Origin of the sequence: Streptomyces oryzae, from assembly GCF_017676365.1 — a bacterium.
GTDB lineage: Bacteria > Actinomycetota > Actinomycetes > Streptomycetales > Streptomycetaceae > Streptomyces > Streptomyces oryzae.
The window spans coordinates 1-56,626 of sequence record NZ_JADKMA010000008.1 but is presented as its reverse complement, the minus strand read 5'-3'; the positions used below and the strand labels follow the sequence as shown (position 1 = coordinate 56,626).

Here is a 56,626-nt window from a genome sequence, read left to right as displayed (position 1 = left end):
AGCGCAGCAGCAGCCGTCCGCTGTGCACCCGGCCGGAGGCGATGGTCAGTGGGCCCGCGGTGGCCGGATCGGTGGCCAGCACCGCGCCCGGGGCGAGCCGCAGTTCGGGCTCGTCGGTCCTGACCTCGACCGTGACCTCGCCCTTGATGCCGTGAGCGCGGCCGATCCGCGCGACGACTAGCTGCACTGTGCTTCTCCGTGCTCGGTTCCGTGCTCGGTGGGTGTCGGTTGTGAGGCGGTGACGGTGGTGTCCTTGGTGACGGGGCCCGTGGTGACGGTGGCACCCGTGATGGCGACGGCACCCAGCGATGTCACTGATGCCAGTGGGGTGCTGGCGCGACAACGGGCCGGGGACGGCGTGACTGCCGTCCCCGGCCCGTGCCGGTGCTGCATGCTGCGCTTCAGCGGACCTGGTCCACATCGACGAGGTCGACGCGGACGCCCCGGCCGCCGAGCGCACCCACGACGGTGCGCAGAGCGCGCGCGGTGCGACCGTTACGGCCGATCACCTTGCCGAGGTCGTCGGGGTGCACCCGGACCTCGAGCACGCGCCCGCGACGGAGGTTGCGGGACGCGATCTGCACCTCGTCGGGGTGGTCGACGATGCCCTTCACCAGGTGCTCGAGGGCTTCCTCGAGCATCCTCAGGCCTCGGTCGACTCGGTGGCGGCCGAAGCGTCGGCGGACTCGCCGGCGTCCGCCTTCTTGTCGGCCTTGTCAGCCTTCTTCGCCTTGGGGGTGATGGCCTCACCCTTCGGCTCGTCGGCGGACTCCTTGGCGGCGGCCTCGAAGAGGGCGCGCTTGTCGGCCTTCGGCTCGGCAACCTTCATCGGCTCCGGGGCCGGCAGACCCTTGAACTTCTGCCAGTCGCCGGTGACCTTGAGGATGGCCTCGACCGGCTCGGTCGGCTGCGCGCCGACGCCGAGCCAGTACTGCACACGCTCCGAGTCGACCTCGATGCGCGAGGGGTTCTGCACCGGGTGGTACAGGCCGATCTCCTCGATGGCCCGGCCGTCGCGGCGGGTGCGGGAGTCGGCGACGATGATGCGGTAGTGAGGCGAACGGATCTTGCCCAGACGCTTCAGCTTGATCTTGACTGCCACGGGTGTGGTGTCTCCTGGTCTTGACGTGGGTGGACACGGCGGACTGCCACGTGGGGTTGTAGCGCCGGGTGCCCGATGGACGCGTCAGCCGGAGGAGAGAGGGGTCCTGTGCGGCTGCCGAGTTCAGCCGTCCATGATGCCACACCGCAGGGGCCCGGCCGAACCCGCCCCGGACCGGGGCCCCCGCGCCACGGACCGCCAAGCGGATCCCGCGGCGGGGCGGCAGATCCGGCAGCGGGGGTCAGCCGACGGCCATCGGCTCCGCCGCCGGCGCGGGCGCCGACTCGGCCGGGATGCGGAACTGCTTGCCGCAGGCGCCACACATGATGGGGGCCTGGGCCAGCACGGAGGGCACGACGCGGACGTTGCGTCCGCAGTCGCAGACGGCCTTGACGCGGACACCGCCCCCCGAGGACCCGTGCCGTGCGGCGGGGCCGCGGAAGCTGCGCCCGGTGTCGGTCTCGGTGGCCACGCTGTACGCCTTCAGCGCCCGCTGGAGGCGCTCGATCGTGGGTCGGTACCGCCTTCTCGTCTCGGGCGTGAGCACCACGAGGGAGAAGCCGCTGCTGGGATGCGGCTCCTCGGGGTGCTCAAGCCCAAGCTCCTCGGCGATCGCCAGGAAGCGGCGGTTGTGGTAACGGCCGGCTCGTGAGGTGTCCCGGACGCCGCGGGCCGCGGCGATGCCATGGACTGCCTCATGGAGCAGCCGTTCGAACGAGAGCCCGGTGCCGCAGGCGGACGAGGACTCTCCGATCAGGGATTCGGGCGCGGCCAGATCCGGCAGCTCGGGGTGGTGCCGTTGAATGTCGGCCCAGGCGGCTGCCAGCTCGGCGGCGAGAACTGGTGGTGTCGTGCTCACGTCGTTCCCAACGAGCAGAGGCGCCCTGGTGTTCCGATTACGGGGCAACGCAAATATTTTGCACGTACCAGTCAGTTCTCGGTGATGCGTGAGGAGATGGGTGCGGGTCCGAAGATGTGCACTCAAGCCGCAACAGCCACCCCAAGCCGGGACGTTTCACCGAGCCCGGTTCTTCTCCCGCAGCCGCTGACGCGCAATCGCTGACACGCGCAACCACTGACTCACAATCGCTGGCTCACAACCACCGACACGCGTGTCCCCTCGCACGGGTTCACCGCGCTCGTCACCGTCGCGCGCGCTCACCCACCGCGCGCCGGCGCTTCCTCGATGGTACGGACGATTCCTGTGTACCGGACGGCCGTCTGCTGTACCGGACGGCCGTCTGCCCGGCCGCCGGTCAGTCCGGCCCCGGCCACTCCTCGACGGTCAGCGCGAAGCGCTCGTGGTCCCGCCAGGCGTCGTTGATGTAGAGCATCCGGGGCGAGAAGCCCTCGTGCCGGAAGCCGAGCCGTTTGGCCATCGCCAGGGAGCGCTCGTTCTCCGGCTGCACGTTGATCTCCAGTCGGTGCAGGCCGAGTCCGTCGGGCCCCGGCTGGAAGCAGCGGTCGACGACCAGCCGCAGCCCCTCGGTCATCCGTCCGGTGCCGGCGTAGGGGAGGTAACTGTCGTAGCCGAGCGAGCCGTTGCGGAAGCGGGCCCGGACGATGTTGGCCACGTTCACCCGTCCGACCAGCCCCTCGTCCTCGCGGTCGAGGATGAGGAAGGTGCGCAGCGCGGGGCCCTGGCGGCGGAGCAGATCGGGAAGGCCGTCCGGCTCGACCGGGTTCCACGGGCGGAGGTGGTCTGCCGAGCGGACGACGGCCTCGCTGTAAAGCTGCTCGTCCGCGGGCCGCGGAGGGCGGATGTATACGCGCATGGACGACATCATCCGCCTTTGCCGCGGCACGCTCACTTCGGGGGCAGCATGTCCTTGAACTCCTGGGGGAGTTCGAAGTCACCCGCGTCCTGGCCGGGGCCCGGGATGCCGAGGGCGCCGCCCTGGCCGCCCTGGGCCCGCCGTGCCGCTGCGGCCTGCTCCTCCTGCTTGCGCTTCATCGGGTTGCCCGACTGGCGCTTGCCCTTGGCCTTCTTCTGCTTGCCCTTCTTCTTGCCGGCGCCCCCTCCGCCGGGCAGCCCCGGCATGCCGGGCATTCCGGGCATGCCGCCGCCCTGGGCCATCCGCGACATCATCTTGCGGGCGTCGAAGAAGCGCTCCACCAGGTTCTTGACCGCGCTGACGTCCACCCCGGAGCCGCGGGCGATGCGGGCCCGCCGCGAGCCGTTGATGATCGTCGGCTCGGCGCGCTCGGCGGGGGTCATGGACTTGATGATGGCGGCGGTGCGGTCGACCTCCCGCTCGTCCAGATTGTTGATCTGGTCCTTCATCTGGCCCATGCCCGGCATCATGCCGAGCAGCTTGGAGAGCGAGCCCATCTTGCGGACCTGCTCCATCTGGGCCAGGAAGTCGTCCAGCGTGAACTCCTTGGGCCCCTTCGCCAGCTTGGCGGCCATCTTCTCGGCCTCTTGCTGGCTGAAGGTCTGCTCCGCCTTCTCGATCAGCGTGAGCATGTCGCCCATGCCGAGGATGCGGGAGGCCATCCGGTCGGGGTGGAAGGCGTCGAAGTCGTCCAGCTTCTCGCCGTTGGAGGCGAACATGATCTGCTTGCCGGTGACCTGTGCGACCGAGAGGGCGGCACCGCCGCGCGCGTCACCGTCGAGCTTGGAGAGCACGACGCCGTCGAAACCGACGCCCTCCTGGAACGCCTCCGCCGTGGTGACCGCGTCCTGACCGATCATCGCGTCGACGACGAAGAGGACCTCGTCGGGGCTGACCGCGTCCCGGATGTCGGCGGCCTGCTGCATCAACTCCTGGTCGATACCGAGGCGTCCCGCGGTGTCGACGATGACCACATCGTGCTGCTTCTCGCGCGCGAAGGTGATCGAGTCCTTGGCGACCTTGACCGGGTCTCCCACCCCGTTGCCTGGCTCCGGCGCGAAGACGGCCACACCCGCGCGCTCGGCGACCACGGAGAGCTGGTTGACCGCGTTCGGGCGCTGCAGGTCCGCCGCGACGAGCATCGGCGTGTGCCCCTGCTGCTGGAGCCAGCGGCCCAGCTTGCCCGCCAGGGTCGTCTTACCCGCACCCTGGAGGCCCGCCAGCATGATGACGGTCGGCGGGTGCTTGGCGAACCTCAGGCGCCGCGTCTCGCCGCCGAGGATGCCGATCAGTTCCTCGTTGACGATCTTGATGACCTGCTGGGCCGGATTCAGCGCCTGAGAGACCTCGGCCCCCAGCGCGCGTTCCTTGACCTGCTTGATGAAGGCACGCACCACAGGGAGCGCGACATCCGCCTCGAGCAGGGCGATACGGATCTCGCGCGCGGTGGCGTCGATGTCCGCCTCGCTGAGGCGCCCTTTGCCCCGGAGGTTCTTGAACGTCGCACTCAGGCGGTCGGAAAGGGTATCGAACACAGCGCTCGTCGGTCCTCGGGTCGGTGGCGGAGTCAATCTCTGCCAAGGGTAGCCGCCTCGCGGGCAGGTCCACCCCGCCCGTCCGGATCGGGCACCCGCGGCCCCCGCAGGCGGTCAGCGCAGCTCGGCCTCGAGCCGCTGGGCGAGCCGGGCCGCCGCCACGTCCGAGAGCGGCGCTCCGGCGGCGTCCGTCACATAGAAGGCGTCCACCGCGTTCGCGCCCAGGGTGCTCACGTGGGCGCTGCTCACCTGCACGCCGGCCTCCTCCAGTGCCCGGCCGATCCGGTGCAGCAGGCCGGGGGCGTCCTGGGCCCGCACCTCGATGACGGTGGCCGCGGCGGAGTCCCCCGGGGCGACAGTTGCGCGGGGCGGCGGTGGCTGCACTCCGGTGCGGCGCGGGCGGTAGGCGGCCTCCCGCTCGGCCAGCCGGGACGCGAGCCCCAGGGAGCCGTCGAGGGCCCGCACGATGTCCTCCCGCAGCCTCGCCGCCTGCGGTAGTGAGCCGTACTGGGCGGCCACGCGCCAGGTGAGCAGCAGCACACGCGGGGTTTCCCCGTCCACCGCACAAGGCAGCTCCGTCAGTCGCAGATCCGCCGCCCGGACAGTCAGCTTGTGCAGGGCCAGCACCCCGGCGACCGCGGGGAGGACCCCCGGCTGCTCGGGCAGCGCCACGGAGAGCTCCACGCCGACGGGCTCGGGCCCGTGCTCCCCGTCGGACGGCTGTTGTGCACTGCCGGACGCCCCTTGTGCACTGCCGGACGGTCCCTTGGCACCGTCCGGCGCCGCGGCCGCCTCCTGGTGGCCCGCCTTCTGGGTGCGCAGCGCCAGTACCGGACCGCCGGTCCGCCACGCCTCCATGGCCAGGCGCTCGCCCTCTGCCGTCAGCTCCTGGCCGTCGGTCTGCTCGGCGGCGGGCTCACCGGCGAGTACGGCCGCCACCCGGGACACCAGGTCGGCCACCAGCGTCGCGCGCCAGGAGGACCAGGCGGCCGGTCCGGTGGCCAGCGCGTCCGCTTCCGTCAGTGCGTGCAGCAGTTCCAGGGTTCCGTGGGAGCCCACCGCCTCGGCCACGGACTGGACGGTGGCCGGGTCGTCCAGATTCCGCCGCGTCGCCGTCTCCACGAGCAGCAGGTGATGGCGCACCAGAGTGGCGAGTGTCCGGGTGTCCGCGGCGTCGAAGCCGATACGGGCCGCCAGGTCACGGGTGATGGTCTCGCCGGTGACCGAGTGGTCGCCCGGCCAGCCCTTGCCGATGTCGTGCAGCAGTGCGGCGGTCAGCAGCAGGTCGGGCCGGTGCACGCGCCGGGTGAGCGCACAGGCCCGTACGGCGGTCTCCACCAGGTGCCGGTCGACGGTGTAGCGGTGCACCGGGTTGCGCTGCGGGCGACAGCGCACCCGCTCCCAGTCGGGCAGCAGCCTGGTGATCAGCCCGGCGGCGTCCATGGCCTCCCACACCGGGACGGCCGCCTCACCGGCCCCGAGCAGGGTGACGAACTCCTCCCGGGCCTCGGCGGGCCATGGCACCGGCAGATCCGGCGCGGTACGGGCCAGCTTGCGTACGGCGGGCAGCGCCAGCGGCAGCCCGGCCTGTGCCGCGGCGGCAGCGGCCCGCAACGGCAGCACGGGGTCGCGGTCGGCGCGTGCGTGCAGCGCCAGCGCCGCCTCCCCCTCGTGCTCCACGACCCCCTCGGCCAGTGGCGTCCGCTCCTGCACGGGTGCGCCCGCGCGGGCGCCGGAGCGCCTGCCGCCCCCCAGCAGCCCGCGCAGCCGGGTGCCGCGCGGGGCGCCGGTACGGGACCGCAGCACCCGCTCCACCTCGCGCCAGGTCACATCACTGGCGTAACTGACGGCGCCCGCGGCCTCGTAGACGCGGCGCAGCAGTGCGTCGGAGTCCAGCAGGCCGAGAGCCGCAGCGACCTGGTCCTGGTCCTGGAGCGCCAGCCGGTCGGTGGCGCGTCCTGTGGTCAGGTGCAGCGCGTCGCGTACGTCGAGAAGGGTGTCCCGCGCCTCCTGGAGCCCTTCGCGCGGGGCGTCGGCGAGCCAGGAGGCGGCCACGGCCCGCAGCGCGGTGAGGTCCCGAAGACCGCCGCGCGCCTCCTTCAGGTCGGGTTCCAGCAGGAAGCGCAACTCGCCGTGCCGCCGGGCCCGTTCGGTGGCGAACTCGCGCAGTTCGGGCAGCTGGTTGCGGGCCTGGGCACGCCACCGGGCGAGCGCGGCGGTGCGCAGCTCGGCCGTCAGCTCCTGGTCCCCGGCCACATGCCGGGCCTCCAGCAGGCCCAGCTGTACCTTGAGGTCGTCCTCCGCGGCGGTGCGGGCCTCGGTGAGGGTGCGCACCGAGTGGTCGAGGGCCAGGCCGAGGTCCCAGACGGGGTACCAGAGGCGGTCGGCGAGGGCGGCGAGGGCACCGGTTTCGGTGTGGCCGTCGTGCAGCAGGAGCAGATCGAGGTCGCTGCGCGGCGAGAGCTCCCCGTGCCCGTATCCGCCGACGGCCACCAGCGCGGTCCCTGCGGGCGCGGCGGCGGCGAACAGCCCCGCGAGCCACTGGTCGGTCAGCCGGCTCAGGGCGCGGCGGCGCTCGGGCCCTGGCAGCTCCGTGTCCTGCAACAGCCGTACCCTGGCTGCCGCGTACCCCTCGGCGTTGCTCTCACCGGCGTATCCCCCGGCGAGGCTCTCGGCGTACTCCCCAGCGGGGCCGTCCCCAGCTGGGCCGTCCCCAGCTGGGCCGTCCCCGGCCAGGCTCTCCCCGGCGAGGCCATCCCCGGCGAGAGTTCCGCCGGCGCGGCCCGGGCCGCCGCCCGGGCCGCCCCCCGCGAGCGCTGCCGGATCCGCAGCGCCGTCCCCGGGGAGCGCGCCCCGGGCGTCCGCCCCGCGCGCCCCCGCCGCTGTCCGCGCCCCCGCCGCGTCCGTCACAGTGCGTCCGGTCCCCGCTCGCCCGTCCGTACCCGGACCGCGGTCTCGACCGGCACCATCCACACCTTGCCGTCGCCGATCTTGCCGGTGCGTGCGGCCTTGACGACGATCTCCAGGAGCTGTTCCGCGTCCTCGTCCTCGGCCAGCACCTCGATGCGCACCTTGGGTACGAGGTCGACGGTGTACTCGGCACCGCGGTAGACCTCCGTGTGGCCCCGCTGCCGCCCGTATCCGCTCGCCTCGGTGACGGTGAGGCCCTGGACGCCGAAGGCCCGCAGCGCCTCCTTCACCTCGTCGAGCTGGTACGGCTTGATCACCGCGGTGATGAGCTTCATGCCTCCACCTTGCTGTCGTGACGGTCACTGCCGGCTGCGGCCACGGTCTCACCGCTCGCCACTCCCGGTACCGGCAGCCCCTTGCGGTCGCGGACCGAGGAGCCGCCGACGGCGCTGAAGTCGTACGCGGTCTCCGCGTGGAACGCCTGGTCGACGCCTGCCGTCTCGTCGTCCGGAGCTGCGCGGAAGCCGATCGTGGCCTGTACCAGCTTGGCCAGCAGCCAGGAGACGACGAAGGAGAACGCCATCACCGAGAAGGCGCCGAGCGCCTGCTTGCCGAACTGGGTCAGGCCGCCGCCGTCCGTGGCCAGGAAGCCGACCAGCAGGGTGCCGATGACACCGCCGACCAGGTGCACGCCGACCACGTCGAGCGAGTCGTCGAACCCGAGCTTGTACTTGAGGCTGACCGCCCACGAGCAGACAGCGCCCGCGACGATGCCGATGAGCAGCGCACCCATGGCGTTGACCGCGGCACCAGACGGGGTGATCGCCACCAGTCCGGCAACGGCACCGGATGCGGCACCCAGCGTGGTGAACGCACCGTGCTTGATCCGCTCGTAGATCAGCCAGCCCAGCATGGCGGCGCCGGTGGCGAGCTGGGTGTTGAGCGCCATGTTGGCGGCGGTGCCGTCGGCGGCCAGCGCGGAGCCTGCGTTGAAGCCGAACCAGCCGAACCACAGCAGCGCGGTGCCGAGCATGACCAGCGGCAGGCTGTGCGGCCGCATGGGGTCCTTCTTGAAGCCGATGCGCTTGCCGACGACCAGCACGGCGGCCAGCGCCCCGATACCGGCGTTGATGTGGACGGCCGTACCGCCCGCGAAGTCGATGACACCGAGGTCGAACAGCCAGCCGCCCTCGGCCCACACCCAGTGCGCGACGGGGAAGTAGACGACCGTCACCCACAGCGTGAGGAACACCGCCCAGGCGCTGAACTTCACACGGTCGGCGAGGGCGCCGCTCATCAGCGCGGGGGTGATGATCGCGAACATCATCTGGAAGAGGATGAACGCGAAGACGGGAATGCCGCCCTTCTCGGTGAGGGAATCGGGCGAGATGCCCTTGAGGCCGATGAAGTCCAGATTCCCGATGACTCCGCCGCTGTCAGGGCCGAACGCCAGTGAGTATCCGTAGAGCACCCACAGAACGCTGACGATCGCCAGCGAGATGAAGGACATCATCAGCATGTTCAGGGCGCTCTTCACCCGGACCATGCCGCCGTAGAAAAAGGCGAGGCCAGGCGTCATCACCATCACGAGAAACGCGCTGACCAAGACGAAAGTGGTATCCGCGCCGTTCAATGTGGACGTCTCCTCGGGGTACGCGACCCTGCGGGCCGGTGGGGGCACCCCCCGGTCGGAGCCGGGGGAGGGGGGCGGGTTGAGTGCCAGGTTTCCGAAGCCCCGTTTCCGCCGTCGCCCCTCGGTGTTTCAGTGCCGTGAAAACCGGCCCACCCGTGTTACGAGGAGATGAACCACGGCCTTCCCCGCAGGAACGCGCGTACGCTGCGCTCCCTTACCCGTGGCCAACTGCCGCTTACCCATGGCCGGCTGTCCGCCGAAACCGAGCGCCTCAGCCCGCCGCCAGCTCGCTGTCGGCCAGCTCGACGCGCAGCCGCTCGCTGAGGTGCACAACGTCCGCGAGCTCGCCGAACTCGCGGACGGCACCGGCCGTGGTGCGGCGCAGCCGGTTGTTGACCCGCTCCGAGCGCAGCCGTTTGGCGACGCCGAGTGCCTCGCTCGCCCGCGCCACGCAGCCCTCGGGCTCCCGCTGGAGCAGATGGACGCTGGCCATGCCGATCAGGTTGAGCGCGTAGGAGCGCCGATGGCCGCCGCCCTCGGCCTCGCGGGCCTCCTTGGCGAACAGCTCGACGGCGCGCTCCATCACGGGCCGCGCCAGTGAGGCGTAGGTCGGGCTGCGGCCGGAGGAGTAGGCCAGATCGCGGTAGGAGTGTGCGTTCTCCGCGCACAGCTCGGCCTCGGAGAAGAACCGGATCCAGTCGGGGTCCGCGTCCGAGCGGTCGATGTCGGAGAACGTTTCTTCCGCCATCCGCACCGCGCGCTTGCACTTGCCTGGCTGGCCCATGTTGGCGTAGGCGCGGGCCTCCATGGCGTAGAGCATCGCCTGGGTGCGGGGGGTGGCGCCCTCCCGGCTGCCGTACTGGGCGAGGTGGACGAGCTCCAGCGCGTCCTCGGGGCGGCTCAGATGGATCATCTGGCGCCCCAGCTTGCTGAGCACATAGGAACCGAGGGGCCTGTCGCCCGCCTCCTTGGCGGCGTGCAGCGCCAGGACGAAGTACTTCTGCGCGGTGGGCTGGAGGCCGATGTCGTAGCTCATCCAGCCCGCCAGCTCGGACAGTTCGGCGGTGACCCGGAAGAGGCGACGGCGGACCGGCTCGGGGTGCCGCTCCTGCAGGAGATCGGTGACTTCGTGCAGCTGTCCGACCACGGCCTTGCGGCGCAGCCCTCCCCCGCACTGTGCGTCCCAGGTGCGGAACATCTCCGTCGTCTGCTCCAGCAGCTCCAGCTCGGGTGCGGACAGCCGCGGCCCGCGGCGCAGCCCGCCACCTCCGCGCCCGCCGCCCTCACCACCGACGGCCGCCCGCAGCTGTCCGCCGGACAGGGGCTGCCCGGCTGCGGCCACGGCCTGCCCGCGCACTCCGTCACGGGGCGCCGGGAGGGAGAGGCCGGCCGGGGGGCCCGGCTGCTCGCCCGGCAGCGGCGCTTCCGTTCCGGTGCCCGGGACCAGCCACCGCTGCATGGGCTCGATCAGCGCGGGGCCCGCGGCGACGCTCAGTGACGCGCCCAGGAAGCCGCGGCGGCCCAGCATCAGATCGCTGCGGGTGAAGTCGCTGATCAGCGCCACCGTCTGCGGCCCGGCCCAGGGCAGGTCGACCCCGGAGGCCGCGGGGGACTGCCGGGCCGGGCGCAGCCCGAGGTCCTCGACCGTGACGACGCAGCCGAAGCGCTCGGAGAACAGCTCGGAGAGGATGCGCGGAATGGGCTCGCGGGGCTGTTCGCCGTCCAGCCAGCGGCGTACCCGGGAGGTGTCGGTGCTGATGTGGTGGGCGCCCAGCTGGCGCGCCCGGCGGTTCACCTGACGGGCGAGCTCGCCCTTGGACCAGCCACTGCGCATGAACCACGAGCCCAGCCGCTCGTTCGGGCTCTTGCTCGCCTGGCCTCGCTCAGCCACTGGTAACGCCCCCATCCCGGCGCGGCGACGCGTGCGGAGCCGGGTGGGTCCGCGCTCTGCGCGTGCCCGCCGCACCCTCGGCCCGCCATGCCTCCGGCATAGTCCACCGCCGCGCTCTCTCCACTGTGTGTACCGAAAGTAATCCTACGATCACGACCGCGGCGAGCGTAATTGCAGAATCGCCACCATTCGCCACCCCTTCGGATGAACCCCGGAGCGCTCGGACGCGCTTGACTTGACACCTGGGAAACAACTCCACGGAGAGGCAGCCGCATACCCCACCTTCCCGTCCTCGCCCAGGAGTCCAGCCGTCACTGTGTGCAACGACTTCGTAACCATAAGCATTCGGGACCCGTTGGAGTGAGCATGGGCTTCACGATCGGCGCCATCAGCGGTCTCAGCGGCATCCGCGAGATCCGCGAGCTGCGGCCCGGCGCACGCAGGCGCGAACGCGCCCAGGTGTGCACCACCGTCGCTGAGTACACGAGCCTATGGGGGTGGGACGTCGTCCCCGGTGCCCGCGCCACCCGCTCAGGTGGCCGCGTCGCCTGTTCCTGCGGCGCGAGCGCCTGCCCCTCCCCCGGCGGCCATCCGCTCGACGCCTCCCTCGAAGTGCCTGCGGGCGCCACCCTGGACGAGGCGTCCCGTGCCTGGGCCGAGGTCCCCGGCGCCGCCATGCTGCTGCCGACGGGGCGCGCCTTCGACGTGATCGAGGTCGGCGAGGCCGCCGGCCAGTGCGCACTGGTGCGGCTGGAGCGGATGGGCGTACCGCTGGGCCCGGTGGCGGCGACCCCGCACGGCAGGGCCTGGTTCCTCGTCGCCCCCGGCGCCGCTGCCGAACTCCCGGAGCTGCTCTACCGGATGGGCTGGGACGACGCCGATCTCGACCTGCGCGGCAGGGGCGAGGGGGAGCACATCACGGCGCCGCCGTCCGACCTCGCGGGGCTCGGCCCGGTGCGCTGGCTGCGGGCACCGACGCTGGAGGCGGCCGGCCGTCCCCCGCAGGCGCGCCTGCTGCTGGGCACACTGGCGTATGTGTGCCACCGCTCGGCCGTCGTACGGCCGCGCGCCGCGGGCGGGGGCGCTGCTGTGCGGTAGCCCGGCAGCCAGCGGGTGGCCCGGCGAACCGGTGGCGGAACTGGTCAGGGGGTGGGGGACGGCGTCCCGCACCCCCTGACACCGCGACGGCGACCGGCGGCCTCAGCTCTCCTGGACCAGCGCATCCACGAAGGCGTCCGGCTCGAAGGGAGCCAGATCGTCGGCGCCCTCGCCCAGTCCGACGAGCTTGACCGGGACGCCCAGTTCGCGCTGGACGGCGACGACGATGCCGCCCTTGGCCGTGCCGTCCAGCTTGGTCAGCACGATGCCGGTGATGTCCACGACCTCGGCGAACACCCTGGCCTGCACCAGTCCGTTCTGTCCCGTCGTGGCGTCCAGCACCAGCAGCACCTCGTCGACCGGGCCCTGCTTCTCCACGACGCGCTTGACCTTGCCCAGCTCGTCCATGAGTCCGGTCTTGGTGTGCAGCCGGCCCGCCGTGTCGATCAGCACCACATCGGCGCTCGCCTCGGTGCCCTGCTTGACCGTGTCGAACGCGACCGAGGCCGGGTCGCCGCCCTCCGGGCCGCGCACCGTACGGGCGCCCACGCGCGTGCCCCAGGTCTCCAGCTGGTCGGCGGCGGCGGCGCGGAAGGTGTCGGCCGCGCCGAGCACCACCGACTTGCCGTCCGCCACCAGCACCCGCGCGAGCTTGCCGGTGGTGGTGGTCTTGCCGGTGCCGTTGACGCCGACGACGAGCACCACGCCCGGGCGGTCGACGGCGCCCCGGGTGTCGGTGTGCACCGTGCGGTCCAGATCGGTGCCGACCAGCGTGAGCAGCTCGTCGCGCAGCAGGCCGCGCAGCTCCTCGGGGGTACGGGTGCCGAGCACCTTGACGCGCTCGCGCAGCCTCTCGACCAGCTCCTGGGTGGGGCCGACGCCGACATCGGCGGTCAGCAGGGTGTCCTCGACCTCCTCCCAGGTCTCCTCGTCCAGGTGCTCGCGGGACAGCAGGGTCAGCAGGCCCTTGCCGAGGGAGTTCTGGGAGCGGGAGAGCCGGTCGCGCAGCCGCACCAGGCGGCCCGCTGTCGGTGCCGGGGTCTCCACCTCGGGCGGGGCCGCGGCCGCCTCGGCGGTGGCGGGTGCCGCGGCCTCGGCTTCCTCGGCCTCGGGAAGGCCGACCTCCTCGATCGTGCGGCGGGCGCCTTCGGGCGGGGCCTCCGCCTCCTCTCCGACCTTCGGCTCGGCCGTACGTGCGGGGGCTTCGGTGATGCTCTCGGCGGCGCCGGGCTGCTCGGCCTCGGCCGCCTTCTTCTTGCGGCCGCTGACCACCAGCCCGCTGACCGCGGCGAGCGCGATCACGGCGATGACTACTACAAGGATGACGATTTCCATAGCGGCTCCAGTATCGACCACCGTCAACGCTTCGCGGCCATTCCCTCTTCGCGCGCGCTGGGCTACGGTCCCGCACTCGCAGGTGCCGTCTTCCCGGTGGGGGTCCCCGTGACCGTGACGACCAGTGTCCGCTTCAACCTCGTCCAGCCCGAACAGCCGCCGGGTGCGGGGGATTCGGCCGAGCAGCCGGTGGACCGCTACCGGGCGGCGCTCGCGATGGCGGAGTACGCCGACGAACACGGTGTGACCTCGCTCATCGTCGAGGAGCACCACGGCTCGCCGGACGGCTGGCTGCCCGCGCCGCTCGCCCTCGCGGGCACCTTACTCGGCCGTACACGCAGCGTGCTGGTGACGGCGTGCGCGGTGCTGGCGCCGCTGTACGACCCGCTGCGGCTGGCCGAGGACATCGCAGTGCTCGACCTGGCCAGTGGCGGACGGCTGGTCACGGTTGCGGGAATCGGCTACCGCCCCGAGGAGTACGAGGCGCTGGGCCTGGACTTCTCCCGGCGCGGTGCCCGGCAGGACGAGGTACTGGAGACGCTGCTGGCCGCCTGGACGGGCGAGCCGTTCAGCTACCGGGGCCGTACGGTCCGCGTCACCCCACGCCCGTACAGCAGGCCGCACCCGCCGCTGTTCGTCGGCGGCAGTTCACGTCCGGCCGCGCGCCGCGCCGCACGGCTGGGGCTGCCGCTCTTCCTCCCCGCGCATCTGCCGGAGCTGGCGCGCTATTACGAGGAGCGCTGTGCCGCGGCGGGCACCGCTCCGCTGTGTCTGATGCCGCCGCCCCGGCTTCCCGCCGTCCATCTGACCGACGACCCGGACCGGGCCTGGGCCGAGCTGGGTGAGCACTTCCTGTACGAGGCACGGCAGTACGCCTCCTGGCAGACGCCGGATGTGCACTCGGTGATGCGCGCGGAAGCCGCCACGGTGGCCGAGCTGCGCGCGGAGGGCGTCTACTGCTTCGTCACCCCGGACGAGTGCCTGGAGATGGTGGCGCAGCAGCCGGAGGGTTCGCGGCGGATACTGCTGCACCCGCTGTGCGGCGGCATGCCGGTGGAGGAGGGCTGGCGGTCACTGCGGCTGCTGGCGCAGGAGGTCGTCCCGCGGCTGAAGGAGATCGAGGACTGAGCGTCCTGCGGCCGGCGGGAAAAGCCCGCTGCCCCGGCTCCTGGCGAGGGAGCCGGGGCAGCGCCGTACGAGGAGTGGGCGGCGGGGGGGGGCTAGCCCATCTCCTCCAACGCCTTGCCCTTCGGCTCCGGCACCCACTTGAGGATGAACGGAATCGAGAGCAGGGCGAAGATCGTGTACCCCACGTAGGTGGCGGACAGGTTCCACTCCGACAGGCTCGGGAAGCTGGCCGTGATGACCCAGTTGGCGACCCACTGCGCGGAGGCGGCGACACCGAGCGCGGCGGCGCGGATCTTGCTCGGGAAGATCTCGCCGAGCAGCACCCAGACGACCACACCCCAGGAGAGGGCGAAGAACAGCGTGAAGGTGTGCGCACCGACCAGTGCGACGACGCCCTGGGCGTCCGGCAGCGAGACGTTGTCACCGGAGCCGGTCTTGGCCGAGAACGCCCAGGCGACCAGCCCCAGCGAGATGGTCATGCCCACCGAGCCGATGAGGGCCAGTGGTTTCCGGCCGACCCGGTCGACGAAGATCATCGCGATGACGGTGCCGATGATGTTCACGATCGAGGTCGTGAAGGAGTAGAAGAACGAGCTCTCCGGGTTGATGCCCACCGACTGCCACAGCGTCGAGGAGTAGTAGAAGACGACGTTGATGCCGACGAGCTGCTGGAAGACGGACAGGCCGATGCCGACCCAGACGATGGGCAGCAGGCCGAACCGCCCGCCGAGCAGGTCCTTGAAGGTGGACTTGTGCTCGCTGCGCATGGCCGTCTCGATCTCGCTGACCCGCGTATCGAGGCGCTCGTGCTTGCCCTCGACAGCGGCCAGCACCTCGCGGGCCCTGTCCTTGCGGCCGACGGAGATCAGGAAGCGCGGCGACTCGGGGATGGCAAAGGAGAGCAGGAAGTATCCGACTGCCGGGATCAGCATGATGCCGAGCATCCACTGCCAGGCTTCCAGCCCTGCGAGGCTGCCGCGCTGCTCGCCGTCGGCGAGGTTGAGGATGCCCCAGTTGACCAGCTGCGAGACGGCGATGCCGAGGACGATCGCGCCCTGCTGGAAGGAGGCGAGTCTGCCCCGGTAGGCGGGCGGCGAGACCTCGGCGATATAGGCCGGGCCGATGACGGAGGCCATGCCGATGGCGATACCGCCCAGCACCCGCCACATCGCCAGGTCCCACAACGCGAAGGGCAAAGCCGAGCCGACGGCGCTGACGATGAAGAGGACGGCGGCCAGCCGCATGACCTGGATACGGCCTATCCGGTCCGCTATCCGTCCGGCGACGGCGGCGCCGATCGCGCTGCCGATCAGGGCGGCGGCGATGACCTGCGCCAGCATGGCGGAGCCGACATCGAAGCGGCCACGGATCGCCTCCACCGCTCCGTTGATCACTGAGCTGTCGTAGCCGAAGAGAAAGCCGCCCATGGCGGCTGCGGCGGTGATGAAGACGACACGGCCGAGGGGTGCGGTGTGCGCTTCGCTGCCCGGCCGCGGCTGCGGCGTCTGCGGCGCTTCCTGCGCGGTGCTGGTCAAGATCTACTCCTGAGGTACCCCGGCGACAGTGCCGGGAGGGGACACCACCGTCAAAGGGTGAAGACGGGCCTGCGCAGGGGAATCGCGCTGGCCTCAGACTTAACGGCGGCTTCTCAGACTGTAAATCTTCAAGTCATGAAGTCAATAGGTCGGGAACTGCGACCCAGCGCACACAGCCGCCGATCATCGTTCGACTTGTGAAGTGAAGCGGCGGTTTCCGGGCAGTTCCCCGGCCGTTTCAGGAGAGCCGCTGGCTGATCACCTTGGAGACGCCGTCGCCCTGCATGGAGACGCCGTAGAGCGCGTCGGCGACCTCCATCGTGCGCTTCTGATGGGTGATCACGATCAGCTGGGAGCTGTCCTTGAGCTCCTCCATGATCCGGATGAGCCGCTGGAGGTTGGTGTCGTCCAGCGCCGCCTCGACCTCGTCCATCACATAGAACGGGCTTGGCCGCGCCTTGAAGATCGACACCAGCAGCGCGACCGCCGTCAGTGACCGCTCGCCGCCGGAGAGCAGCGAGAGCCGCTTGACCTTCTTGCCCGGCGGCCTGGCCTCCACATCGACGCCCGTGGTCAGCATGTCGTCGGGGTCGGTGAGCACCAGCCGTCCCTCACCGCCGGGGAAGAGCCGCGAGAAGACGCCCTCGAACTCGCGCGCGGTGTCGTGGTACGCCTCCGTGAAGACCTGCTCGACGCGCTCGTCGACCTCCTTGACGACCTGGAGGAGGTCGGCGCGCGTCTTCTTCAGGTCCTCCAGCTGTTCGCTGAGGAACTGGTGCCGCTCCTCCAGCGCCGCGAACTCCTCCAGCGCCAGCGGGTTGATCTTCCCCAGCTTCTGGTAGGCACGCTCGGCCGCCTTGAGCCGTTTCTCCTGCTCGGCGCGGACGAACGGCACCGGCTTGTTGCGCGGGTGCTCCGGGTCTTCGGGCAGCTCCTCGCCCTCGGCGGGCGGCGACGGCGGTACCAGCTGGTCGGGGCCGTAGTCCCGGATCAGCCCGGCCGGCTCGACGCCCAGCTCCTCCAGGGCCTTGGTCTCCAGCTGCTCGATGCGCATCCGCTTCTCCGCGCCGAGCACCTCGCCCCGGTGCACCGAGTCGGTCAGCTTGTCCAGCTCGTCCTTGAGCGCCCGGCCCGCGGTACGCTCCTCGGCCAGCGCCGCCTCCCGCTCCGCCTTGGCCCGCTCGATGCCCTCCCGCTCCTCGCGGGCCCGCTCCAGCGACGCCTCGACGTGGGCGAGCAGCTGCCGCGCGCCGTCCGCCACGGCCTGCGCGACCTCCGCCTCGTGCCGCAGCCGCGCCCGGCGTTCCTCGGCACGCGCCCTGGCCTCGCGCTCGGCGCAGGCCCCCCGGTCCAGCGCGTCCGCCCGCCCGGCGATCGCCTTGACCCGCTCCTCGTGCGTACGGACCTGAAGGCGGGCCTCCATCTCGGTCTGGCGTGCGTTGGCGCCGTCCGCGGCCAGGCGGTCGCGGACGGAGGTGTCCGGGTCGCCCCCGCCCTCCGCCTCCTGGGCCTCCTCGGCGACGGCGAGACTTTCGGCCAGCTCGTCGGCTTCCCGGCGGGCCTTCTCCAGGGCTTCCTCCGCCTTGGTGACGGCCGCCCCGGCGCGTTCGGCCTCGCCCTGCGCTGCTCGCGCCTGACCGGCGAGGGTGCCCACCTTCCCGGCGATACGGGACTTCTCGCGCTCCGCGGAGCTGCGTTGGCGTGCGAGGTCCTCCACCTCGGCCGCCGCCGTCCTGCGGGCCTCCTTCGCCTGGGCCTGTTCCTGCCTGAGGCGGTCGCAGCGGGCTTCCAGCTCGGTGAGCTTCGCCGCCGCCTCGTCCACGGCCGCCTGCGCCTCGAGGAGGGAGGGAGCGCCTTCCGAACCGCCGCCGGCGCGGTGGGCGGAGAGGATGTCGCCTTCTGCGGTGACGGCGGTGACGTCGGGGTGCCGCCTGACCGCCTCCTCGGCCGTCTCCAAGGTGTCGACCACGACCGTGTTGTCGAGCAGGCGCTCGACCGTCGGGCGCAGCTCTTCCGGCGCCGTCACCAACGAGACGGCCGGAGTGCCCGGCAGTGCCGCGCCACCGCCGCCGTAGGCTCCGGCGGCCTCGGCGGCCTCGGCGGCCTCGGCCCGGCGGAACGCTTGTCCGCGCTGCTCGTTCGCCACCAGCAGCGTGGCCCGGCCGCCGTCCTCCTTCCGAAGCAGCCGCAGGGCCTCGGCCGCGGTGGAGATGTCCGCGACAGCCACCGCGTCGGCCGCCGTACCCAACGCAGCCGCTATCGGCAGTTCGTACCCCGGCGTCACCGTCAGCAGCTCGGCCGCGGGGCCCAGCAGCCCGGTGAGGCGGTCCCTGGCGGACAGCAGGGCCGCGGTGCCGTCCTTACGGCGGAGATTCAGGGCGAGGGTGTCATGGCGGGCCGAGGTGGCGGCGCGTTCGCGCTCGGCTTCGGTGAGCGCGTCGCGCGCTGCCGTGAAGGCGGCCTCCGCGTCGCCCAGTTGGCGCTTTGCCTGCTCATGACGGCCGGCCAGCTCCTCGTCGCCCTCGTCCAGGCCGTCCACCTCACCGCGCAGGGCCTCGTACTCCTGCTGCGCCTGCCCGGCCCGCTCCAGGGCGTCGTCCCGCGCGGCGGCCAGCCGGTCAATCTCGGACTGCGCGGAGGCGACCCGGCTGCGTGCAGCACCCGCCTTACCGCGCAACCGTTCGAGGCTTTCGCGGCGGTCGGCGAACGCCCGTGCCTCGTCGCGCAGCCGGCGCTCCTCCTGCTCCAGCCGGCGCTCCAACTCGGCGCGGTGTGCGACCGTCTCGTCCAGCGCCGTGGCCGCCGCCTCCAGCGCCGCCTCCAATTCCGCCTCCTGCTCGCGGATACGGGCTGCCTCCCGCTCCATCTCCTCCGGGTCACGCCCCCGGCGCTCCTCGGGCTGCGGGGCCGCCGCGTGCTGGACGCGCTGATCGGCCAGGCCAATGGTGCCGCGAACCCGTTCGGCCAGCTGGGAGAGCTCGTACCAGGTCTGCTGGGCCCGTTCGAGGCGGGGTGCGAGCGTGCGGACCTGCTGTTCCAGGTCGGCCTCGCGGCGCAGCGCCTCCTTCAGCTCGGTCTCCGCGGCCTGCTTCCGCTGCTTGAGCTCGGCCTCGTCGGCCACCTCGGTCCGCAGCGCCTCGCGCAGCGAGACCAGGTCGTCGGCGAGCAACCGCAGCCGGGCATCCCGCAGATCCGCCTGGATGACCTGCGCCTTACGGGCCACAGCCGCCTGCCGGCCCAGCGGCTTGAGCTGCCGGCGCAGCTCGTCGGTGAGGTCCTGCACCCGGGCCAGATTCGCCTGCATGGCGTCCAGCTTCCGCAGCGCCTTCTCCTTGCGCTTACGGTGCTTGAGGACGCCCGCCGCCTCCTCGATGAAGGCGCGGCGCCCGGTCGGATCGGCGTGCAGTACGCCGTCGAGCTGGCCCTGGCCGACGATGACGTGCATCTCGCGGCCGATACCGGAGTCGGAGAGCAGCTCCTGGATGTCGAGCAGCCGGCAGGTGTCGCCGTTGATCTGGTATTCGCTGCCGCCGTTGCGGAACATGATCCGGGTGATGGTGACTTCGGAGTACTCGATCGGCAGCGCGCCGTCGGCGTTGTCGATGGTCAGCGAGACCTCGGCCCGGCCGAGCGGCGGGCGCCCCGTGGTCCCGGCGAAGATGACGTCCTCCATCTTGCCGCCGCGCAGCGACTTCGCGCCCTGCTCCCCCATCACCCAGGACAGCGCGTCGACCACATTGGACTTGCCGGAGCCGTTGGGGCCGACGACGCAGGTGATGCCGGGCTCGAAGCGCAGCGTCGTGGCGGAGGCGAAGGACTTGAATCCCCGCAGTGTCAGGCTCTTGAGGTGCACGCGTCCGGACCCTACCGAGGTTGGCCCGAAGATGTCGCGCCGACGGCCCCGAAGCGAAGGGAAGGGTTTCGCGCGGGGGTTTCACCGGGAGGGGCCCAGGGCAGATCAGACGTAACGAATCGCGCCGCGCTGAGCCGACCTCCACACGAAGGCACCCCAAACAGCGGACGAACACCGGCGGGGACGAGAGCCCAGCGGACGAACAGCGGACCGAACAGCGGACAAAAACTAAGGGACGCCGAAGCGTCCCTTGAGATTTCTGAGTACGGCTGTCCTGCTCAGCCCGTCCTGCCCGGCGGGCGTGGATCAGGTCAGCGCAGGCTCGGCCGTCTTCACATCGATGTCTTCGAACACCGAGTCGCGGTGCCGAGCGGCGGCGGACAGAGCGTCGTTCTCGGCCTGCATCCGTACGAGTTCGGATTCCAGGTCCTGGACACGCTGCTGCAGCCGTCGCATCTCGGCGAGCACTCGGGGGTCGTAGCCGCCGACGTGACCGAGAAGCGCCTTTGCCATGATGGATGGTCCTCCACACTGAGTGACCGACCGTGGATGGGTGGGTCGTGAGGGATTCGCACCGTTGAGGGTCTGCTCTGGACTTTTGCTAAAGGTTCTCTGGATCAAACAGCTCAGGTGCGCGGGGTTTCAGGATCTCACCAAATGGTTTGACGGTCAACACGATCACGCGTCGCGCCCCCGGGTCTGCCCTGACTCGACGGCGTCCGGCGCCGGAGAAGACTGTCCGCGGGGGCGGGTCGAAGATCCACGGTGCTCACTCGTTGCCGCAGCTTTGCACGCTGCGGCGCGGATGGCAACCGTTGTGGATCACCGGATCGCGAAGCCGCGATACCCGCCCCGAGGTGTGTCCCAGATCTCGGTGACGCCGTCAACGCGCCCGGGCGTGTCCCCGCTCCTGAGCCATTCCAGCAGCTGCTCGCAGTCGGCACGGGTGCCCTCCGCCACGATCTGGACGCGGCCGTCCCCGAGGTTGAGCGCGAAGCCGACGAGCCGTCCGATCCGGAGCGCCGCCGCACGGGTGAACCAGCGGAAGCCGACCCCCTGCACCTCGCCGCGGACCCAGGCGGTCAGCCGCGCGGGCTCCTGGGGCCGGGGCGCCGCGGGCTGTTCCGGCAGCTGTTCACTCAGATGTTCACCCAGCGGTTGACGCGGCGTTCCGTCCGTGCTGTCGGTCGGGTTGATGGCAGCCATGGGTGCACGCTATCCGGACAATTCCCGAGCGGACACATCAGGCCCCGTGGGGATGCCGTACATTGCGCGGCAACTCTCTTCACGCCTCGCTCACACCTTGGGGTGAGGAGAGGCCGAACAGTGTTGCCGTATCGCCGAGTTATGTGAGGACAGCACAGATGGGCCGCCATCGACGCGCTACCCCCACTCCCGCCGCCGCGCCCGAGCCCCCGGGCCGGCAGCCAGCGCCCCGGCACCACGCGGGCAGGCGCCGCAAGCGCGCCGCGACCCCCGTACGGACCACCCTGCTGGGAGCCTCGGCTGCGCTCGCGATGGGCACCGTCGCCGTGGCCTCCGGTCTGGTGCAGCCCCCTGGCGGGCTCGGCGGGCCCCGGGAGGGCCGGGTGCAGGCGGACGGCACCGGCGACCCCGCGTCCCCGCCGATATCCGGCACGCCCTCCGACCCCAGCAGCACGCAGGCCCCCGGCGACGGTGACAGCAGCCACAGCCCCCGGCCGAAGCCCTCCCGGGAGAGCTCACGCCCCACCGAGAAGCCGGAAGCCACCCGCACGGCGCAGCCCTCGAAGACCCGCAAACCGGCGCCCGACAAGGAGCGCTCCCCCGGCTCCGGCGGCAAATCCGGGTCCCAGCCGGGCGGCGCCGGCGGCGGCAGCACCGCGGCGGCCGACCAGGAGTCCGCCGCGGAGAGCGAGGTCCTCGCGCTGGTCAACCAGGAGCGCGCCAAGGCGGGCTGCCGCCCTCTCAAGGCCGACAAGCGGCTTGCCTCGCTGGCCGGTGAGTACAGCGAGGACATGGCGCGGCGCGGCTTCTTCTCGCACACCTCGCCCGACGGCAAGAGCCCCTGGGACCGCGCCGAGGCGGCGGGCATAAGCGATCTCGGCGGCGAGAACATAGCGCGCGGCCAGGCCAACGCCCGCTCCGTGATGGACTCCTGGATGCACAGCCCCGGCCACCGGGCCAACATCCTCAACTGCGACTACCGCACACTGGGCGTCGGTGCGCACTTCGCCGAGGGCGGCCCCTGGTGGACCCAGGACTTCGGCTTCTGAGGGCTGGCCGCTAGCGCGGAGCCCGCTGGCAGCGGGGGCAGAAGTAGCTGGAGCGGTTCATCCAGGCGCTGCGGCGCATGGCGGTGCCGCAGCGGCGGCAGGGCTCGTCCTCGCGGCCGTAGGCGTCCAGGGAGCGCTCGAAGTAGCCGGACTCGCCGTTGACGTTCACATAGAGGCTGTCGAAGCTGGTGCCGCCCTGGGCGAGCGCGGCTGTCATCACTTCCCGCACATGGCCGATCAGCTCGGCGGTCTGTTTGCGGGTGAGGGTGGCGGTGGGGCGCTCGTAGTGCAGCCGGGAGCGCCACAGCGCCTCGTCGGCGTAGATGTTGCCCACCCCGCTGATCAGCGACTGGTCCAGCAGGGCGCGCTTGATGGTCGTACGGCGGCGGCGCAGCGCGGCGTGGAAGGCGGTCTCGTCGAAGGCGGGGTCGAGGGGGTCGCGGGCGATGTGGGCTATGACGTCGGGCAGCCCCTCCGCACCGGCCGGGTGGAGGGAGAGCCCGCCGAAGGTGCGCTGGTCGACGAAGCGCAGCTCGCCGCCGTCCGCGTCCTGGAAGGTGAAGCGGACCCGCAGATGCCGCTCGTCCGGCGTGCCCGGCGGCTGGATGAGGAGCTGGCCGCTCATGCCGAGATGGGCGAGGACCGCGTGCGAACCGTCCTCGACGGGCAGCCACAGATATTTGCCGCGGCGCCTGGCCGGTCCGATACGCGCCCCGGTCAGCCGCGCGGTGAAGTCCAGCGGGCCGCCCGTGTGGCGGCGCACGGCACGCGGGTGGAGCACTTCCGCGGCGACGACGGTGCGGCCGCTGGCCCAGCGTTCCAGGCCACGGCGGACGACCTCGACTTCCGGCAGCTCGGGCACGGGACTCCTCGGGGCTGGGCCGCCTCAGAGGGCGGGCAACACCACCGGCCGCCCCCGGGGGGGGGCGGCCGGTACGGGTGGTGCGGATGGTGCGGATGGTGCGGGCCGGGTGGTCAGCGGGATGCCGTGGTGTCCTCGGCCGGTCCGGTGGGGCCGCTCCGCTGGGCGTCCGGCACGGTCGGTGCCGCGGCGCTCTTGTCCGCAGGGGCGCCGGCGTTCTTCTCCGTCGCCGCGTCGGCTGCCGCCGTGGTGCCGCCGGCTGCCGCCGCCTCGTTGCGGGCCGAGATGGCGCGCCAGGCGGCTTCGGCGGCCTGCTGCTCCGCCTCCTTCTTGCTGCGTCCTGTGCCGGTGCCGTACGCGACACCACCGACGCGGGCAGCAGCCGTGAAGGTCTTCTCGTGGTCGGGGCCCGTCTCGGAGACCAGATACTCCGGTACGCCGAGTCCCTCGGCGGCCGTCAGCTCCTGGAGGCTCGTCTTCCAGTCGAGGCCGGCGCCCAGGTTCGAGGAGCGCTCGATGAGCGGGTCGAACAGCCGGTGCACCAGCTCGGAGGCCGCCTCCAGGCCCTGGTCGAGATAGACGGCGCCGATGACCGCCTCCAGCGTGTCCGCGAGGATCGACGCCTTGTCCCGGCCGCCGGTGCCCTCCTCGCCCCTGCCGAGGCGGATGAAAGCGCCGAGGTCGAGACCGCGGGCGACACCTGCGAGGGCACGCGAATTGACCACCGCGGCCCGCAACTTGGCGAGCTGGCCCTCCGGGAGGTCCGGGTGCATCCGGTAGAGGGTGTCGGTGACCACGAGTCCGAGGACGGAGTCGCCCAGGAACTCAAGGCGCTCGTTGGTGGGCAGCCCGCCGTTCTCGTACGCGTAACTGCGGTGCGTCAGCGCGCGCACCAGAAGGGCGGACTCCAGTTGGTAACCGAGCCGCCCTTCCAGAATCGCGTGGGACGAGGCCGCGTCCACCAGCTCCGCAGAATCCCCTCCCTTCCCGGGAGCGGGGCTCTGAGGAGTGCCGGCGTTGGACATTGAGCCTGTCACCCGCCGATCAGACCTCGAGGACCTGGCGCTTGTTGTAGGTGCCGCAGCTCGGGCACGCGATGTGCTGCTGCTTGGGCTCGCGGCAGCGCTCGCACTTCACCAGGGTGGGGACCGCAGCCTTCCACTGCGACCGGCGGTGGCGCGTGTTGCTGCGCGACATCTTCCGCTTCGGAACAGCCACGGCTACTTCTCCTGTGAGTCATCCCCGTCGGTGCGGGGCTCGTTGTCCTTCTCGCCGTCCTTCATGGTCCCGGCGAGATCCTGCAGTGCCGCCCACCTGATGTCGACGGCGTCTTCGTGTGCGTGCTCGGGATCGTCCGCGAGCCGGGCCCCGCAATCGGGGCACAGGCCGGGGCAGTCCACACGGCACACCGGCTGCAGCGGCAGTGCCAGCACCACCGCGTCCCGCAGCACGGGTTCGAGGTCGAACAGGTCGCCCTCGAGGAAGAGCGTGTCCTCGTCCTCCTCGTCCTCGCCGGGCTCCGCCACAGGGCGGCCCCGGTCGTCGGCTTCGGGGTAGGAGAACATCTCCTGGAAGTCCGCTTCGACTCGCTGGTCCAGCGGCTCCAGACACCTTACGCACTCCCCTGTCACCGGCGCACGGGCGGTGCCCGTGACGAGCACCCCTTCCATGACCGACTCCAGGCGGAGGTCCAGCTCGATCGTCGCCCCGTCGGGAACCTTGATGAACTCCACACCGAGGTCGCCGGGGGACTCCACCTCGCGGGAAAGCCGCTTCATCGCGCCAGGACGCCGCCCCAGCTCGCGTGTGTCGAACACGAGAGGAGCGCGGTGGTCGAGGGGGGCGTTCAGGGCTTCCTGCTTTCTACGGGTGGGGCTTGAGCCGCGCAACTACTCACGGCCGAAGAGACAGGATACTTGACGGCTCCCCCATGACCCAATCCGCGCCCGGGGTGACGCCGCCCTCCGTCCCCCTGGATCAGCCGCCCTGGCCGTGCCGCTGCTCGTACGCCCTGAGCTGGTCGATGTCGATCATGCTGGTGTCGAACAGGCTGGTCTCGTCCAGCTGCGCCTGGGGCTGGTGCTGCGGCTGGGCTGGGTATTGCTGCTGGGGCTGCTGGGGCTGCTGCGGGTAGTACCCGCCCTGCTGCTGTCCGTAGCCGTAGGGGTCGTGCTGCTGCTGCGCGTAGTACGCGTCCTGCTGGGCTTGCTGCTGTGCCTGCTGGGCTTGCTGTGCCTGCTGCGCGTACGCGTACGGATCGTGCTGCTGCCCGGCGTCGTACGGCATCTGCTGCTGCCCGTAGTAGGGGTCCGCGGCAACCGGCTGGGACTGCGGCTGCGGGGGGATGTGCGGCGGCTGCGACGGCTGCGCGTGCGGCTGTGGCAGCTGTTCCTCGTGGGGTGGCTGTGCCGCCGGGTCGGTGTGCGCGAGCCCGGCGAGGTAGTCCGCGTCGCTGGTGTGCCCGTTGAAGCTCTCGGCGCCGTCCTGTGCGGCCATGTGCGCGGCCAGCTCGTCGATGGGTTCGTGGCCGCGCAGCTTGAGGCGGCCGCGCCCGACGGCCTCCAGCGTCTTGGCGAGCACCGCGGCGACCGAGCCGAGCCGCGCGTCGACGTAGCTGTCTGCGCGGCGCTGCAGCTCGTGCGGGTCGCCGGTGCGCTCCGGGGCGTCGTGGGCGTACTCCTCGTGCCACTCCTCGGAGCCGGGTCCGCTGCCCAGCAGCTTCTCCCGGCCGCGTTCGACGGAGCCGATGGTCTTGGAGAGCACCGCCTCGAAGTTGGCCAGCTTGCTGTCGACGTAGTCGTCCGCCTCGGCGCGGATCTCGCCCGCCTCCCGGCGGGCCTCGGTGAGAATGCGGTCGGCCTCCTCCTGGGCACGCCGGGCCACTTCGGTGCCGGAGACCAGCGCGGCGCGCTCGGCCTGGGCCGCCTCGATGATGCGCTGCGCCTCCTGGTGCGCCTCGGCCACGACCTGCTCGCGGCCGCCGATCACCTCGCGCGCCTCGGCGAGCGAGCCGGGCAGCGCCTGGCGCACTTCCTCCAGCATGCCGAGCAGCTCGGCCCGGTTGACCACACAGGAGGCGGACATGGGCATCGAGCGCGCGCTGTCGACGGTTGCCACGATCTCGTCGAGTTTCTGCTGTACGTCCACGAAGGTGACTGTACGGCCCCTGGGCGCGGGCCCGTTACCCTTCCCCGAAGCGGACGGCTCCCGGGCAGGTCAGGGCTTGGTGAGCCGTTCGGTCAGCGCGCGGTTGACGGCCTCGGGCACCAGGTGGGAGACGTCGCCGCCCCAGGTGGCGACCTCCTTGACGAGGCTGGAGGAGAGGAAGCTGTAGGTGGGGTTGGTGGGGACGAAGAGCGTCTCGACGCCGGAGAGGCCGTTGTTCATCTGGGCCATCTGCAGCTCGTAGTCGAAGTCGCTGACCGCACGCAGTCCCTTGACGATGGCCGGGATGTCGCGCTCCTTGCAGAAGTCGACGAGCAGCCCGTGGAACGCCTCCACCTGGACGTTCCCGAAGTCCTCGGTGACCTGGCGGATGAGGTCGATGCGCTCGTCGACGGTGAAGAGTCCCTGCTTGGACTTGTTGATCATCACGGCGACGTGGACCACGTCGTACAGCCGGGAGGCGCGGTCGATGATGTCGAGGTGGCCGTTGGTGATGGGGTCGAAGGACCCCGGGCAGACTGCGCGGCGCACTGGCACTTCCTCGCTCTCCTCACGGCGGGCACGGGGCCCTGCCTCAGGTGATCTCAGCATGACGCGGGAGTAACTTCCCGCGCGGCGGCGCGACCGTACCAAAGCGTTCCCTCGCCGTAGCGACGGGACCGGAGCCCCTCGAAACCCTCCGGCCAGCGGAAATCACCGCCCCTGGTGCTGCGCTCCACGGTGGCCAAGGCACTGGGTGCCAGCCAGGCCCTCGCACGGAGTGTGAGGAGTGTCTCCCGCAGTTCGTCATCCGTGACGGCGTACGGAGGGTCGAGAAAGACCAGGTCGAACGGGGGCTCGGGCACTTCTCCCGCGAGGATCTGGGTGGCCTTGCCGGATCGCACCTCGGCGCCGGGCAGTCCGACAGCGCGCACGTTCTCCTTGATGGTGCGCACGGCACGCGGGTCCGTCTCCACGAGCAGCGCGTACGCGGCGCCCCTCGACAGCGCCTCCAGGCCGACGGCGCCGGAGCCCGCGTACAGGTCGAGCACGCGCAGGCCCTGCCAGCCGGCGGCGCCCCCGAGCTGGGACTCCCAGCTGGAGAACAGGCCCTCGCGGGCCCGGTCGGAGGTGGGGCGGGTGCCGGTGCCCGGCGGAACGGCCAGCCGCCGCCCGCCTGCGGCTCCGGCGATGACGCGGGTCATGGGTGCGGAATCCTCTGCGTGGGTGGGTGGGTGGACGTGGGAGGTGGGCGCGGGTTCGTGCCCCGATTCAGGCCCCGGGTTCAGGATCCCACGCGGCTCGGGGCCGTAGCGGGGGTCGTCGTGGCGTATCAGCCCTTGTCGAGGTATTCCTCCCGCTCCTCGTCCAGCAGGGCGTCCAGCGCTGTGCGCAGTTCCGGGTGGTCGGCCAGCTCCGGGTCGGCTGCGACCAGTGCGGTGGCCTCGTCGCGGGCCTCGGCGATGATCTCCTCGTCGTCGATGACGGCGAGCATCCGCAGCGAGGAGCGCACCCCGGACTGCGCCTGGCCCAGGACGTCGCCCTCCCGGCGCTGTTCGAGGTCGATACGGGAGAGCTCGAAGCCGTCGAGCGTCGCAGCGACGGCCTCCAGGCGGGCCCGCGCGGGGCTTTCGGGCGGCATGTCCGTCACCAGAAGACACAGGCCCGGTGCCGAGCCCCGGCCGACGCGGCCCCGCAGCTGGTGGAGCTGCGAGACGCCGAACCGGTCCGCGTCCATGATCACCATGCCGGTCGCGTTGGGCACGTTCACACCGACCTCGATGACCGTGGTGGCCACCAGCACATCGACCTCGCCCGCTGCGAACCGCCGCATCACCTCGTCCTTCGCCTCGGGCTGCATCCGCCCGTGCAGGGCAGCCACCCGGAGGCCGGCGAGAGGGCCGGAGGCGAGCTGGTCGGCGATGTCCAGGACGGCCAGCGGCGGGCGCTTCTCCTCGCTGTCGGCGCCCTCGTCCCCATCCGTCTCGCCTCCGGGAAGCTGCTCCTCGTACGCGGCCCGCTCTGCGGGCGCGCCCTTCGCCGGTGCCGTCTCCTCGTCGTCGCCGATCCGCGGGCAGACCACGTACGTCTGGTGGCCGGCCTCGGTCTCCTCGCGCACCCTCTCCCAGGCCCGGGTGAGGAAGTGCGGCTTGTCCCTGACGGGTACGACGTGGGTGGCGATCGGGGAGCGCCCGGCGGGGAGTTGGTCGAGAACGGAGGTCTCCAGATCGCCGAAGACCGTCATGGCGACGGTCCTGGGAATCGGCGTCGCCGTCATCACCAGCAGGTGCGGTGGTTGCTTGCCCTTGGAGCGCAGCGCGTCGCGCTGTTCGACGCCGAAGCGGTGCTGCTCGTCCACCACGACCAGGCCGAGGTCGTGGAAGGTGACCTTGTCCTCGATCAGCGCGTGGGTGCCCACGACGATGCCCGCCTCGCCCGTGGCCAGGTCCAGCAGCGCCTTGCGGCGGGCCGCGGCGCCCATCGAGCCGGTGAGCAGCACCACCTTGGTCCCCTGCTCGGCGCCACCCAGCTCCCGCCCGTCGCCCACCACCGCCCTTCGTTCGAAGCGCTTCGCGCTGCTGTGATGATTGGCCAGCTCGCCCATCATCTCCGTGATGGAGCGGTGGTGCTGCTGGGCCAGCACCTCGGTCGGCGCGAGCATCGCGGCCTGGCCGCCCGCGTCGACGGTGGCGAGCATGGCCCTCAGTGCCACCATCGTCTTGCCCGAGCCGACCTCGCCCTGGAGCAGCCGGTGCATGGGGTGCTCGGTGGCCAGGTCGGCGAAGATCTCCCGGCTGACCTCGCGCTGCCCGTCGGTGAGGGTGAACGGCAGCCGTGCGTCGAACGCGTCCAGCAGCCCGTCCGGGGTGGGCTGCCGCGGCACGGCGGGGAGTTCGGTCTCCTTGGCGCGCCGCCTGGCGAGGGCGACCTGGAGGACGAACGCCTCGTCCCACTTGAGCCGGGAGCGGGCCTCGGCGATGTCCGCCTTGCTGCGCGGCCGGTGGATCTTCTCGAACGCCTCGGGCAGCGGGATGAGTCCGCGCTGCTCGCGCAGCGCGTCGGGCAGCGGATCGGTCAGCCCGCGCCAGCCCGTCGCCTGCAGCGCGCCGAGCAGCATGCCGACGGACTGCTCGATGCTCCAGGACGAGAGCTGCTTGCACGCCGGATACAGCGGCAGCAGCGCGCCGGCGAACTGCTCGACCGTCTCCTGGTCGCTGTCCTCGTCCAGGAGTTTGTAGTCCGGGTGGGAGAGCTGGAGCTTGCGGTTGAAGACCCCCACCTTGCCCGCGAACATGCCGCGCTTGCCGGGCAGCAGCTGGCGCTGGTGGTAGTGGACGGAGCGGCCGAAGAAGACGAGCTGCAGCCGTCCGCTGCCGTCCGTCAGCGTGACCTCCAGGCGCTGGCCCTGGCCCCGGTTGAACTTGTGCACGCGCGCGTCGTGGACCCGGGCGACGACGGTGACGTGCTCGTCCAGCGGCAGCTCGGACAGCCGCGTCAGCTCGCCGCGCTCGGCATACCGGCGCGGGTAGTGGTGCAGCAGGTCGCCGACCGTGCGCAGCCCGAGGTGCTCGGACATCGCCTTGGCGGTGTTCCCGCCGAGCAGCGCCTTCAGCGGCTCCTGGAGAGGTTCGCTTCGCGTGGTCTGAGTCGAGGGCACGATTCCATCCTGCCGGACGGCTGTGACAGCGCCCACGTCACTCGCCAGGAGAGATCCCGTTCGGCCCGCCGATGCGCCACCCAGCCCGGCAGGGGCTACTCGACGCCGATCAGCAGCTGCGCCTCCCGCTGCCGCCCCTCGTAGACGACCGTGTCCACGGCGAGGTGGCTGGTGCGCACATACTGCTCCAGCGCCGCGGCGAGCCCCGCAGGGGCCTCCGCACCGACGACGAGGGTGACCAGCTCTCCCCCGGCCGCCAGCATCCGGCCCAGCACATCGGTCGCGACCTGCGCCGTCTCGCTGCCGATCAGTGCCACGTCCCCCTCGACGAGCCCGAGCACGTCCCCGGCCTGGCAGACGCCCGCGGTCGTCCACGACTGCCGCTCGGCGACGGTCACTTCGCCGTACCGGGTGGCACCGGCCGCCGAGGTCATGGTGACGACGTCCTCGTCGAAGCGGCGTTCGGGCTGGTGTACGGCAAGCGCCGCGAGCCCCTGGACGGCGGCCCGGGTGGGGATGACGGCGCACCTGATGCCCGCGGCGCGTGCCGCCTCGGCCGCTCGCGCCGCCACCGGGTGGAGCTCTGTCCCGTTGGGCAGCAGTGCCACCTCTGCGGCCCCTGTCGCGCGCACCGCGGCGAGCAGCGCGTCCTGCTGTACGGCTTCGGCGGCGGGCAGCACACCGGCGCCCGCCTGCCGGCACAGCGCGGCCAGCCCCTCCCCCGGTACGACAGCGACGACGGCACGCCCCCCGGCAGCCGGCTCCCGCACCGGTTCCGCCGCCTCACATGGCGCGGCGCTTTCCGTGCCCTCCTGGGCGCTCGGCAGGTGGGTGATGCGGATGCGGTACGGGTGCCCAGCGGCCAGGCCCGCCTCCACCGCGGCTCCGGCGTCGGCGACGTGGACGTGCACGCTCCACAGCCCCTCGCCGCCGCCGATGACCAGGGAGTCCCCGAGCGGGTCGAGCCGGTCGCGGAGTGCGTCGACGGCCTTGGGGTCGCCGGTCTCCAGGAGGTACATCACCTCGAACTCGGGGTGGAAGGGAGCCTGCGGCGACCCGTGGCCGGGAGGGACCGCCCCGGCAGGGCGCGGCGCCGGGCACGGGACGGGGCTCGCACCGGCTGCCGTCCCGGCCGGGGGCTCCTGCGGGACGCGCTCGCCCAGTGCCGCCCACAGCGCGGTCAGCAGCGCGGTGAGGCCCAGCCCGCCCGCGTCCACCACGCCCGCGCGGGCCAGGGCCGCCAGCCGGCCGGGGGTGGCGGCCAGCGCCTCGTACGCCGCGACGGCCGGATCGCCGCCCGCCTCGGCCGCGTCGGCGGCAGCCGCTGCCACCGTCAGCATCGTGCCCTCCACGGGGTGCGCGACAGCGGCGTACGCGGCACTCGCCCCGCTCCGCAGCGCACGCGGCAACGCCCCGGACGGACCGCCCGCCGCATCGCCGTGCTCGCCCTCATCGGCCCCATCGGCCCCATCGACTTCATCGACCTCATCAGCGAGGCCGTGGGCCATACCGCGCAGATACTCCGCCAGGATGGTGCCCGAGTTGCCCCTGGCGCCCAGCAGCGCAGCCCGTGCCATCGCACGCAGCGCCTCAGCGGCGGTCGGCTCCGCGCCATTGGCCGGGAGCGCCGCGACCGCCGCCTCGAAGGTGAGGCACAGATTGGTGCCGGTGTCGCCGTCCGCGACAGGGAAGACGTTGATGGCGTCCATACGCGCACAATGGGCGCGCAGCGATTCCCGGCCGAGGGCGCACCAGCGGCGTACCGCGGTGGCGTCGAGCGGTAGCGGCACGGCGGGACCTCCTCCAGGATCGGCGGGCTCGGCCCCCAGGGACAGGCAGGGCCGGGACGGCGGCCCGCCCACAGCGACCGGGGACGCGACCGGCGGCGTTGCGGGAAGGCTAGTGCGGGACCGGGCACAAGCCCAGGTCGGGGCGGGGACGGAGACCGGGGTTTCGCTGTTCGATACCGTCCGTTGTATGCTGCTCCGGTTGCCTGATCCGGATGTTTCGGTCCGGTCGGCAACGATCTCCCTGGCACAGCCGGTCATCTGGTCCTGCGTCGCCGGGATTCACCGTACGTGCATCTGAAGTCTTTGGAGTGACCCGTGGCTGCGAACTGCGACGTCTGCGGCAAGGGGCCGGAGTTCGGCAACAACATCTCCCACTCGCACCGCCGCACCCGCCGTCGCTGGAACCCGAACATCCAGCGCGTGCGTGCCGTGGTCGGCGGGACGCCGAAGCGCCTCAACGCCTGCACCTCGTGCATCAAGGCCGGCAAGGTGTCGCGCTGACGTCCTCGACGTAACGCAGCGCGGCTCACGCCGAGAGCCGAACGCAGAACCGGCCCGCTTGTGCGGGCCGGTTTTTGTGTTGTCCGGACGCCTGCACAGGGCCTGACGCGCACAGGCCCGGTCGGTTTCAGCCCCGCTCGCCCAGCCGCCACCCGTGGTCCACGGGGCCCAGCCCCGCACCCAGCGGGAAGCCCGCCGTGATGGCGCCCGTCGTGTACTCCTTCGCCGCCCGCGCGGCCTGCGCCACCGGCAGCCCTTTGGCCAGATACGAGGCCAGAGCGCTGGCCAGCGTGCAGCCTGTGCCGTGAGTGTGCCGGTTGTCGTGGCGGGGAGCGCGCAGCCAGTGCTCCTCCGTGCCGTCGGTGAGCAGGTCGACGGCTTCGCCGGGCAGGTGACCGCCCTTGATCAGCGCCCAGCGCGGCCCGTGGGCGAGCACGGCTGCCGCTGCCTCGCGCAGTCCCGTCTCGTCGGTGACCCGGACGCCCGTGAGCTGTGTGACCTCGTCCAGGTTGGGCGTGACGACGGTGGCGACCGGCAGCAGCGCCTTGCGCACCGACTCCACGGCGTCGCCGGCCAGCAGCGGGTCCCCGTGCTTGGAGACCCCCACCGGGTCGACGACCACTGGTGCCCCGGTTCCGGCCAGCAGCTCGGCGACGGTCTCCACGAGCGCGGCCGAGGCGAGCATCCCCGTCTTGACGGCCTGCACCCCGATGTCGTCGACGACGCTGCGGTACTGCGCGCGTACGGCCTCCACCGGGAGCTCCCAATAGCCCTGCACCCCGAGGGAGTTCTGCGCGGTGACGGCCGCGACCACGCTCATGCCGTGGGTGCCGAGCGCGAGCATCGTCTTCAGATCGGCCTGGATGCCGGCACCGCCGCCGGAGTCGGACCCGGCGACGGTCAGCACGCGGGGCGGCGCGCCGGCGCGGGAGTTCACATCGTCCATGGGGACGACGGTACTCAGCGCTCCGCTTCGTCGGAGAAGTGGTCCCAGCCGCCCGCCTTCGCCCAGGGCGCGCCGTCCACGGTCACGCGCGGGCGCGCGGAGGCACCCTGCACCTCGCCGATGACCCGCCAGCGCGCCGGGAGCTTCTGGTCGCGGGGGAAGGTGGCGACGATGGCGTGGTCCTCGCCCCCGGTGAGCACCCACTGGAGCGGGTCGACGCCCACGGCCTGCCCGATGTCGGCCATCTGTGCGGGAATGTCGAGGTCGGCCGAGCGGAGGTCGATCCGTACCTTGCTGGCCTCCGCGATGTGCCCCAGGTCGGCGATCAGGCCGTCGCTGACGTCGGTCATCGCGGTCGCGCCCAGCCCGGCGGCCGCGGGCCCGGCGTGGTACGGCGGCTCGGGGCGGCGGTGTGCCTCCACAAAGGCACGGGGCGAGCGGAAGCCGCGGGAGAGCACCGCGTGCCCGGCGGCCGACCAGCCCAGCCAGCCGGTGACGGCCACGACGTCGCCGGCCCGGGCGCCGGAACGGGTGACCGGCTCGCGGTTGCGCAGATCGCCCAGTGCCGTGATGGAGACGGCGATGCTGTCGCCGCGCACCACATCGCCGCCGACCACGGCCGAGGCGGCGACCTGCGCCTCGTCCCTGATGCCGTCCATCAGTTCGGTCGGCCAGTTAGCCGGGAGGTCGGCGGGGACGATCAGACCGAGCAGCAGCGCGGTGGGGACTGCGCCCATGGCGGCGATGTCGGCCATGTTCTGCGCCGCGGCCTTGCGGCCCACGTCGTACGCCGTCGACCAGTCGCGCCGGAAGTGCCGCCCCTCGATGAGGATGTCGGTGCTGGCGACGACCCGCCGGTCCGGGGCCGCCACCACCGCGGCGTCGTCCCCGGGGCCGATCCGTACGGCCGGAGTGCTGGTCAGCCGCGAGGTCAGCTCCCTGATGAGACCGAACTCCCCCAGCTGCCCCACGGTGCCCTTGGTCAGCCGCGCGGGGCCGTAGGGGGCCTCCGCCGCGGGCTGCGCAGGCTCGGAGGCGGTACCGCCGTTCACATCCCGCATTGCAGTGCCCCTTCGCTCACTTCGCTCATCTCGTGCATTCCCGCGCGTCGTCCACCCGCGCGTGCTGCGTGTCTGTCCGGTCCGCCGGCCACCCGCCGCGGTACGCCCCGCCGACGGCCGGCCATCCCGGCCCGTCCCGGCTTGCCGTCCCGGGTCCGTCCCTGCCTGCCGCGCCCACCCGCTGTCCCGGCCCCGCCCCCGGTCGCTGCCGGCCGTCCGGCCGCCATGACGGCGGCCCGGCGGTCTCCCGGTGGCAGGGGGGACGCGGTACGGTGGCGTTTCTCTCTCGCCCCGCATGATCCTCGCAGCCCCCGAGGAGGTTCCGTGGTCCAGGCGTACGTCTTGATTCAGACCGAAGTTGGCAAGGCTTCGACCGTCGCAGAGATCGTCTCCAAGATCCCCGGCGTGATCCAGGCCGAGGATGTAACGGGTCCGTACGATGTGATCGTGCGCGCCCGCGCCGACACCATGGACGACCTCGGTCGCATGGTGGTCGCCAAGGTCCAGCAGGTGGACGGCATCACCCGCACCCTGACCTGCCCCATCGTCCATCTCTAGGCCCCCCGTATGCTCGCCCGGTGAGCATTCGACGCCGGGCTGCCTCCCCTCGTTCCACCTCCGCCGCCCCCGCTGCCGCGGTGGGCGCGCTGATCGCCCTGGCCTCCCTGGTCACGGCAGGCTGCTCGGTCACCGGCGACGCGGGCCCCACCCCGCCCAGCCCTTCAGGCCGGGCCGCGAAGGTGTGCCGAGCGCTGCACGACGCGCTGCCGAAGCGGGTCGACGGACAACGGCGCGGCGAGGCCGACCCCGCCTCCGACTACACCGCCGTGTGGGGCGACCCGGCCATCGAGCTGCGCTGCGGCGTGCCCAAGCCCGCCAAGCTCACTCCTGGCAACGAAGAGTACAACCCCACCGCCGACGCGGCTGAGGTGAACCAGGTGTCCTGGCTGATGGAGAAGCAGGACGGCGGTTACCGCTTCACGACCACCAAGCGCGTCGCCTATGTGGAGTTGACCGTTCCGGACGACTACAAGCCCGAGGTCGAAGCGCTGGCGGACCTGAGCGACGCGGTCGAGAGCGCGGTGCCGAAGAAGGGCTGAGCGGCCCCTACCGCAGCCCCGTCCGGCGGTTGAGGGCCGACTGGATGAGGCGGTCGATCAGTTCGGGGTAGCTGACGCCGCTCTCATGCCACATGCGCGGGTACATCGAGATGGGCGTGAAGCCCGGCATCGTGTTGATCTCGTTGATGACGAACTCCCCGTCCTCGCACAGGAAGAAGTCCGCCCGCACCAGCCCCTCGCAGGAGGCCGCCTCGAAGGCACGTACGGCCAGCTCCTGCACCCGTGCGGTCTCCTGGTCGGTCAGCGGCGCGGGGACGATACCGGAGGCCGAGTCGATGTACTTCGCGTCGAAGTCGTAGAAGTCGTGGTCGCTGACCGGCGGGATCTCGGCGGGGACGCTGGCGCGCGGGCCGTCCTCGAACTCCAGGACGCCGCACTCGATCTCACGGCCCCGCAGCAGCGACTCCACGATGATCTTCGGGTCGTGCCGCCTGGCGGTCTCGACCGCCTCCTCCATCCCGCCCAGGTCGTCGACCTTGGTGATGCCCACGGAGGAGCCGGCGCGGGCGGGCTTGATGAAGACCGGCCAGCCGTTCTCGGAGGCGAAGTCCACGATCTTCTTGCGCGCCGCGGCGGGGTCGGTCTCCCACTCCCGGGGCCGCACGGTGACGTACGGGCCGACCGGCAGCCCGAAGGAGGTGAAGATCCGCTTCATGTACTCCTTGTCCATGCCGACGGCCGAGGAGAGCACCCCCGAGCCGACATAGGGCACCCCGGCCAGCTCCAGCAGCCCCTGGAGGGTGCCGTCCTCGCCGTACGGGCCGTGCAGTACGGGGAAGACGACGTCGATCTCGCCCAGCGCCTTCGGCATCTGCCCGGGCTCGGTGTGCACGACCTCGCGGCTGCCGGGCGAGAGGGGCAGTTGCACCCCGCCGGTGTCGGACTCGGACAGCTGCTCAACGGTGGGCAGCTTGCGGTCCTCGATGGCCATCCGGGCCGGATCGTCGGCTGCCAGCGCCCAGCGGCCGTCCGCGGTGATGCCGATGGGCAGCACCTCGTACTTTTCGCGGTCGATGGCGCCGAGCACCGCGCCGGCCGTGAGGACGGAGATCTGGTGCTCTGAGTTGCGTCCGCCGAAGACGACGGCGACTCGGGGCTTGGGTGCGGGGCTCTGGCTGCTCATATCGCTGGGACTTTACCGCGTCGTAGCCGCGCTGCCGACGCGGACGCCCCCGTGGCGCCCGGACCCCGTGCGGACCCCGCCCGAGCGGGCGTCCGGCCCAGGGTCCGGCCTGCGCTCAGGCCCGTTCGGGCTTGGCACTGCGGGACATCAGCTCCTTGAGGGCCACGAGCGGCGGCTTGCCCTTGTGGACGATCCCGACCACGGTCTCGGTGATCGGCATCTCCACCCCGTGCCGCCGCGCCAGGTCCAGCACGGACTGGCAGGACTTGACGCCCTCCGCGGTCTGCTCGGTGACCGCGATCGTCTCCTGGAGGGTCATGCCCCGGCCGAGGTTGGTGCCGAAGGTGTGGTTGCGGGACAGCGGCGAGGAGCAGGTGGCCACCAGGTCGCCCATGCCCGCCAGCCCGGCGAAGGTGTGCGCCTCGGCGCCCATGGCCATGCCCAGCCGGGTGGTCTCGGCCAGGCCCCTGGTGATCAGCGACGCCTTGGAGTTGTCGCCAAGACCCATCCCGTCGGCGATGCCCACCGCCAGCGCGATGACGTTCTTCACGGCGCCGCCCAGCTCGCAGCCGACCACGTCCGTGCTGGTGTAGGGCCGGAAATACGGCGTGTGGCAGGCGCTCTGCAGGGCGCGTGCCGCCTCCTCGTCCACGCAGGCGGCGACCGCGGCGGCGGGCTGCCGGGCGGCGATCTCACGAGCGAGGTTGGGCCCGGTCACCACGGCGACCCGCTCCGCGGGGACCCCGGCCACCTCCTCGATGACCTCGCTCATCCGCTTGGCCGTGCCCAGTTCGATGCCCTTCATCAGCGAGACGAGCACCGTGCCCGGGTGCAGCAGCGGGCGCCAGGACTCCAGATTGGCGCGGAGCGTCTGGGAGGGCACGGAGAGGACCGTGAACTCCGCGTCCCTGGCGGCTTCGGCGGGGTCGGTGGTGGCCCGCACCCCGGCGGGGAGTTCGGTGTCGGGGTGGTATCCGGGGTTGCGCCTCTTGGTGTTGATGGCCTCGACGACCTCGGCCCTGCGGCCCCAGAGGGTGACCTCCACCCCGGCGTCGGCGAGCACCATCGCGAAGGCGGTGCCCCAGGAGCCGGTGCCGAACACGGCGGCCTTCCTCGGGTGTTCCTCCTGCCGCCTGTCCTGCCGGCTCACGCGTTCTTCTCTCCCTCTGCCGCCTCGGCCGCGGCCGGCGGCTGACCGGCCGGCTGGTGCTCCGCGTCCACCTCGCGTGCCTCGGGCGGGTGCTCCGGGGTGGCCCGCTGCTCGCGCCTGCGGACCGCCGCCTTGCGCATGTCGTACCGCTCCGCGGGCACGGCCTCGCCGCGGATGACGGCGAGCTGCTCGGTGACGGCATCCATCATGACGTCCGTGACCTCGCGGAGCACCTCAGCGGTGGGCTCCCGGTCGTAGAACGCCGACAGATCCAGCGGCGGTCCCGCCTGCACGGTGAGGGTCTTGCGCGGGAAGAGCCGCAGCTTCTTCTCCTTGGCGTACGGCGGCATCGCGAGGTTGGCGCCCCACTGTGCGACCGGGATGACGGGCGCCCTGGTCATCAGCGCGACGCGGGCGGCGCCGGTCTTGCCGGTCATCGGCCACATCTTCGGGTCGCGGGTGAGGGTGCCCTCCGGGTAGAAGGCGACGCACTCGCCCTTCTCGATGGCCTCCACGGCCGCCCGGAAGGCGCCCACCGCGTCGGCGGACTCGCGGTACACAGGGATCTGCCCGGTGCCGCGCATCGCGGCGCCCACGAATCCGCCCTTGAACAGCCCCACCTTGGCCAGGAACCGCGGGACGCGGCCGGTGTTGTACTGGAAGTGCGCGTAGGAGAGCGGGTCGAGATACGAGTTGTGGTTGACGACGGTGATAAAGCCGCCGTCCTGCGGAATGTGCTCCATTCCGCGCCAGTCCCGCTTGAAGAGCAGGACCAGCGGTGGTTTCAGCAGGAACGCCGCAAGGCGGTACCAGAAGCCGATCCTCCTGCGTTTACCGTCACTCCCCGGCATTGCGCGCCCCCTTCGGCTCGGCTTTTCCGGCCGATGGTCCTGGGGTTGCTCCCGGGGCGGACACGGTTTGGCGGGACACCCGGACACCATCTCCTTAGGGGGCTCCTTGTGGGGCCCTTCCTCTGGGGGCAAATCGACAACCGCACAAGTGTCGCCGCGGACTGCCTCGCTGTCGAGCACACTGTCCGTGCTCAACTGTGGGGCACACGGTAACCCCACCCCCGTCGCGCCGCCCGGCAGCAGGCGAGAATGGGGCCGATGAAGCCACATGTGACGCCCGTGACGTGGACTCTTGTGGTGCCGTTGAAGCCGCTCTCCCGGGCCAAGAGCCGGCTCGCGGGCGCCGCGGCGGGCCCCGCACTGCCCGAGCTGGCGCTGGCGTTCGCGCAGGACACCGTCGGCGCGGCGCTCGCCTGCCCGGCGGTGCGCGATGTGGTGGTTGTCACGGACGATCCGCTGGCCGCCGGCGAACTGCGTGCCCTTGGCGCGCGCCCGGTGCCCGATCTGCCGGGCGACGGGCTGAACGCGGCGCTGACACACGGAGCCGCGGCCGCGCGAGCCACGGACCCCGCTGCGGCCGTCGCAGCGCTGAACGCCGATCTCCCCGCGCTACGGCCCGCGGAATTGGAGCGGGTACTGAATGCGGCTTCCGGATTTTCCCGTGCTTTTCTTCCCGACGCCGCGGAAATCGGCACAACTGTGCTGACGGCGCTGCCGCAGACCGAGCTTTCCCCCGCTTTCGGCGGCCCCTCACGGGCCAGGCACCGGGCCTCGGGCGCGGTGGAACTGCCCGTCTCGGGCGTTTCCAGCGTGCGGCAGGACGTGGACACGCCTGAGGACCTGCGAGCCGCGCTCGCACTGGGTGTCGGCGAATTCACCTCGGCGCTGCTGGCCGGGCCCGTCCCTGGGCCGGGCCGCTAGGCTGCCGGTATGCAGGCCACGGCGTACACCTACGACCCGGAGTCCCGGTCCGGCAGCGTGCTGCTGGACGACGGCACCCCGCTCCCCTTCGAGGCCCCCGCCTTCGACGCGGGCGGCCTGCGCCTGCTACGCCCCGGGCAACGGGTCCGCATCGAACTCGAGGGCGAAACCGAGGGCGAAACCGGATCCCGCCGCATCACCCTGGTGACGCTCCAGACGATGTGAGGGCGGCCCGTCCGGGGCCGACTCCGCGGGAACGCACAGGCGGACGCCCGGAAACACGCCGCGGGCCGGGCTCCCCCGAGGGAGCCCGGCCCGGCGCTGGCGTTGCGGCCTGCAGCCGCTCATGGGTGTTGCTGCCCCACCGGCGGCGGTGCCGCCCATGGGAGGGATCGTTTCGTCGCTGTCTGCGCAGCGACCGGCTTACCTCCTGCGCGACGTGGTCTTCTTCGCGGTGGTCTTGCGTGCCGACGTCTTACGCGCGGGCGCCTTGGTGGCGGTGGTCTTGCGCGCCGGGGCCTTCTTGGCCGTGGTCTTGGCCGGGGCCTTCTTGGCGGTGGTCTTCTTTGCGCCGGTGGTCTTCTTCGCCGGAGCCTTCTTCGCCGTGGTCTTCTTCGCCGGTGCGGCCTTCTTGGCCGTCGTCTTCTTGGCCGGTGCGGCCTTCTTGGCCGTGGTCTTCTTGGCGCCCGCCTTCTTGGCCGTGGCCTTCTTGGTGGCGGTGCCACCGGAGAGGCTGCCCTTGGGGGCCTTCTTGACCGCGACATCGTTCTTGGGGAGCTTCTTCGCTCCGCTCACCAGGTCCTTGAAGCCCGCACCGGCGCGGAAGCGCGGTACGGAGGTCTTCTTGACCCGCACCCGCTCGCCGGTCTGCGGGTTGCGGGCGTAACGGGCCGGTCGGTCGACCTTCTCGAAAGAGCCGAAGCCGGTGACCGAAACACGCTCACCGGCGACGACCGCGCGAACGATCGCGTCCAGGACTACATCGACCGCATCCGCGGCCTGCTGACGTCCACCGAGGTCATCTTGGATAGCTTCAACGAGCTGCGCCTTGTTCACGTCTTCCCCTTCGGAGACATTGCCGGAACGAATGTGTTCAGCTTTTTCGCACGTTAGGCAGATATATACCGCAAATCAAACACGAAACGGGCGAATCACCCTTGTGCCGCAACGAACTCGCCCGTCACGGAGTTCCGTCCGCGCACACGTCCCCTTGCCCTGCGCTGAATCGCCCCTCGTCGACGTCGGCCATCAGGCGCTCCAGACGCCGTTCGGCGTCGGCGAGATCGTGTTTGGAAGCCGCGGTGATGACGAGCAGCCTCCGGGTCAACGGCACCCGTGCGCTCTGCGGAATTTGCGGGGAGCGCACCCGGGAGTGCGCTTCCTTGAGTCGGGCGGCGAGTCGGTCGTAGAGCTCCAGTTGACCGTCGCGTTCCATGCGGTGATTGTGCCATCTGGGGTGAGTTGTCGCTTCCAGCGGGTCAGCGTAGGGCGGGGACGTTGCGAGGTGTAGGCACCAACTCCGCTGGGCAGAGCCTTTGTTGACACCTCGCGTCGAGTCGTGCGGGCGAGTCGCGCGCGGCACTGTGCCTTAGTGCGACAGGAGCCGACGTCAAGACTAATTCACGTCATTCGTGAGCGCACGTGTGCGCGCATACGTGCCGCATACAGCCGCATCGCCATCACGCGCCGCACACAGCACCGCGCCCCCGCCGGATGCGGCGGGGGCGCGGTGGCGCAGCAGCGCTTTGAGGGTGCCTCAGGCGGCGAGTGTGCGCGGTTTGAAGGAGGCCCTGGACTTCTCGAAGTCCGCGATGGCGTCCTCGTTCTTCAGGGTGAGGCTGATGTCGTCCAGCCCTTCCAGCAGCCGCCAGCGGGCGTTCTCGTCCAGTTCGAAGTCCGCCTCGACACCGGGCGCCACGACCTTGCGCCGCACCAGGTCCACGGTCACCTCGGTGGCCGGGTCGCCCTCGGCCAGCTCCCACAGCGCGTCCACCATCTCCTGCGGCAGCACCACTGTGAGCAGGCCGTTCTTGAGCGAGTTGCCGCGGAAGATGTCGGCGAACCGCGAGGAGATGACGGCCTTGAAGCCGTAGTTCTGCAGCGCCCACACGGCGTGCTCGCGGGAGGAGCCCGTGCCGAAGTCGGGGCCTGCGACCAGCACCGTTCCGCCCTGGTAGGCGGGCTGGTTGAGCACAAACTCCGGGTCCTTGCGCCACGCCTCGAACAGGCCGTCCTCGAAGCCGTCGCGGGTGACCTTCTTGAGCCAGTGGGCCGGGATGATCTGGTCGGTGTCGACATTGCTGCGGCGCAGCGGGACGGCCCGGCCGGTGTGTGTGGTGAAGGCTTCCATCTCTTCGTCTCCCTTGAGCTTCTTCGGCCCGTCGGCCCCGTCAGGCAACAGCCGGTTCGCGTACGTCAGCCAGGTCGGCCGGCGAGGCCAGGTGGCCCAGCACCGCAGTGGCCGCCGCCACCTGGGGCGAGACCAGATGGGTACGGCCGCCCTTGCCCTGCCGGCCCTCGAAGTTGCGGTTCGAGGTGGAGGCGGCGCGCTCACCCGGCTGGAGCTGGTCGGGGTTCATGCCCAGGCACATCGAGCAGCCCGCGTGCCGCCACTCGGCGCCCGCCGCGGTGAACACCTTGTCCAGGCCCTCCTCGACGGCCTGCAGCGCCACCCGTACGGAGCCGGGGACCACCAGCATCCGTACGCTGTCGGCGACCTTGCGGCCTTCCAGCACCGAGGCGGCCGAACGCAGGTCCTCGATACGGCCGTTGGTGCACGAGCCGACGAAGACGGTGTCGACGGAGACCTCGCGCAGCGGCTGACCGGCGGTCAGCCCCATGTAGTCCAGGGCCTTCTCGGCTGCGTACCGCTCACTCGCGTCCTGGAAGGAGGCCGGGTCGGGCACCGCGTGCGACAGCGGAGCGCCCTGGCCGGGGTTGGTGCCCCAGGTGACGAACGGTGCCAGCTCGGCCGCGTCGATGACGACCTCGTGGTCGAAGACGGCGTCCTCGTCGGTGCGCAGCGTCTTCCAGTAGGCGACGGCCTCGTCCCAGTCGGCGCCCTGGGGGGCGTGCTCGCGGCCCTGGACGTAGGCGAAGGTGGTCTCGTCCGGGGCGATCATCCCGGCGCGGGCGCCCGCCTCGATGGACATGTTGCAGATCGTCATCCGGGCTTCCATCGACAGCTTCTCGATGGCCTCGCCGCGGTACTCGATCACATAGCCCTGGCCGCCGCCGGTGCCGATCTTGGCAATGATGGCGAGAATCAGGTCCTTGGCGGTGACGTCCTCGGGCAGCTCGCCGTTCACGGTGACCGCCATGGTCCTGAACGGCGCCATCGGCAGTGTCTGGGTGGCGAGCACATGCTCCACCTGCGAGGTGCCGATCCCGAAGGCCAGCGCGCCGAACGCACCGTGCGTGGAGGTGTGGCTGTCGCCGCAGACCACCGTCATCCCCGGCTGGGTCAGTCCCAGCTGCGGTCCCACGACGTGGACAACGCCCTGCTCGACATCGCCGAGCGGGTGCAGCCGTACTCCGAAGTCCGCACAGTTCTTGCGCAGCGTCTCCAACTGGGTGCGGGAGACCGGGTCGGCGATGGGCTTGTCGATGTCGAGCGTGGGGGTGTTGTGGTCCTCGGTCGCGATGGTCAGATCCGTGCGCCGCACGGTCCGGCCGGCCTTGCGGAGGCCGTCGAACGCCTGCGGACTGGTCACCTCGTGGAGCAGGTGCAGATCGATGAAGAGAAGGTCCGGCTCGCCTTCCGCGCGCCTGACGACATGGTCGTCCCAGACTTTCTCCGCGAGTGTGCGTCCCATCGCATTCCCTCCGGCCGGCAGCGCCGCCGACCACATGTCGAGACCAGTCCCCACCACTGAAATGTGGCGGCCGTCTCCCAAGGTTGGCGGGTCGCTGGGAAAATTGAACTTGCGTTTCACACTCTGAGACGTGAGTATCGACGCATGGACAACTCTAGCGGCGTCGGCGTTCTCGACAAGGCAGCTCTGGTACTGAGCGCTCTGGAGTCCGGTCCGGCCACCCTCGCCGGGCTGGTCTCAGCGACCGGTCTCGCGCGCCCCACGGCGCACCGGCTCGCGGTGGCTCTCGAGCACCACCGCATGGTGGCCCGCGACATGCAGGGCCGTTTCATCCTCGGCCCGCGGCTGGGCGAGCTCGCCGCAGCCGCGGGCGAGGACCGGCTGCTCGCGGCTGCGGGCCCGGTACTCACTCACCTACGCGATGTGACCGGCGAGAGCGCCCAGCTCTACCGGCGCCAGGGCGATATGCGCATCTGCGTCGCCGCCGCCGAACGCCTCTCCGGCCTGCGTGACACCGTGCCGGTCGGCTCCACGCTGCCGATGAAGGCGGGCTCCGCGGCACAGATCCTGATGGCCTGGGAGGAGCCCGAGCGGCTGCACCGCGGCCTCCAGGGCGCCCGGTTCACCGCCACCGCGCTCTCGGGCGTACGGCGCCGGGGCTGGGCCCAGTCGATCGGCGAGCGGGAGCCGGGCGTCGCCTCCGTCTCCGCGCCCGTACGCGGCCCCTCCAACCGCGTGGTGGCCGCCGTCTCCGTCTCCGGCCCCATCGAGCGGCTGACCCGCCACCCCGGCCGGATGCACGCGCAGGCCATCGTGGATGCCGCGGCCCGCCTCAGCGAATCGCTGCGCAGGCCCGGCTGAACAGTCCGGGCATGCGGTGCCCACGACGCCGGCCACCGCATGCCCGACTTGCTGCACACCAGGGGGCTCGCCCACCTGTTCCGCACGCCGGAGGGCTCGCCCTCCGGTTCCGCCGCCGTGGGGCCCCGGCGGTGTCCGCGCACCGGCGACCGGCGGCCTTCCTGTCGACCCGCTGTCCGGCGCCGAATGCCGCTGCAGGCCGTGGCACGATCTGCCCCGCTCCCCCGCACCTGGCGCGTACGGCGCCGTGCGACCTCGCAGCGAAACGCCGCCGCCGCGAAACCCCGTCCTACGGAGCGCCGCCCGCGACAAAGGGCGGACCCGCGTGCGATACGTCACGCCGCCGCTATCCGCTGGCGAGCCCGGTCGCCCCGGGTGGCGACCGGCGCCGAGCCGTACGCGGACGCGAGTCCGTATTCGGGCATGTCGACGTAGACGGACTCATAGCTGCCCGCCGGGACCCGGTAGGTCTCGTGCCAGACGCCCACGCTGCCCCGGCTCTTCTTGATCCGGCGGTTGAACGCAGTCCATGCGGGACGGTGCGCCTTGCCCTGGGCCACCGCGTAGTCGAAGAGCTGCTCCGTGGAGCGCCAGTACTGCACCACTGCGAACTCGCGCGGGCTGCTCACCACATAGCGGGCCGAGATCAGACCGCTGGAGTCGTCGGCGCCCAGTTCGCGCAGCATCCGGGGCATCGCCAGCAGCGCCGGCAGCCAACTGCGCACCGCTCGCAGCCGGTTGATCCGCATGCCGATCAGGAAGACGACCACCTCCCCGTCCGCGTCCGCCGTCCTGCGTCCCTCGATCACCTTGCTGCCCATGGAACCCCCCTCGGCCGTGCTGCCAACTGTGTCGGATAGTGACGCTATCCATGCTTAGATAGTGCCACTATCTCGAGCAAAGTGCCAGCGGGATACCGGCACGAGAGGCAAAGGAAGCAAGCACCGAGAGAGGAGCCCGAATGCGGCTGGCCGAGTTGAGCGCACGCAGCGGCGTCCCCACAGCCACGATCAAGTTCTATCTGCGCGAGGGACTGCTGCCTTCCGGCGAGCGGATCAGCGCCACTCAGGCCGACTACGGCGGGGAACACCTGCACAGGCTGCGGCTGGTGCGCGCGCTGATCCAAGTGGGCCGGATGCCGGTGGCCACGGCCCGCGAAGTGCTGGCCGCCGTCGACGACACCGAGCTCGATCAGCACTCCCGGCTGGGTATCGCTGCCTGGTCGCTCCCCGGGCCGGCGCAGGGACCGAATCCCGGTGAGGAGGACGACGCCGCCACACAGACCGCACGGCAGGAGATCGACGGTCTGCTGGAACACCTCGGGTGGGAAGAGTTCGGGCCCGGCACCCCCGCCTACGAGACGCTTCTGCACGCCGTCGCCACGCTCATCCGGCTCGGCTACCCCTGTGAGGCTCCTCATCTGCGGCGGTTGGCACAGATCGCGGCGCAGGTCGCCGAGGCGGATCTGGACCTGCTGGAGGGTCTGCCCAGTGAAGTCGAGCAGGTGGAGGCGAGCGTGGCGCTGACCGTGCTCTACGAGCCGGTGCTGCTGAGTCTGCGGCGGCTGGCGCAGGCGGAGGAGTCCGCGCGGCGGTTCGGCGGCTGAGACCCGGCGTATGCGGGACGAGCCCTCGGCGCGGAGCCCCACACAACCGAGCCCTCCACACCCGAGCCCGCACACGACTGAGCCCCCGCACCAAAAGTGCGGGGGCTCAGTGGATCGAGTACCCCCGACCGGATTCGAACCGGCGCTACCGCCTTGAGAGGGCGGCGTGCTAGGCCGCTACACAACGGGGGCCCTATCTGTGATTCCGGCCTCGGGCCTGCCGACCTCGGACGGAATCCGTACCCCCGACCGGATTCGAACCGGCGCTACCGCCTTGAGAGGGCGGCGTGCTAGGCCGCTACACAACGGGGGCTCGATCTCGCAGAACGTGAACAGAATGAACCGAACGCGGATCTTGCTGGGCTACCAGGACTCGAACCTAGACTAACTGAACCAGAATCAGTCGTGCTGCCAATTACACCATAGCCCACCGAAACGCAACCCCCTGTGGGGATTTTGTTTGGGTGGCCGCCTCCGGTTCCAGCCTTTGCGGCCTGCCCCGTTCGGCGACAGGAAGAACATTACCTGATGGCGGACGGTGCTCCAAAACGAGTTCCCGCTGCCCGCTGAGGGGCACCGTCCCCACCACAGCGGCTACGAACCGAGCTTGGCCAAGGCCGCGTCGATGCGTTCCAGAGTGCGGTTCTTGCCCAGGACCTGGAGGGATTCGAAGAGGGGCAGGCCGACGGTGCGGCCGGTGACCGCGACCCGGACCGGGGCCTGGGCCTTGCCCAGCTTGAGGCCGTGCTCCTCACCGGCGGCCAGGACGGCCTCCTTGAGGGCTTCCGGGGAGCTCCAGTCGGCGGTCTCCAGCTTGCCGCGTGCCGTGCGCAACAGGGCGTCCGAGCCCTCCTTCATCGCCTTCTGCCAGGACTTCTCGTCCTCCACCGGCCGGTCGAGGAAGAGGAAGTCGACGTTGTCGGTGATGTCGGCCAGCACGGTCAGCCGGGTCTGGGCCAGCGGGGCCAGTTCCTCGAACGCCTGCTGCGAGAAGTTCGCCTCGCCCCAGGGGGCGTGCGGGGCCTTCAGCCATGGCTCGCAGGCGGCGATGAAGTCCTTCAGCGGCATCTCCCGCAGATGCGTGGCGTTGATGGCCTCGCACTTCTTCAGGTCGAAGCGCGCCGGGTTGGAGTTGACCTCGTGGATGTCGAAGGCCGCGACCATCTCGTCCATGGAGAAGATGTCGCGGTCCTCGGCGATGGACCAGCCCAGCAGCGAGAGGTAGTTGAGCAGGCCGGCGGGGAGGAAGCCGCGCTCCCGGTAGAGGTTGAGGGAGGACTGCGGATCGCGCTTGGAGAGCTTCTTGTTGCCCTCGCCCATGACGTAGGGCAGATGGCCGAATTCCGGGATCCGCTTGGCGATGCCCAGCTCCATCAGCGCCTTGTACAGCGCGATCTGCCGCGGGGTGGAGGAGAGCAGGTCCTCGCCGCGCAGTACGTGCGTGATGTCCATCAACGCGTCGTCAACCGGGTTGACCAGCGTGTACAGCGGGGCGCCGTTGGTGCGCAGGATGCCGTAGTCGGTCACGTTCTCCGGCTGGAAGGTGATCTCGCCACGCACCAGGTCGGTGAAGGTGATCGGCTCGTCCGGCATCCGGAAGCGGACGACGTGGCTGCGGCCCTCGGCCTCGTAGGCGGCGATCTGTTCACCGGTCAGCTCGCGGCAGCGGCCGTCGTAGCCGGAGGGGCGGCCCTCCTTGCGGGCCTGTTCGCGGCGCTGTTCCAGCTCCTCGGCCGTGCAGTAGCAGGGGTAGGCGTAGCCGCCGTCCAGCAGCTTGCGCGCGACGTCCGCGTAGATGTCCATCCGCTGGGACTGGCGGTAGGGGCCGTGCGGGCCGTCCACCTCCGGGCCTTCGTCCCAGTCGAGGCCCAGCCAGCGCATCGCGTCCAGCAGCTGCTCGTAGGACTCCTCGGAGTCGCGCGCCGCGTCGGTGTCCTCGATGCGGAAGACCAGGGTGCCGCCGGTGTGCCGGGCGTACGCCCAGTTGAACAGGGCGGTACGGACCAGACCCACGTGGGGGTTACCGGTCGGTGAGGGACAGAAACGTACGCGGACATCCGTGCCCGCGGTCCCTTCCCTCCCGGAGAACTCAGTAGTCACGCTTGATCACCTTGTTGGTGAGAGTGCCGATTCCTTCGATGGTGACGGCGACCTCGTCGCCGACGTTCAGGGGGCCGACGCCCGCGGGCGTGCCGGTGAGGATGACGTCGCCGGGGAGCAGGGTCATGGCCTGGGTGATGTGGACGATCAGGTCCTCGATGGGCCGGATCATCTCGCTGGTGCGGCCCAGCTGGCGCTGTTCGCCGTTGACCGTGCACATGATGCCGACGTCCGCCGGGTCCAGCTCGGTCTCCGTCCAGGGGCCCAGCGGACAGGAGCCGTCGAAGCCCTTGGCGCGGGCCCACTGGTTCTCCGTGCGCTGCACATCACGCGCGGTGATGTCGTTGGCGCAGGTGTAGCCGAGGATGACGTCCTTGGCGCGTTCGCGCGGCACGTCCTTGCACAGCCGGCCGATGACCACGGCCAGCTCCGCCTCGTGGTGCAGCTCGTTGGAGAAGGACGGGTAGCCGATCGGGTCGTTGGGACCGATCACCGAGGTGGACGGCTTGAGGAAGGTGACCGGGAGCTCGGGCACCTCGTTGCCGAGCTCCTTGGCGTGTTCGGCGTAGTTCCTGCCGATGGCCACCACCTTGTTGGGCAGCGTGGGCGGCAGGATGCGGACCTTGCTCATGGGGAGCTTCTGGCCCGTGCGCTCGAACTCTGCGAAGGGGTGGCCCTTGATGATGTCGAGGACGGGGCCCTCGGGGGTTGAGGGCTCGCCCTCGACGACGCCGAAACCTACGGTTCCGTCCAGGGAGAATCTTGCGATGCGCACGGGGGTCCTTCGGTGCCGGTTCCAATGGCTGGGACCCCAGCGTATTCCACGGGGTGTGCCGGGCGGGGCGGGGTTGTCCGTGCCCCCTCCCCGCCGCTCCCGTTCCTTCGGGGCGGTGCCCCGCCGCTAGCGCAGCCGCGCCATCAACGCGTGCTCCACCAGCGTGATCAGCGCGCTCTTGGCGTCGGCGCGGTGGCGGGCGTCCGTGGTGATGATCGGGGCGTCCGGGCCGATCTGCAGGGCTTCGCGGACCTCTTCGGGCGAGTAGGGCTGGTGGCCGTCGAAGCCGTTGAGGGCGATCACGAACGGCAGCCCGCTGTTCTCGAAGTAGTCCACCGCGGGGAAGCAGTCCGCCAGCCGGCGGGTGTCCACCAGCACGACGGCGCCGATCGCGCCGCGCACCAGGTCGTCCCACATGAACCAGAACCGGTCCTGACCCGGCGTACCGAACAGATACAGGATCAGGTCCTGGTCCAGGGTGATACGGCCGAAGTCCATGGCCACCGTGGTGGTGGTCTTGTCCGCCGTGTGGGTCAGGTCGTCGATACCGGCCGAGGCAGAGGTCATCACGGCCTCGGTGCGCAGCGGGTTGATCTCCGAGACCGCACCGACGAAGGTCGTCTTGCCCACGCCGAATCCGCCGGCCACCACGATCTTCGCGGAGGTCGTCGAACGGGCTGTCGTACCCCCGACGGGCCCGGCGCTAGAGCTTCCGAAGTCCACTGAGCACCCTTTCGAGCAGTGTCACGTCTGGTTGACCGTCGGCGGTGGTCTCGTCACCGCCAGGCTGGTGGATGGCGACGAGTCCGGCCTCGGCCAGGTCGGCGACGAGGATCCGGGCGACGCCGAGCGGGATGGTCAGAAGTGCCGAGATCTCGGCAACCGACTTGATCTCGTAGCACAGGCGGCAGATCCGCTGGTGCTCCGGGAGCTGGCCCTGGAGCTGCGAGGTCTCCGCCGTGGTGTGCACCAGCGCCTCGATGGCGAGCTGGTAGCGGGGACGGGTCCGGCCACCCGTCATCGCGTACGGACGCACCAGCGGCTGCTGCGGCGGCGGGGACTGCTCGGCGGCGCGCTGGGTGCCTGCCGTGCTGTCCCCGGGCGCCGGCTGCACCGGCTGGATACGGGTCTGGGGGTTCTGCTGGTGTTGCGGCTGCCGCTGCGGGGGCGGCGCGCCGTGCGGCGGCTGCCCTCCCTGCTGCGGCTGGTGCGGAGGCCGGCCTCCGTGCTGCGGCTCGCCGCCGTGCTGCTGCGGCGCGGTGTGCTGCGGGTGCGTGCCGTGCTGCTGCCCGCCGGGCTGCTGGGGGTGCGGGCCGGCCGACCGCTGGACGTGCTCGCTCGGGGCCGAGGGGAAGTTGAAACGGTTCAGGAACGGCGCGTCCCCGCCCGGGGCCGCGGCCGACTGGACGTCCTGCGGCTGGTCGGCATGACCACTGCCGTACGACGACGGACCTCCTGGGGGCGTTGCCACGTTTCCTCCTCCGACTCACGGACATACGGCCGTTGCGCTCACGGCACCTTATGGCGCCCCGGCCGCGTTGCGCACCGCCACGGGACAGTTGTGCCCTAGTTGAGAAGACTGCCCTGCAGTTCCGCTCGCAGATCCGGGGTGAGGACCCCTCCGGCACGGTCGACCAGCAGCGCCATCTCGTACCCCACCAAGCCGATGTCGGCCTCGGGGTGCGCGAGGACGGCCAGCGAGGAGCCGTCGGAGATGGACATGATGAAGAGGAATCCCCGCTCCATCTCCACAACCGTCTGGTTGACCCCACCGCCCTCGAAGATCCTGGATGCGCCCGCCGTCAGCGAGGTGAGCCCCGAAGCGACCGCCGCCAGCTGGTCGGCGCGGTCCCGCGGGAAGCCCTCGGACATCGCGAGCAGGAGTCCGTCGGCGGAGACCACCACGGTGTGGGACACCCCGGGGGTGTTGTCCACGAAGTTGGTGATCAACCAGTTCAGGTTCTGCGCCGCCTGGCTCATCGGGCTCACACTAACGCTCCTGATCGTAGGTGCTGCCGGGGCCGAAGCCCTGTCGGTCATTCTGGTTGGCATCGCCCGCCGTGCGCCCCTGGCGCACGCCGCGGTGCAGGTTGCTCAGTCTGCCGCGCACGTCCTCGGGCGCGCGGGAGACCGAGGGGCCACCCCGCGGGCTGTCCTCCGCGGCGCCCGCGACCAGATTGGCCCTGGGCACCCGGCGCGGCAGTCCGGACGAGGTGACACCGCCGGACTGCGGGGCACGCAACTGACCCGCCTTGTTCCAGCGTTCGTCGTTCTCGCTCCACCGGTGGGTTCCGCTTTCCTCCTGCGACGGCTGTCCCGCGGACTCCCCGGCCGGGGCTTCCCAACCCTGTGCGGGGGCCTGATGCTGCGCTTCCGCATCCCCGTCCTGCTGCTGTCGCCCCGGGTCACGCCGCGGGAGGCCCGCTTCGGTCGTGGTGCGACTGCCGTTCGGGAGGGAACCCGGACGGTCGAAACCTACACGGTCAGCCTCCCCCTGGGGAACGCCAGGAGAAGATTCCGCTTCCAGCTGCGGCGAGGTGTACTCGCCCTCGTGGCCGGACTGTTGGTGCTGCGGGGGCTGCTGGCCGGCGGGGCCGTCGTAGGGCTGTCCGTAGCCCTGGCCGTATCCCGCGTCGAAGCCGCCGCCATAGCCGCCGGTGTACTGCTGCGCGGCGATCTCGCCGGTCCGCTCGTACCCGTCGTAGCCCTCATAGCCCTCGTACCGCTGCGGGTACGGATCGCTCTGCTGCTGGTACGGGTCGCCCTGCGGGTACGCGTCGTACGGCTGCTGCGCCTGCGGAGGGGAGTCCTGCCGCGGCTCCTGAGGGAGCTGGGCCTGGGGCTGCTCGGGCTGCGGCGGGGGTTGTTGCAGCGGCTGCTGCGGTTGCTGGGACTGTGGTGCCTCCAGCGCGGCGCGGCGCTCCTCGCGGAACCGCGAGCGGCCCACCGAGCCGAGCGGCAGGGACTGCTCGCCGGAGCCGTACTGCGAGTCGTCGAAGCCCAGTTCTGCGGCGGAGCGGGAGTCGAGCGCGCTGGGCTCGCGAGGCTGCTCGGGGACGATCCGGGAGACGGTGAAGTCCTCCTCGGAGTCCTCCTCCCCTCCCCCGCCGTGGGTGATGGCGTCGGGCAGCATCACCAGCGAGGTGGTGCCCGCCTGCTCGCCCGAGGGGCGCAGCTGGACGCGGATGCCGTGCCGGTCGGCGAGGCGGCCCACCACGAACAGGCCCATGCGCTGGGAGACGGCGGCGTCCACCGTCGGTGGGTTGGCCAGCTTGTGGTTGATGTCCGCGAAGTCCTCGGCGGTCAGACCGATGCCCTTGTCATGGATCTCGATCATCATCCGGCCGTCCGGCAGCCGGGTCGCGGTGACCCGCACCTTGCTCTGCGGCGAGGAGAACGACGCCGCGTTCTCCAGCAGCTCGGCGAGCAGATGGACGAGGTCGTTGACGACCTGGCCGTGGATCTCCGTTTCCGGGATGCCGCTGACCTCGATGCGGTCGTAGTGCTCCACCTCGGAGGATGCGGCGCGCAGGATGTCGACCAGCGGCACCGGCTCCGTCCACCGGCGGCCCGGCTCCTCACCGGCGAGGACCAGCAGGTTCTCGCCGTTGCGGCGCATACGGGTGGCGAGGTGGTCCATCCGGAACAGCTTCTCCAGCTGGTCCGGGTCCGCCTCGCTGTTCTCCATCTCCGTGACCAGCTCCAGCTGGCGCTCGATGAGGCCCTGGTTGCGGCGGGAGAGGTTGGTGAAGATCGCGTTGACGTTGCCGCGCAGCAACGCCTGTTCGGCTGCGAGCCGTACGGCCTCGCGGTGCACCTGGTCGAAGGCGCGGGCGACCTCGCCGATCTCGTCGCTGCTGATGATCGGGATGGGCTGGACGCGGGTGTCCACCCGGCCCGGCTCGGCACGCGAGAGCTGGTCGACCAGCATCGGCAGCCGCTGCTGGGCCACGTCGAAGGCGGCAGTGCGCAGCGTGCGCATGCTGCGGCTCATCGAGCGGGCCATCCGGCCCGCGATGACGAACGCCAGCAGCAGGGCGACCAGCACGATCGCCGAGTTCACCAGTGCGTTCCTGCGGGCGTCGGAGGCGATCTGCTCGGTCTCCCGGACCGCGTTGCGGGTCAGCTTCGACTCGACGGCACGGTAGGCGTCGAAGGTGCCGGTTGCGGTGGCGAAATAGGTCTCGGTGGTGATGCCCTTGGCGGCCAGCGATCGGGGGCCGGCTCCGGAGCCGATGGCCGCCACCATCTTGCCCATGGAGGGCGGCTGGACGAACTTCTTGCCCGTGGCCGCCGCGTGCTCCTTCGCGGCCTGGGCCTGCTGCCGGCCCAGCTGCTCGGCCTTGGCGGTCTCCTCCTTGAGCAGCCGCACGTCCTCAGGGCGCCCGCCGGAGGTGTACTCGCCCAGTGCGATGCGCTCCAGATAGCGGTAGGAGGCCAGCGCGGTCAGCTGGGACTTCTTGTCCTTGCGGGAGGAGCCGGGCTTGACCATCAGATGGGTGCCCAGCGACCGCTGAAGGGACTCGGCTGCCTTGGCCAGCGAGATGGCGTAGACGGTACGGCCGTAGGAGGTGACGTTTCCGGTGCCCAGCCCGAGCTCGTTGGCGAACTCCATCAGCGGGTGCTGGATGGTGACGTAAGCCTCTTCGGTCTGCACACCGGGCAGGTCCTTGGAGTACGCGGTCTCGCGGACCACCGGCAGCCGGGGCTCGACCTTCTCGAACGCGGCCAGCCGTCGCTTCAGCCCCGGGTTGTCCGGCAGATGGGAGGCGGCGCTCTTGAACTCCTTGGCGACCCGGTCGGTCGCGGCGCGGGCCTTGCGGACCTCGGGGTCGTTCTTCTGGCCCTTCAGCAGCGGCTCGGCGGTGTGGTCGCGCTCGTCGATCAGGGCGTTGCCGTAATTCGCTGCTGCCTCGACCAGTTCGGCCGTACGCTGGGCCTCCTTGGCGTCCTGCCAGGCGGAGATGTCGGACTGGACCTTGAAGCCGCCGAAGACGAGGGCGACGAGCACGGGTATGAGCAGGATCGCGTTCAGCCGGGTGGGCACGCGCCAGTTGCGCGCCGACCACCGGCTGCCGGTGCCGACCGCGGGCGGCGGCTGGGAAGCGGAGGCATACGGACCGCGCGGTGCGGCAGGACGCTGCGGAGGGGTGAAGTTGCCCCTCGACCCCGCAGAGCCCTCTCGCGCGGAACCCTCTGCTGCCGGTCCCGACGTACCCCTGGTCGTTCGCCTCACTCGACTTCTCACCTCTCGGTGCGCGGCGCCCCCTGACAGCCTGCGCCTGCGCTACTGCTGAGTTCAGGGAATTCCAGCACGTCACGACCGCTCCCTCCAAACAGTTGACGCATTACGGAGGGCGAGGAGAGACCAGGAAACCGGTCCGCGGAAAAACGGGCATTGGGGCCTTGCGGCGCCAAATGGACCGGGATTCGTACGCAGAGTGAGACGTTCCGCGCGCCCGCCGTGTTCACGTGGGCGTAATTCTCTGTCGAAACGTTATGAACGTGAGGCCGTCACGGTTCCCGGGCATGGCGAAAAACACAGCCTCCCCGGGGGCGCGGTTCTCTGCCGCGTCACGGCCCTCGGGGCGGCTGCGCCGCTGCCGGTGGGGACGGTCCGCCGCACTACTTGAGGCGGGCCAGCAGCGCGTGTTCCACCAGTGTGATCAGCCCGCTCTTGGCCTCGGCACGCTGCCGTGCGTCCGTGGTGATGATGGGGGTGTCGGGGCCGATCTGAAGGGCCTCGCGTACTTCCTCCGGCGAATAGGGCTGGTGACCGTCGAAGCCGTTGAGAGCGATGACGAACGGCAGCCCGCTGTTCTCGAAGTAGTCCACCGCAGGGAAGCAGTCCGCCAGCCGGCGGGTGTCCACCAGCACCACCGCGCCGATGGCGCCGCGCACCAGGTCGTCCCACATGAACCAGAACCGGTCCTGACCCGGCGTACCGAACAGATACAGGATCAGATCGTCATCGAGGGTGATACGGCCGAAGTCCATCGCCACCGTGGTGGTGGTCTTGCCCGCCGTGTGGCTCAGATCGTCGATACCGGCCGAGGCAGAGGTCATCACGGCCTCGGTGCGCAGCGGGTTGATCTCCGAGACCGCACCGACGAAGGTCGTCTTGCCCACGCCGAAGCCACCGGCCACCACGATCTTCGCGGAGGTCGTCGCGCGCCCGGCCGCCGGCGTGCCGTAACCCTGCTGGCCGGCCTGTCCCATGGAACCCATCGGTCCCACCGGCGGGTTCGGCTGACGCCCGGCGGGGTCCATCTGCGGGCTAGAGCTTACGAAGTCCACTGAGCACCCTTTCCAGCAACGTCACGTCGGGGGCGCCGCCCGGGTCCGAGGCGCTGCCCGGCTGGTGGATGGCCACCATCCCGGCCTCGGCGAGGTCGGCGACGAGAATGCGGGCCACCCCGAGCGGGATGGCGAGCAGCGCGGAAATCTCCGCGACCGATTTGACCTCCTGGCACAGGTGGCAGATGCGCTGGTGCTCCGGCAGCAGCCCCTGCAGCTGCATCGGATCCGCGTTGCTGCTCACCAGGGCCTCTATGGCGAGCTGATAGCGCGGCCGGGTCCGGCCACCCGTCATGGCGTAGGGACGCACCAGTGGCTGGTCGCCCTCACCACCGTACGGCGCATGGGCATTGTGCACACCGTACGGATCGTGCGAAGCGGGCGGCGGGGTCATGGCTCCTCCGAGCGAGGCATGGGGTCGGCGAACGGACTGTGGTGCTCAGGTGGGGGGAGCGTGATGATCAGTTGAGAATGCTTCCCTGCAGTTCCGCGCGTACGTCTGGAGTGAGTACGCTTCCTGCACGGTCCACCAGGAGCGCCATCTCGTAGCCGATGAGGCCGATGTCTGCCTCGGGGTGGGCGAGGACGGCGAGCGAGGAGCCGTCGGAGATGGACATGATGAAGAGGAACCCTCTCTCCATCTCCACCACCGTCTGGTTGACCGCACCACCCTCGAAAATGCGGGAAGCTCCCGCGGTCAGCGACGTGAGCCCCGAGGCAACCGCTGCCAGCTGATCGGCGCGGTCCCGCGGGAAGCCCTCCGACATGGCCAGAAGCAGGCCGTCGGCGGAGACCACCACCGTGTGCGACACCCCGGGGGTGTTCTCCACGAAGTTGGTGATCAACCAGTTCAGATTCTGCGCAGCCTGGCTCATCGGACTCAACTAACGCTCCTGCTGATAGGTGGGACCCGCACCGCGGTTGTCCGTACCGGCCTGTCGGCCCTGCTGGATACCGCGGCGGAGATTGGTCAGCCGACCACGCACGTCGTCCGGCGCACGGGAGACCTGAGGACCGGACTGTGCGGAGGACTGCTGCTGCGCCGTGCCCGCGACAAGGTTGGCGCGGGGCACCCGGCGAGGCAGACCCGAGGTCGTCACTCCGCCGGCTGCGGGCTGGCGAAGCTGTTCGGCTTGCCGCCAGCGCTCGTCGTTGGGTGAGGCTCCCCAGCCGGCGTCGGGAGCGGCACCGCTCTGGCCCGTCTCTCCGGCGCTGCCCTGCGCCCCCTGCCGCTGGGGCAGTGGCGGGACGGCCGAGGCGGGCTGACCCGGGCGCGGGGTCGCCGCCTGGGACGGCTGCCGGCCGGGACCCTCCGCTCCGGTGCCGGCACCGATGCTTTCCGGGCCGGCGCCGGGCGTCTGCTCGGGCTGGTCCTGCCCCTGCTGCGACGGCGCGTGCGGGGTGGGCCGGCCCGGCTCGGGCCGGCCGGGACCGCGGAACCAGTTGGACTCCATGGACGCGAAGATCGGCGTCGGGGCGTCCGCCGGGGCCGGCGGGACGGAGGGGATGCCCTCGGCCGGGTCCATGCCCTGCTGATGGCGGGAGTCCTGGCCGCCACCCGGGTAGCCGGGGGCGGCGTACTCGCCGGTGCCCTCGGGCTCGTCGTGGCCGCGCGGGGTGTCCTCGTCACCGGGGCTCTGCTCGGGCCTGGCCCAACTCGGGCGGCTCTCACCGTCCGAGGCGCGGGCCGGTGCCGGACCCTCGAAGGAGGGGCGGGCGAACTGGGTGGTGTCGCCGGGGCCGCCGCCTGCCTGGGGGCGGGCGAACTGCCCGGTGTGCCCGGGGCCGTCGGGGCTGCCGGACTGTGCGTATTCGCCGGTGTCGGCGGGGCCGTCCGGGGTGATCCGGGGAATCTCACTGGTACTGCCCGGACCCTCCGACGGCGAACCCGGATACGCGTACTCCCCCGTCCCAGAAGAGCCACCCTGCGAACC

The 56,626-nt window shown here is 71.2% G+C and carries 54 protein-coding genes, 3 tRNA genes and 1 pseudogene (1 of these 58 cut by a window edge); 10 read left to right on the top strand and 48 right to left on the bottom strand.

Translation table 11 applies throughout. From position 1 onward, the window contains the following. The 11 genes from rimM to ITI46_RS02975 form a co-directional block, all read right to left on the bottom strand. Positions 1–187: the 5' end (the start) of a ribosome maturation factor RimM gene (rimM, locus tag ITI46_RS03025; protein WP_209237780.1), read on the bottom strand. 452 nt of this gene lie to the left of the window's left edge; the window shows 187 of its 639 coding nt (coding positions 1–187); it begins with the start codon at positions 185–187; the stop codon falls past the left edge of the window. Further along, positions 178–315 carry a hypothetical protein gene (locus ITI46_RS03020; RefSeq protein WP_209237779.1) on the bottom strand — a complete coding sequence of 46 codons (138 nt, stop codon included), beginning with the start codon at positions 313–315 and terminating at the stop codon, positions 178–180. Before ITI46_RS03020 ends, rimM begins: the two co-directional genes overlap by 10 nt. Positions 316–401: 86 nt before the next feature. Continuing rightward, the gene (locus ITI46_RS03015; RefSeq protein ID WP_209237778.1) at positions 402–641 is read right to left on the bottom strand and encodes an RNA-binding protein; all 240 of its coding nucleotides are present in this window, start codon (positions 639–641) and stop codon (positions 402–404) included. 2 nt (positions 642–643) lie between these two features. Beyond that, positions 644–1,102, bottom strand: coding sequence for a 30S ribosomal protein S16 (gene rpsP, locus ITI46_RS03010; RefSeq protein WP_209237777.1), 459 nt, complete (start codon positions 1,100–1,102; stop codon positions 644–646). A gap of 241 nt (positions 1,103–1,343) precedes the next feature. Beyond that, positions 1,344–2,009: a hypothetical protein gene (locus tag ITI46_RS03005; protein ID WP_209237776.1), complete on the bottom strand. Its 666-nt coding sequence runs from the start codon at positions 2,007–2,009 to the stop codon at positions 1,344–1,346. A gap of 349 nt (positions 2,010–2,358) precedes the next feature. Then, positions 2,359–2,877: a GNAT family N-acetyltransferase gene (locus ITI46_RS03000; protein ID WP_247745379.1), complete on the bottom strand. Its 519-nt coding sequence runs from the start codon at positions 2,875–2,877 to the stop codon at positions 2,359–2,361. 32 nt (positions 2,878–2,909) lie between these two features. Beyond that, positions 2,910–4,472 carry a signal recognition particle protein gene (gene ffh / locus ITI46_RS02995; RefSeq protein WP_209237774.1) on the bottom strand — a complete coding sequence of 521 codons (1,563 nt, stop codon included), beginning with the start codon at positions 4,470–4,472 and terminating at the stop codon, positions 2,910–2,912. A 114-nt stretch (positions 4,473–4,586) separates the two neighbouring features. Next, positions 4,587–7,079: a [protein-PII] uridylyltransferase gene (locus ITI46_RS02990; protein ID WP_247745393.1), complete on the bottom strand. Its 2,493-nt coding sequence runs from the start codon at positions 7,077–7,079 to the stop codon at positions 4,587–4,589. Positions 7,080–7,378: 299 nt separating this feature from the next. Continuing rightward, a complete protein-coding gene (locus ITI46_RS02985; RefSeq protein ID WP_099884599.1) occupies positions 7,379–7,717 on the bottom strand; it encodes a P-II family nitrogen regulator in 339 nt (112 codons plus the stop codon). Further along, positions 7,714–9,015 (bottom strand): ammonium transporter, encoded by a 1,302-nt coding sequence (locus tag ITI46_RS02980; RefSeq protein WP_209237773.1) that lies wholly within the window; start codon positions 9,013–9,015, stop codon positions 7,714–7,716. The genes ITI46_RS02985 and ITI46_RS02980 overlap by 4 nt, the downstream gene beginning before the upstream one ends. A 271-nt stretch (positions 9,016–9,286) precedes the next feature. After that, positions 9,287–10,921, bottom strand: coding sequence for an NsdA family TPR-like regulatory protein (locus ITI46_RS02975; protein ID WP_209237772.1), 1,635 nt, complete (start codon positions 10,919–10,921; stop codon positions 9,287–9,289). Between the two features lie 351 nt (positions 10,922–11,272). Here ITI46_RS02975 and ITI46_RS02970 point away from each other — a divergent pair, with 351 nt between their 5' ends. After that, on the top strand, positions 11,273–12,004 hold the full coding sequence (locus tag ITI46_RS02970) for a bifunctional DNA primase/polymerase (RefSeq protein ID WP_209237771.1): 732 nt from the start codon (positions 11,273–11,275) through the stop codon (positions 12,002–12,004). Positions 12,005–12,106: 102 nt separating this feature from the next. Here the strand turns inward: ITI46_RS02970 and ftsY are convergent, their stop codons facing one another. Beyond that, the gene (ftsY, locus tag ITI46_RS02965) at positions 12,107–13,339 is read right to left on the bottom strand and encodes a signal recognition particle-docking protein FtsY (protein ID WP_209237770.1); all 1,233 of its coding nucleotides are present in this window, start codon (positions 13,337–13,339) and stop codon (positions 12,107–12,109) included. A 108-nt stretch (positions 13,340–13,447) separates the two neighbouring features. Here ftsY and ITI46_RS02960 point away from each other — a divergent pair, with 108 nt between their 5' ends. Beyond that, positions 13,448–14,467, top strand: coding sequence for an LLM class flavin-dependent oxidoreductase (locus ITI46_RS02960; protein ID WP_209237769.1), 1,020 nt, complete (start codon positions 13,448–13,450; stop codon positions 14,465–14,467). A gap of 92 nt (positions 14,468–14,559) precedes the next feature. Here ITI46_RS02960 and ITI46_RS02955 read toward each other — a convergent pair whose 3' ends face one another. The 4 genes from ITI46_RS02955 to ITI46_RS02940 all read right to left on the bottom strand — a co-directional run bounded on the left by ITI46_RS02955 (position 14,560) and on the right by ITI46_RS02940 (position 20,986). After that, on the bottom strand, positions 14,560–16,002 hold the full coding sequence (locus ITI46_RS02955; protein ID WP_209237768.1) for a sugar porter family MFS transporter: 1,443 nt from the start codon (positions 16,000–16,002) through the stop codon (positions 14,560–14,562). A 238-nt stretch (positions 16,003–16,240) separates the two neighbouring features. Continuing rightward, complete coding sequence (gene smc / locus ITI46_RS02950; RefSeq protein WP_209237767.1) at positions 16,241–19,855, bottom strand: chromosome segregation protein SMC; 3,615 nt, start codon at positions 19,853–19,855, stop codon at positions 16,241–16,243. A 306-nt stretch (positions 19,856–20,161) separates the two neighbouring features. Beyond that, complete coding sequence (locus tag ITI46_RS02945) at positions 20,162–20,368, bottom strand: hypothetical protein (RefSeq protein WP_209237766.1); 207 nt, start codon at positions 20,366–20,368, stop codon at positions 20,162–20,164. 309 nt (positions 20,369–20,677) lie between these two features. Then, a complete protein-coding gene (locus ITI46_RS02940; protein ID WP_280634702.1) occupies positions 20,678–20,986 on the bottom strand; it encodes an acylphosphatase in 309 nt (102 codons plus the stop codon). A gap of 233 nt (positions 20,987–21,219) precedes the next feature. Between ITI46_RS02940 and ITI46_RS02935 the strand changes: the two genes are divergently transcribed. After that, positions 21,220–22,110, top strand: coding sequence for a CAP domain-containing protein (locus ITI46_RS02935; protein ID WP_209237765.1), 891 nt, complete (start codon positions 21,220–21,222; stop codon positions 22,108–22,110). A gap of 10 nt (positions 22,111–22,120) precedes the next feature. Here ITI46_RS02935 and mutM read toward each other — a convergent pair whose 3' ends face one another. From mutM to ITI46_RS02890, 9 genes are all read right to left on the bottom strand, one after another. Continuing rightward, entirely contained in the window at positions 22,121–22,972 is an 852-nt protein-coding gene (gene mutM, locus ITI46_RS02930; protein WP_209237764.1) for a bifunctional DNA-formamidopyrimidine glycosylase/DNA-(apurinic or apyrimidinic site) lyase, read from the bottom strand. A gap of 113 nt (positions 22,973–23,085) precedes the next feature. Continuing rightward, positions 23,086–23,997, bottom strand: coding sequence for a ribonuclease III (gene rnc, locus ITI46_RS02925; RefSeq protein ID WP_209237797.1), 912 nt, complete (start codon positions 23,995–23,997; stop codon positions 23,086–23,088). 19 nt (positions 23,998–24,016) lie between these two features. Beyond that, positions 24,017–24,190, bottom strand: coding sequence for a 50S ribosomal protein L32 (gene rpmF, locus ITI46_RS02920; protein ID WP_016470089.1), 174 nt, complete (start codon positions 24,188–24,190; stop codon positions 24,017–24,019). A 2-nt stretch (positions 24,191–24,192) separates the two neighbouring features. Beyond that, positions 24,193–24,789, bottom strand: coding sequence for a YceD family protein (locus ITI46_RS02915; RefSeq protein ID WP_209237763.1), 597 nt, complete (start codon positions 24,787–24,789; stop codon positions 24,193–24,195). Between the two features lie 160 nt (positions 24,790–24,949). Further along, complete coding sequence (locus tag ITI46_RS02910) at positions 24,950–26,119, bottom strand: F0F1 ATP synthase subunit B (protein WP_209237762.1); 1,170 nt, start codon at positions 26,117–26,119, stop codon at positions 24,950–24,952. A 69-nt stretch (positions 26,120–26,188) separates the two neighbouring features. Beyond that, positions 26,189–26,668, bottom strand: coding sequence for a pantetheine-phosphate adenylyltransferase (coaD, locus tag ITI46_RS02905; RefSeq protein ID WP_209237796.1), 480 nt, complete (start codon positions 26,666–26,668; stop codon positions 26,189–26,191). Positions 26,669–26,721: 53 nt separating this feature from the next. Further along, positions 26,722–27,321, bottom strand: coding sequence for a 16S rRNA (guanine(966)-N(2))-methyltransferase RsmD (gene rsmD / locus ITI46_RS02900; protein ID WP_209237761.1), 600 nt, complete (start codon positions 27,319–27,321; stop codon positions 26,722–26,724). Positions 27,322–27,449: 128 nt separating this feature from the next. After that, on the bottom strand, positions 27,450–29,693 hold the full coding sequence (gene recG / locus ITI46_RS02895) for an ATP-dependent DNA helicase RecG (RefSeq protein WP_247745387.1): 2,244 nt from the start codon (positions 29,691–29,693) through the stop codon (positions 27,450–27,452). A gap of 176 nt (positions 29,694–29,869) precedes the next feature. Beyond that, positions 29,870–31,564 (bottom strand): DAK2 domain-containing protein, encoded by a 1,695-nt coding sequence (locus tag ITI46_RS02890; RefSeq protein ID WP_307808041.1) that lies wholly within the window; start codon positions 31,562–31,564, stop codon positions 29,870–29,872. Positions 31,565–31,879: 315 nt separating this feature from the next. On the opposite strand from ITI46_RS02890, the gene rpmB reads away from it, so the two are divergent. Continuing rightward, a complete protein-coding gene (gene rpmB, locus ITI46_RS02885) occupies positions 31,880–32,065 on the top strand; it encodes a 50S ribosomal protein L28 (RefSeq protein WP_016470082.1) in 186 nt (61 codons plus the stop codon). Between the two features lie 127 nt (positions 32,066–32,192). Here rpmB and thiD read toward each other — a convergent pair whose 3' ends face one another. Together thiD and ITI46_RS02875 are read right to left on the bottom strand one after the other, a co-directional pair. Then, positions 32,193–33,011 (bottom strand): bifunctional hydroxymethylpyrimidine kinase/phosphomethylpyrimidine kinase, encoded by an 819-nt coding sequence (gene thiD, locus ITI46_RS02880; protein ID WP_209237759.1) that lies wholly within the window; start codon positions 33,009–33,011, stop codon positions 32,193–32,195. A 14-nt stretch (positions 33,012–33,025) separates the two neighbouring features. After that, the gene (locus ITI46_RS02875; RefSeq protein ID WP_209237758.1) at positions 33,026–34,072 is read right to left on the bottom strand and encodes a thiamine-phosphate kinase; all 1,047 of its coding nucleotides are present in this window, start codon (positions 34,070–34,072) and stop codon (positions 33,026–33,028) included. A gap of 324 nt (positions 34,073–34,396) precedes the next feature. Between ITI46_RS02875 and ITI46_RS02870 the strand changes: the two genes are divergently transcribed. Both ITI46_RS02870 and ITI46_RS02865 read left to right on the top strand, forming a co-directional pair. Then, entirely contained in the window at positions 34,397–34,630 is a 234-nt protein-coding gene (locus ITI46_RS02870) for an Lrp/AsnC family transcriptional regulator (RefSeq protein WP_209237757.1), read from the top strand. Positions 34,631–34,650: 20 nt separating this feature from the next. Continuing rightward, a complete protein-coding gene (locus tag ITI46_RS02865) occupies positions 34,651–35,172 on the top strand; it encodes a DUF3515 domain-containing protein (protein ID WP_307808040.1) in 522 nt (173 codons plus the stop codon). A gap of 7 nt (positions 35,173–35,179) precedes the next feature. Here the strand turns inward: ITI46_RS02865 and ITI46_RS02860 are convergent, their stop codons facing one another. The 3 genes from ITI46_RS02860 to ITI46_RS02850 all read right to left on the bottom strand — a co-directional run bounded on the left by ITI46_RS02860 (position 35,180) and on the right by ITI46_RS02850 (position 38,317). Then, positions 35,180–36,316 carry a D-alanine--D-alanine ligase family protein gene (locus tag ITI46_RS02860; protein ID WP_209237756.1) on the bottom strand — a complete coding sequence of 379 codons (1,137 nt, stop codon included), beginning with the start codon at positions 36,314–36,316 and terminating at the stop codon, positions 35,180–35,182. Between the two features lie 115 nt (positions 36,317–36,431). Continuing rightward, on the bottom strand, positions 36,432–37,466 hold the full coding sequence (locus tag ITI46_RS02855; RefSeq protein WP_209237755.1) for an NAD(P)H-dependent glycerol-3-phosphate dehydrogenase: 1,035 nt from the start codon (positions 37,464–37,466) through the stop codon (positions 36,432–36,434). Further along, a complete protein-coding gene (locus tag ITI46_RS02850; protein ID WP_209237754.1) occupies positions 37,463–38,317 on the bottom strand; it encodes a lysophospholipid acyltransferase family protein in 855 nt (284 codons plus the stop codon). Before ITI46_RS02850 ends, ITI46_RS02855 begins: the two co-directional genes overlap by 4 nt. A gap of 279 nt (positions 38,318–38,596) precedes the next feature. Between ITI46_RS02850 and cofC the strand changes: the two genes are divergently transcribed. Further along, positions 38,597–39,238: a 2-phospho-L-lactate guanylyltransferase gene (cofC, locus tag ITI46_RS02845; RefSeq protein WP_307808039.1), complete on the top strand. Its 642-nt coding sequence runs from the start codon at positions 38,597–38,599 to the stop codon at positions 39,236–39,238. Positions 39,239–39,247: 9 nt separating this feature from the next. Continuing rightward, complete coding sequence (locus ITI46_RS02840; RefSeq protein WP_209237752.1) at positions 39,248–39,463, top strand: hypothetical protein; 216 nt, start codon at positions 39,248–39,250, stop codon at positions 39,461–39,463. A 198-nt stretch (positions 39,464–39,661) separates the two neighbouring features. On the opposite strand, the gene ITI46_RS02835 is transcribed toward ITI46_RS02840, so the two are convergent. The 4 genes from ITI46_RS02835 to leuC form a co-directional block, all read right to left on the bottom strand. After that, on the bottom strand, positions 39,662–40,294 hold the full coding sequence (locus tag ITI46_RS02835; protein ID WP_209237751.1) for an HU family DNA-binding protein: 633 nt from the start codon (positions 40,292–40,294) through the stop codon (positions 39,662–39,664). Positions 40,295–40,418: 124 nt separating this feature from the next. Beyond that, positions 40,419–40,673, bottom strand: coding sequence for an SCO5555 family protein (locus ITI46_RS02830; protein WP_209237750.1), 255 nt, complete (start codon positions 40,671–40,673; stop codon positions 40,419–40,421). Positions 40,674–40,994: 321 nt separating this feature from the next. After that, on the bottom strand, positions 40,995–41,588 hold the full coding sequence (gene leuD, locus ITI46_RS02825; protein WP_209237749.1) for a 3-isopropylmalate dehydratase small subunit: 594 nt from the start codon (positions 41,586–41,588) through the stop codon (positions 40,995–40,997). A gap of 40 nt (positions 41,589–41,628) precedes the next feature. After that, positions 41,629–43,053: a 3-isopropylmalate dehydratase large subunit gene (gene leuC, locus ITI46_RS02820; protein ID WP_209237748.1), complete on the bottom strand. Its 1,425-nt coding sequence runs from the start codon at positions 43,051–43,053 to the stop codon at positions 41,629–41,631. Between the two features lie 144 nt (positions 43,054–43,197). On the opposite strand from leuC, the gene ndgR reads away from it, so the two are divergent. Further along, positions 43,198–43,914, top strand: coding sequence for an IclR family transcriptional regulator NdgR (gene ndgR, locus ITI46_RS02815; RefSeq protein ID WP_099884559.1), 717 nt, complete (start codon positions 43,198–43,200; stop codon positions 43,912–43,914). A gap of 335 nt (positions 43,915–44,249) precedes the next feature. Here ndgR and ITI46_RS02810 read toward each other — a convergent pair whose 3' ends face one another. After that, positions 44,250–44,735, bottom strand: a complete 486-nt coding sequence (locus ITI46_RS02810) for a DUF4188 domain-containing protein (RefSeq protein WP_209237747.1) — start codon at positions 44,733–44,735, stop codon at positions 44,250–44,252. Positions 44,736–44,875: 140 nt separating this feature from the next. Between ITI46_RS02810 and ITI46_RS02805 the strand changes: the two genes are divergently transcribed. Further along, positions 44,876–45,520 carry a MerR family transcriptional regulator gene (locus ITI46_RS02805; protein ID WP_209237746.1) on the top strand — a complete coding sequence of 215 codons (645 nt, stop codon included), beginning with the start codon at positions 44,876–44,878 and terminating at the stop codon, positions 45,518–45,520. A gap of 119 nt (positions 45,521–45,639) precedes the next feature. Here ITI46_RS02805 and ITI46_RS02800 read toward each other — a convergent pair. The 13 genes and pseudogenes from ITI46_RS02800 to ITI46_RS02740 all read right to left on the bottom strand — a co-directional run. Further along, positions 45,640–45,712, bottom strand: a tRNA-Glu gene (locus ITI46_RS02800). Between the two features lie 48 nt (positions 45,713–45,760). Next, a tRNA-Glu gene (locus ITI46_RS02795) sits at positions 45,761–45,833 on the bottom strand. Positions 45,834–45,878: 45 nt separating this feature from the next. Further along, positions 45,879–45,950: transfer RNA gene (locus ITI46_RS02790), tRNA-Gln, on the bottom strand. A 164-nt stretch (positions 45,951–46,114) separates the two neighbouring features. After that, the gene (gltX, locus tag ITI46_RS02785) at positions 46,115–47,620 is read right to left on the bottom strand and encodes a glutamate--tRNA ligase (protein ID WP_209237745.1); all 1,506 of its coding nucleotides are present in this window, start codon (positions 47,618–47,620) and stop codon (positions 46,115–46,117) included. Then, the gene (locus ITI46_RS02780) at positions 47,610–48,395 is read right to left on the bottom strand and encodes a fumarylacetoacetate hydrolase family protein (protein ID WP_209237744.1); all 786 of its coding nucleotides are present in this window, start codon (positions 48,393–48,395) and stop codon (positions 47,610–47,612) included. The genes gltX and ITI46_RS02780 overlap by 11 nt, the downstream gene beginning before the upstream one ends. A gap of 126 nt (positions 48,396–48,521) precedes the next feature. Then, the gene (locus ITI46_RS02775; protein WP_079035522.1) at positions 48,522–49,118 is read right to left on the bottom strand and encodes a GTP-binding protein; all 597 of its coding nucleotides are present in this window, start codon (positions 49,116–49,118) and stop codon (positions 48,522–48,524) included. Next, positions 49,099–49,866: a DUF742 domain-containing protein gene (locus ITI46_RS02770; protein ID WP_209237743.1), complete on the bottom strand. Its 768-nt coding sequence runs from the start codon at positions 49,864–49,866 to the stop codon at positions 49,099–49,101. The genes ITI46_RS02775 and ITI46_RS02770 overlap by 20 nt, the downstream gene beginning before the upstream one ends. Before the next feature lie 95 nt (positions 49,867–49,961). Then, positions 49,962–50,375 carry a roadblock/LC7 domain-containing protein gene (locus ITI46_RS02765; protein ID WP_037785233.1) on the bottom strand — a complete coding sequence of 138 codons (414 nt, stop codon included), beginning with the start codon at positions 50,373–50,375 and terminating at the stop codon, positions 49,962–49,964. A 10-nt stretch (positions 50,376–50,385) separates the two neighbouring features. Beyond that, complete coding sequence (locus tag ITI46_RS02760) at positions 50,386–53,442, bottom strand: sensor histidine kinase (protein WP_307808038.1); 3,057 nt, start codon at positions 53,440–53,442, stop codon at positions 50,386–50,388. Positions 53,443–54,020: 578 nt separating this feature from the next. Continuing rightward, the gene (locus ITI46_RS02755; protein ID WP_372451833.1) at positions 54,021–54,623 is read right to left on the bottom strand and encodes a GTP-binding protein; all 603 of its coding nucleotides are present in this window, start codon (positions 54,621–54,623) and stop codon (positions 54,021–54,023) included. 49 nt (positions 54,624–54,672) lie between these two features. Next, positions 54,673–55,086, bottom strand: coding sequence for a DUF742 domain-containing protein (locus tag ITI46_RS02750; RefSeq protein WP_209237741.1), 414 nt, complete (start codon positions 55,084–55,086; stop codon positions 54,673–54,675). Positions 55,087–55,153: 67 nt separating this feature from the next. Beyond that, positions 55,154–55,567 carry a roadblock/LC7 domain-containing protein gene (locus tag ITI46_RS02745; RefSeq protein WP_209237792.1) on the bottom strand — a complete coding sequence of 138 codons (414 nt, stop codon included), beginning with the start codon at positions 55,565–55,567 and terminating at the stop codon, positions 55,154–55,156. Between the two features lie 9 nt (positions 55,568–55,576). Further along, a pseudogene (locus ITI46_RS02740) lies at positions 55,577–56,626 on the bottom strand (histidine kinase); the annotation flags it as partial.

Bases quoted from the DNA above. Each gene is read 5' to 3' on its own strand.
- ITI46_RS02985 (WP_099884599.1), bottom strand. From the start codon at position 7,717: ATGAAGCTCATCACCGCGGTGATCAAGCCGTACCAGCTCGACGAGGTG.
- ITI46_RS02765 (WP_037785233.1), bottom strand. From the start codon at position 50,375: ATGAGCCAGGCGGCGCAGAACCTGAACTGGTTGATCACCAACTTCGTG.
- rsmD (WP_209237761.1), bottom strand. From the start codon at position 27,321: ATGACCCGCGTCATCGCCGGAGCCGCAGGCGGGCGGCGGCTGGCCGTT.
- ITI46_RS03000 (WP_247745379.1), bottom strand. From the start codon at position 2,877: ATGCGCGTATACATCCGCCCTCCGCGGCCCGCGGACGAGCAGCTTTAC.
- ITI46_RS02860 (WP_209237756.1), bottom strand. From the start codon at position 36,316: ATGAGCAGCCAGAGCCCCGCACCCAAGCCCCGAGTCGCCGTCGTCTTC.
- ndgR (WP_099884559.1), top strand. From the start codon at position 43,198: ATGGACAACTCTAGCGGCGTCGGCGTTCTCGACAAGGCAGCTCTGGTA.
- recG (WP_247745387.1), bottom strand. From the start codon at position 29,693: ATGTCCGAGCACCTCGGGCTGCGCACGGTCGGCGACCTGCTGCACCAC.
- ITI46_RS02970 (WP_209237771.1), top strand. From the start codon at position 11,273: ATGGGCTTCACGATCGGCGCCATCAGCGGTCTCAGCGGCATCCGCGAG.
- ITI46_RS02850 (WP_209237754.1), bottom strand. From the start codon at position 38,317: ATGCCGGGGAGTGACGGTAAACGCAGGAGGATCGGCTTCTGGTACCGC.
- ITI46_RS02975 (WP_209237772.1), bottom strand. From the start codon at position 10,921: ATGGGGGCGTTACCAGTGGCTGAGCGAGGCCAGGCGAGCAAGAGCCCG.
- ITI46_RS02945 (WP_209237766.1), bottom strand. From the start codon at position 20,368: ATGGCAAAGGCGCTTCTCGGTCACGTCGGCGGCTACGACCCCCGAGTG.
- ITI46_RS02875 (WP_209237758.1), bottom strand. From the start codon at position 34,072: ATGCGGGATGTGAACGGCGGTACCGCCTCCGAGCCTGCGCAGCCCGCG.
- ITI46_RS02755 (WP_372451833.1), bottom strand. From the start codon at position 54,623: ATGGGTTCCATGGGACAGGCCGGCCAGCAGGGTTACGGCACGCCGGCG.
- ITI46_RS02935 (WP_209237765.1), top strand. From the start codon at position 21,220: ATGGGCCGCCATCGACGCGCTACCCCCACTCCCGCCGCCGCGCCCGAG.
- ITI46_RS02840 (WP_209237752.1), top strand. From the start codon at position 39,248: ATGCAGGCCACGGCGTACACCTACGACCCGGAGTCCCGGTCCGGCAGC.
- ftsY (WP_209237770.1), bottom strand. From the start codon at position 13,339: ATGGAAATCGTCATCCTTGTAGTAGTCATCGCCGTGATCGCGCTCGCC.
- rnc (WP_209237797.1), bottom strand. From the start codon at position 23,997: ATGTCCAACGCCGGCACTCCTCAGAGCCCCGCTCCCGGGAAGGGAGGG.
- leuC (WP_209237748.1), bottom strand. From the start codon at position 43,053: ATGGGACGCACACTCGCGGAGAAAGTCTGGGACGACCATGTCGTCAGG.
- leuD (WP_209237749.1), bottom strand. From the start codon at position 41,588: ATGGAAGCCTTCACCACACACACCGGCCGGGCCGTCCCGCTGCGCCGC.
- ITI46_RS03015 (WP_209237778.1), bottom strand. From the start codon at position 641: ATGCTCGAGGAAGCCCTCGAGCACCTGGTGAAGGGCATCGTCGACCAC.
- ITI46_RS02830 (WP_209237750.1), bottom strand. From the start codon at position 40,673: ATGGAACGCGACGGTCAACTGGAGCTCTACGACCGACTCGCCGCCCGA.
- ITI46_RS02805 (WP_209237746.1), top strand. From the start codon at position 44,876: ATGCGGCTGGCCGAGTTGAGCGCACGCAGCGGCGTCCCCACAGCCACG.
- ITI46_RS02750 (WP_209237741.1), bottom strand. From the start codon at position 55,086: ATGACCCCGCCGCCCGCTTCGCACGATCCGTACGGTGTGCACAATGCC.
- ITI46_RS02745 (WP_209237792.1), bottom strand. From the start codon at position 55,567: ATGAGCCAGGCTGCGCAGAATCTGAACTGGTTGATCACCAACTTCGTG.
- thiD (WP_209237759.1), bottom strand. From the start codon at position 33,011: ATGGACGATGTGAACTCCCGCGCCGGCGCGCCGCCCCGCGTGCTGACC.
- ITI46_RS02810 (WP_209237747.1), bottom strand. From the start codon at position 44,735: ATGGGCAGCAAGGTGATCGAGGGACGCAGGACGGCGGACGCGGACGGG.